Origin of the sequence: Streptomyces sp. NPDC017940 (assembly GCF_044328435.1) — a bacterium.
Classification (GTDB): Bacteria; Actinomycetota; Actinomycetes; order Streptomycetales; family Streptomycetaceae; genus Streptomyces.
The window spans coordinates 1-57,299 of record NZ_JBIRHJ010000009.1 but is presented as its reverse complement, the minus strand read 5'-3'; the positions used below and the strand labels follow the sequence as shown (position 1 = coordinate 57,299).

Annotated in this window: 48 protein-coding genes, 1 rRNA gene and 1 pseudogene; 15 read left to right on the top strand and 35 right to left on the bottom strand. The window is 73.2% G+C overall.

Translation table 11 applies throughout. The annotated features are described in order from the left end of the window. Positions 1-417: 417 nt before the first annotated feature. Entirely contained in the window at positions 418-1,671 is a 1,254-nt protein-coding gene (locus tag ACH4DX_RS28860; RefSeq protein ID WP_398157310.1) for a DUF5685 family protein, read from the bottom strand. A 287-nt stretch (positions 1,672-1,958) separates the two neighbouring features. Between ACH4DX_RS28860 and ACH4DX_RS28855 the strand changes: the two genes are divergently transcribed. Further along, positions 1,959-2,414, top strand: coding sequence for a cell division protein SepF (locus tag ACH4DX_RS28855; protein ID WP_398123797.1), 456 nt, complete (start codon positions 1,959-1,961; stop codon positions 2,412-2,414). Positions 2,415-2,464: 50 nt separating this feature from the next. Here ACH4DX_RS28855 and ACH4DX_RS28850 read toward each other — a convergent pair whose 3' ends face one another. Both ACH4DX_RS28850 and ACH4DX_RS28845 read right to left on the bottom strand, forming a co-directional pair. Continuing rightward, the gene (locus ACH4DX_RS28850; protein ID WP_398123796.1) at positions 2,465-3,658 is read right to left on the bottom strand and encodes an acyl-CoA dehydrogenase family protein; all 1,194 of its coding nucleotides are present in this window, start codon (positions 3,656-3,658) and stop codon (positions 2,465-2,467) included. A 166-nt stretch (positions 3,659-3,824) separates the two neighbouring features. Continuing rightward, positions 3,825-5,432, bottom strand: coding sequence for an MFS transporter (locus ACH4DX_RS28845; RefSeq protein ID WP_398157309.1), 1,608 nt, complete (start codon positions 5,430-5,432; stop codon positions 3,825-3,827). A 250-nt stretch (positions 5,433-5,682) separates the two neighbouring features. On the opposite strand from ACH4DX_RS28845, the gene ACH4DX_RS28840 reads away from it, so the two are divergent. Together ACH4DX_RS28840 and ACH4DX_RS28835 are read left to right on the top strand one after the other, a co-directional pair. Beyond that, positions 5,683-6,834: a glycosyltransferase family 39 protein gene (locus ACH4DX_RS28840; RefSeq protein WP_398157308.1), complete on the top strand. Its 1,152-nt coding sequence runs from the start codon at positions 5,683-5,685 to the stop codon at positions 6,832-6,834. Positions 6,835-7,108: 274 nt separating this feature from the next. Next, a complete protein-coding gene (locus ACH4DX_RS28835; RefSeq protein ID WP_398123793.1) occupies positions 7,109-8,119 on the top strand; it encodes a phosphatase PAP2 family protein in 1,011 nt (336 codons plus the stop codon). Positions 8,120-8,225: 106 nt separating this feature from the next. Here ACH4DX_RS28835 and ACH4DX_RS28830 read toward each other — a convergent pair whose 3' ends face one another. The 6 genes from ACH4DX_RS28830 to ACH4DX_RS28805 form a co-directional block, all read right to left on the bottom strand. Next, positions 8,226-8,441 carry an I78 family peptidase inhibitor gene (locus ACH4DX_RS28830; protein ID WP_398123792.1) on the bottom strand — a complete coding sequence of 72 codons (216 nt, stop codon included), beginning with the start codon at positions 8,439-8,441 and terminating at the stop codon, positions 8,226-8,228. A 423-nt stretch (positions 8,442-8,864) separates the two neighbouring features. Continuing rightward, positions 8,865-9,923 carry a helix-turn-helix transcriptional regulator gene (locus ACH4DX_RS28825; RefSeq protein ID WP_398123791.1) on the bottom strand — a complete coding sequence of 353 codons (1,059 nt, stop codon included), beginning with the start codon at positions 9,921-9,923 and terminating at the stop codon, positions 8,865-8,867. Between the two features lie 258 nt (positions 9,924-10,181). Continuing rightward, complete coding sequence (locus ACH4DX_RS28820) at positions 10,182-11,042, bottom strand: hypothetical protein (protein WP_398123790.1); 861 nt, start codon at positions 11,040-11,042, stop codon at positions 10,182-10,184. Continuing rightward, positions 11,039-12,304 carry a glycosyltransferase family 4 protein gene (locus ACH4DX_RS28815; RefSeq protein ID WP_398123789.1) on the bottom strand — a complete coding sequence of 422 codons (1,266 nt, stop codon included), beginning with the start codon at positions 12,302-12,304 and terminating at the stop codon, positions 11,039-11,041. The genes ACH4DX_RS28820 and ACH4DX_RS28815 overlap by 4 nt, the downstream gene beginning before the upstream one ends. Positions 12,305-12,467: 163 nt before the next feature. Then, positions 12,468-13,745 (bottom strand): ABC transporter substrate-binding protein, encoded by a 1,278-nt coding sequence (locus ACH4DX_RS28810; RefSeq protein ID WP_398157307.1) that lies wholly within the window; start codon positions 13,743-13,745, stop codon positions 12,468-12,470. A gap of 19 nt (positions 13,746-13,764) precedes the next feature. Further along, on the bottom strand, positions 13,765-14,331 hold the full coding sequence (locus ACH4DX_RS28805; protein WP_398157306.1) for a hypothetical protein: 567 nt from the start codon (positions 14,329-14,331) through the stop codon (positions 13,765-13,767). 134 nt (positions 14,332-14,465) lie between these two features. On the opposite strand from ACH4DX_RS28805, the gene ACH4DX_RS28800 reads away from it, so the two are divergent. Genes ACH4DX_RS28800 through ACH4DX_RS28790 form a run of 3 tightly spaced genes read left to right on the top strand, consistent with a single transcriptional unit; the run spans position 14,466 to position 18,404 of the window. Beyond that, positions 14,466-15,023: a hypothetical protein gene (locus ACH4DX_RS28800; protein WP_398157305.1), complete on the top strand. Its 558-nt coding sequence runs from the start codon at positions 14,466-14,468 to the stop codon at positions 15,021-15,023. A 4-nt stretch (positions 15,024-15,027) separates the two neighbouring features. After that, complete coding sequence (locus ACH4DX_RS28795; protein WP_398157304.1) at positions 15,028-17,721, top strand: ATP-binding cassette domain-containing protein; 2,694 nt, start codon at positions 15,028-15,030, stop codon at positions 17,719-17,721. Next, complete coding sequence (locus tag ACH4DX_RS28790; protein ID WP_398157303.1) at positions 17,718-18,404, top strand: ATP-binding cassette domain-containing protein; 687 nt, start codon at positions 17,718-17,720, stop codon at positions 18,402-18,404. Before ACH4DX_RS28795 ends, ACH4DX_RS28790 begins: the two co-directional genes overlap by 4 nt. Here ACH4DX_RS28790 and ACH4DX_RS28785 read toward each other — a convergent pair. Both ACH4DX_RS28785 and ACH4DX_RS28780 read right to left on the bottom strand, forming a co-directional pair. Further along, complete coding sequence (locus ACH4DX_RS28785) at positions 18,401-18,946, bottom strand: transglycosylase family protein (protein ID WP_398157302.1); 546 nt, start codon at positions 18,944-18,946, stop codon at positions 18,401-18,403. The two genes, ACH4DX_RS28790 and ACH4DX_RS28785, sit on opposite strands and share 4 nt — an antisense overlap. 117 nt (positions 18,947-19,063) lie before the next feature. Then, a complete protein-coding gene (locus ACH4DX_RS28780) occupies positions 19,064-19,741 on the bottom strand; it encodes a transglycosylase family protein (protein WP_398157301.1) in 678 nt (225 codons plus the stop codon). Between the two features lie 508 nt (positions 19,742-20,249). Here ACH4DX_RS28780 and ACH4DX_RS28775 point away from each other — a divergent pair. Both ACH4DX_RS28775 and ACH4DX_RS28770 read left to right on the top strand, forming a co-directional pair. Continuing rightward, positions 20,250-21,050 carry a hypothetical protein gene (locus ACH4DX_RS28775; protein WP_398157300.1) on the top strand — a complete coding sequence of 267 codons (801 nt, stop codon included), beginning with the start codon at positions 20,250-20,252 and terminating at the stop codon, positions 21,048-21,050. Between the two features lie 182 nt (positions 21,051-21,232). Next, complete coding sequence (locus tag ACH4DX_RS28770; RefSeq protein ID WP_398157299.1) at positions 21,233-21,571, top strand: hypothetical protein; 339 nt, start codon at positions 21,233-21,235, stop codon at positions 21,569-21,571. A 62-nt stretch (positions 21,572-21,633) separates the two neighbouring features. Here ACH4DX_RS28770 and der read toward each other — a convergent pair whose 3' ends face one another. The 13 genes from der to ACH4DX_RS28705 all read right to left on the bottom strand — a co-directional run bounded on the left by der (position 21,634) and on the right by ACH4DX_RS28705 (position 37,452). Next, complete coding sequence (der, locus tag ACH4DX_RS28765) at positions 21,634-23,130, bottom strand: ribosome biogenesis GTPase Der (RefSeq protein WP_398123779.1); 1,497 nt, start codon at positions 23,128-23,130, stop codon at positions 21,634-21,636. Positions 23,131-23,203: 73 nt separating this feature from the next. Continuing rightward, positions 23,204-23,908 (bottom strand): lysophospholipid acyltransferase family protein, encoded by a 705-nt coding sequence (locus ACH4DX_RS28760; protein ID WP_398157298.1) that lies wholly within the window; start codon positions 23,906-23,908, stop codon positions 23,204-23,206. Then, the gene (gene cmk / locus ACH4DX_RS28755) at positions 23,866-24,570 is read right to left on the bottom strand and encodes a (d)CMP kinase (protein ID WP_398123777.1); all 705 of its coding nucleotides are present in this window, start codon (positions 24,568-24,570) and stop codon (positions 23,866-23,868) included. Before cmk ends, ACH4DX_RS28760 begins: the two co-directional genes overlap by 43 nt. Before the next feature lie 185 nt (positions 24,571-24,755). After that, positions 24,756-25,844 carry a prephenate dehydrogenase gene (locus tag ACH4DX_RS28750; RefSeq protein ID WP_398123776.1) on the bottom strand — a complete coding sequence of 363 codons (1,089 nt, stop codon included), beginning with the start codon at positions 25,842-25,844 and terminating at the stop codon, positions 24,756-24,758. Positions 25,845-26,172: 328 nt separating this feature from the next. Continuing rightward, a complete protein-coding gene (locus ACH4DX_RS28745) occupies positions 26,173-27,411 on the bottom strand; it encodes a pseudouridine synthase (protein ID WP_398157297.1) in 1,239 nt (412 codons plus the stop codon). 11 nt (positions 27,412-27,422) lie between these two features. Then, on the bottom strand, positions 27,423-28,073 hold the full coding sequence (scpB, locus tag ACH4DX_RS28740; RefSeq protein ID WP_398157502.1) for an SMC-Scp complex subunit ScpB: 651 nt from the start codon (positions 28,071-28,073) through the stop codon (positions 27,423-27,425). Between the two features lie 26 nt (positions 28,074-28,099). Further along, positions 28,100-29,092, bottom strand: coding sequence for a segregation and condensation protein A (locus tag ACH4DX_RS28735; RefSeq protein WP_398157296.1), 993 nt, complete (start codon positions 29,090-29,092; stop codon positions 28,100-28,102). A gap of 17 nt (positions 29,093-29,109) precedes the next feature. Next, on the bottom strand, positions 29,110-29,730 hold the full coding sequence (locus ACH4DX_RS28730; RefSeq protein WP_398123773.1) for a hypothetical protein: 621 nt from the start codon (positions 29,728-29,730) through the stop codon (positions 29,110-29,112). Continuing rightward, entirely contained in the window at positions 29,715-30,890 is a 1,176-nt protein-coding gene (locus tag ACH4DX_RS28725; RefSeq protein ID WP_398123772.1) for a ParA family protein, read from the bottom strand. The genes ACH4DX_RS28730 and ACH4DX_RS28725 overlap by 16 nt, the downstream gene beginning before the upstream one ends. A 315-nt stretch (positions 30,891-31,205) precedes the next feature. Beyond that, positions 31,206-32,330 (bottom strand): alanine dehydrogenase, encoded by a 1,125-nt coding sequence (gene ald / locus ACH4DX_RS28720; RefSeq protein WP_398123771.1) that lies wholly within the window; start codon positions 32,328-32,330, stop codon positions 31,206-31,208. A 245-nt stretch (positions 32,331-32,575) separates the two neighbouring features. Further along, a complete protein-coding gene (locus ACH4DX_RS28715; protein ID WP_398157501.1) occupies positions 32,576-34,582 on the bottom strand; it encodes a tetratricopeptide repeat protein in 2,007 nt (668 codons plus the stop codon). Between the two features lie 499 nt (positions 34,583-35,081). Beyond that, positions 35,082-35,708, bottom strand: a complete 627-nt coding sequence (locus tag ACH4DX_RS28710) for an NUDIX domain-containing protein (RefSeq protein ID WP_398123770.1) — start codon at positions 35,706-35,708, stop codon at positions 35,082-35,084. Positions 35,709-35,796: 88 nt separating this feature from the next. Beyond that, entirely contained in the window at positions 35,797-37,452 is a 1,656-nt protein-coding gene (locus ACH4DX_RS28705) for a CTP synthase (RefSeq protein ID WP_398157295.1), read from the bottom strand. A 473-nt stretch (positions 37,453-37,925) separates the two neighbouring features. On the opposite strand from ACH4DX_RS28705, the gene ACH4DX_RS28700 reads away from it, so the two are divergent. Both ACH4DX_RS28700 and ACH4DX_RS28695 read left to right on the top strand, forming a co-directional pair. Further along, on the top strand, positions 37,926-39,737 hold the full coding sequence (locus ACH4DX_RS28700) for a glycoside hydrolase family 15 protein (protein ID WP_398123809.1): 1,812 nt from the start codon (positions 37,926-37,928) through the stop codon (positions 39,735-39,737). A gap of 96 nt (positions 39,738-39,833) precedes the next feature. Next, a complete protein-coding gene (locus ACH4DX_RS28695; protein WP_398157294.1) occupies positions 39,834-41,468 on the top strand; it encodes a PucR family transcriptional regulator in 1,635 nt (544 codons plus the stop codon). Between the two features lie 41 nt (positions 41,469-41,509). Here the strand turns inward: ACH4DX_RS28695 and ACH4DX_RS28690 are convergent, their stop codons facing one another. Together ACH4DX_RS28690 and recN are read right to left on the bottom strand one after the other, a co-directional pair. Then, entirely contained in the window at positions 41,510-42,649 is a 1,140-nt protein-coding gene (locus ACH4DX_RS28690) for a glycosyltransferase family 4 protein (protein ID WP_398123767.1), read from the bottom strand. A 272-nt stretch (positions 42,650-42,921) separates the two neighbouring features. Beyond that, a complete protein-coding gene (gene recN, locus ACH4DX_RS28685; RefSeq protein ID WP_398123766.1) occupies positions 42,922-44,664 on the bottom strand; it encodes a DNA repair protein RecN in 1,743 nt (580 codons plus the stop codon). Positions 44,665-44,835: 171 nt separating this feature from the next. Here recN and ACH4DX_RS28680 point away from each other — a divergent pair, with 171 nt between their 5' ends. Continuing rightward, complete coding sequence (locus ACH4DX_RS28680) at positions 44,836-46,188, top strand: FtsX-like permease family protein (protein WP_398157293.1); 1,353 nt, start codon at positions 44,836-44,838, stop codon at positions 46,186-46,188. Positions 46,189-46,464: 276 nt separating this feature from the next. Here ACH4DX_RS28680 and ACH4DX_RS28675 read toward each other — a convergent pair whose 3' ends face one another. From ACH4DX_RS28675 to ACH4DX_RS28665, 3 genes are read right to left on the bottom strand one after another with little or no spacing between them, the layout of a single operon-like run. After that, the gene (locus tag ACH4DX_RS28675) at positions 46,465-47,370 is read right to left on the bottom strand and encodes an NAD kinase (RefSeq protein WP_398123764.1); all 906 of its coding nucleotides are present in this window, start codon (positions 47,368-47,370) and stop codon (positions 46,465-46,467) included. Beyond that, positions 47,367-48,182, bottom strand: a complete 816-nt coding sequence (locus tag ACH4DX_RS28670) for a TlyA family RNA methyltransferase (RefSeq protein ID WP_398157292.1) — start codon at positions 48,180-48,182, stop codon at positions 47,367-47,369. Before ACH4DX_RS28670 ends, ACH4DX_RS28675 begins: the two co-directional genes overlap by 4 nt. Positions 48,183-48,189: 7 nt before the next feature. Further along, complete coding sequence (locus ACH4DX_RS28665) at positions 48,190-48,549, bottom strand: hypothetical protein (protein ID WP_398157291.1); 360 nt, start codon at positions 48,547-48,549, stop codon at positions 48,190-48,192. A 42-nt stretch (positions 48,550-48,591) separates the two neighbouring features. Here ACH4DX_RS28665 and ACH4DX_RS28660 point away from each other — a divergent pair, with 42 nt between their 5' ends. Beyond that, positions 48,592-48,939 (top strand): alkyl sulfatase C-terminal domain-containing protein, encoded by a 348-nt coding sequence (locus ACH4DX_RS28660; protein ID WP_398157290.1) that lies wholly within the window; start codon positions 48,592-48,594, stop codon positions 48,937-48,939. Here ACH4DX_RS28660 and ACH4DX_RS28655 read toward each other — a convergent pair. From ACH4DX_RS28655 to ACH4DX_RS28645, 3 genes are all read right to left on the bottom strand, one after another. Next, positions 48,887-49,741, bottom strand: a complete 855-nt coding sequence (locus ACH4DX_RS28655; RefSeq protein ID WP_398157289.1) for an ABC transporter ATP-binding protein — start codon at positions 49,739-49,741, stop codon at positions 48,887-48,889. The two genes, ACH4DX_RS28660 and ACH4DX_RS28655, sit on opposite strands and share 53 nt — an antisense overlap. Positions 49,742-49,838: 97 nt before the next feature. Next, positions 49,839-50,912 (bottom strand): FecCD family ABC transporter permease, encoded by a 1,074-nt coding sequence (locus tag ACH4DX_RS28650; RefSeq protein WP_398123760.1) that lies wholly within the window; start codon positions 50,910-50,912, stop codon positions 49,839-49,841. Continuing rightward, a complete protein-coding gene (locus ACH4DX_RS28645) occupies positions 50,909-51,952 on the bottom strand; it encodes a FecCD family ABC transporter permease (RefSeq protein ID WP_398157288.1) in 1,044 nt (347 codons plus the stop codon). The genes ACH4DX_RS28650 and ACH4DX_RS28645 overlap by 4 nt, the downstream gene beginning before the upstream one ends. Positions 51,953-52,005: 53 nt before the next feature. Here ACH4DX_RS28645 and ACH4DX_RS28640 point away from each other — a divergent pair. Then, positions 52,006-52,284 (top strand): annotated as a pseudogene (locus ACH4DX_RS28640) (ABC transporter substrate-binding protein); the annotation flags it as partial. 32 nt (positions 52,285-52,316) lie between these two features. Here the strand turns inward: ACH4DX_RS28640 and ACH4DX_RS28635 are convergent. Beyond that, complete coding sequence (locus ACH4DX_RS28635; protein ID WP_398157287.1) at positions 52,317-53,369, bottom strand: HAD-IIA family hydrolase; 1,053 nt, start codon at positions 53,367-53,369, stop codon at positions 52,317-52,319. A 71-nt stretch (positions 53,370-53,440) separates the two neighbouring features. Between ACH4DX_RS28635 and ACH4DX_RS28630 the strand changes: the two genes are divergently transcribed. Beyond that, on the top strand, positions 53,441-54,718 hold the full coding sequence (locus ACH4DX_RS28630) for a DUF1015 family protein (protein WP_398157286.1): 1,278 nt from the start codon (positions 53,441-53,443) through the stop codon (positions 54,716-54,718). A gap of 124 nt (positions 54,719-54,842) precedes the next feature. Here ACH4DX_RS28630 and ACH4DX_RS28625 read toward each other — a convergent pair whose 3' ends face one another. After that, entirely contained in the window at positions 54,843-55,760 is a 918-nt protein-coding gene (locus ACH4DX_RS28625) for a hypothetical protein (RefSeq protein ID WP_398157500.1), read from the bottom strand. Between ACH4DX_RS28625 and ACH4DX_RS28620 the strand changes: the two genes are divergently transcribed. After that, positions 55,698-57,086, top strand: coding sequence for a hypothetical protein (locus ACH4DX_RS28620; RefSeq protein ID WP_398157522.1), 1,389 nt, complete (start codon positions 55,698-55,700; stop codon positions 57,084-57,086). The two genes, ACH4DX_RS28625 and ACH4DX_RS28620, sit on opposite strands and share 63 nt — an antisense overlap. Positions 57,087-57,206: 120 nt before the next feature. Here ACH4DX_RS28620 and rrf read toward each other — a convergent pair. Next, a 5S ribosomal RNA gene (gene rrf / locus ACH4DX_RS28615) occupies positions 57,207-57,299 on the bottom strand; the annotation flags it as partial.

The window sequence follows — 57,299 nt, the reverse complement described above, 5'->3', positions numbered from 1 at the left end:
GGGCCTGTCCAGAATATGAGCCGTGCGTCTCAGGGCAGTTGACGGAAAAACGGATGCCTGTTCCACTTGGGTTCATGCATCCACAGCAGCGGCTGGTCAGGCGCTCCCACATCGACTTCGGTCGCGTGTGGTCGGCGTCGTGTTGATGCACTTCCGAGCCGATCTGTCAGCCCTTCCGCGCTGACCTGTCGGCACTTCCGAGCGGATCTGTCCCGCCCGCGTGCCCGGGCGCCCGGGCTCCTGCCCCGTGCGTTCCATGATGCGGACAGCCGTCTCGGCCCCCGCGAACTCCACCGCGCTCCGGCGCCGTTGCTCAGCCTTCACACGCGTACGTGTACGCACCCCTCCCCTCGCACCACCCGCACCCGCCCGCACCCCGCCACTGACGGCACGTCACCGGGGCTTCGCCGTCCCGGTTCAGTCACAGCACGAGCAGCACTCGCAGCAGTCGCAGTCGCAGTCCCGGCAGACGCCCTCGCGCTTTTTCCGGGACCACGGCCCCTCGTACTCCTTCGCGCAGCACAGTCGGCAGGTGCAGCACAGCCCGACGGCGACGGCGCACCCGGCCCAGAACCCGCGCCGCGGCTTGGGCGGCTGTCCCCCGGCCGACCAGCCGCCGGAGCCGCCGCCGTACCCGCCGCCGCCGTGGTCCCCGCTGCCGTCGTAGTAGTCCCGGTAGTTTCCGGAGCCGTACGAGGACCCGCCGCCGCCGTACGAACCGGAGCCCGTTCCCGAGCCCGACCCCCAGGAACCGTCACGCGCTGTCACCTCGTGTCCGGCCACGCCCCCCGTCCGATGCGGGGCGTGACCGCACGAGCCGGTGCCGAACGCGCGGTCCACCGAGCGCGCCAGTTCGTGCACGAGCAGGAAGTGCACCAGCTTGCTCTCGGTGAACCGCACCTCGGCGAGGGCGAGCCGGATGCCGTGCAGCGCGTCGTCGGCGAGCCGCCGGGCCTCGGCGCGGGACGTGCCGAGGGCCGTGAGCGGGTTCCAGGCACCGGCCGCCGCGTCCGCCTCCCGGTCCTCGACGGCGTCCAGGAGGTGGGCGAGCCTTCCGAAGAGCCGCCCGGCCTCGGCCAGCGGCTCCGCGTTGCCGGGCCGTCCCGCGAGCACGGCGGTGTGCGCGAAGGCCGCGGCGGTCGCGGTCTCGGTGGGCTCGGTGACGGTGAGCAGGGAGGTGCCGGGCCCCGCCAAGGCCTCGATGCCCTCCTGCCGTTCGACGGCTTCGAGCAGGACCGCCGTGTCGAAGCCCACGTCAGCGCCGGTGTCGGCACCCGCACGGCCCCATCGCCCCGCCACCCGGCGCGCGGCGGCGGCCACCGGAGCGCGCGCCAACAGGCCGTCGCCGTCGACGACGTGGTCACGCACCTTCGCCGACGCGAGCACGAGCGAGACGGCCGCGGCGAGCCGTGCCCCCTCCCCCCGCGCGACGGACGCCGTACGCAGGCCGCGCAGCGGACAGGGCCCCGCGGTGCGCCGGTGGCCCTCGGCCCGCTCGGCCTGAGCCTCCGTCAGAACCGAGACGATGAGGCCGTCGTAGTTGGTCACGACGCGTGCGAACTGCCCGTGGTCCCCGCGCAGCGCCAGGCAGAGGCCGCACAGGTGCGCCATCCACTCGGCCTTGAGGCGGTCCCCGAGTCGATGACCGCAAGGTCTGACGATTCCGAACAAGACGGCTCCCCCGTGGCTCCGATGTCGAACTCCGGCATCGTAGCGAGCAGTCCGTTCACCCGTACGCACCGTCCGTCACCCGTACGCCGCCAACCATCATATTTCACTCTCAGTCAGCAGCCGTACGGGACACGACCCTTGAAGAACCACGTTTATCGTCGTCTTTCCTGTGCACCAGTACCGTCACGAAAACCGTGCGCGGCGACTATCCCCTTGGCGCGCCATCCGCATCATGGACGACCATAGGGATGCGGAACGCAAGCAGACCGCTGCGAGAGGAGGCGTCCATGGGATCGGTGCGCAAGGCGAGTGCCTGGCTTGGCCTCGTCGACGACAACAACGACGAGCGTTACTACGACGGATACGAAGACGACGGCTCGGACGGCCCCGAGGCGGCCGAGTCCTGGGTCACGGACCCGCGCGTCAAGGTGACGGCGGACGCGGCCGACAACGCCGAGAAGAGGGACCACAGGATCGGCACGGTCACCCCGGACAGCTTCCGCGACGCCCGTGGCATCGGTGAGCTGTTCCGGGACGGCGTGCCCGTCATCGTGAACCTCACGGCCATGGACCCCGCCGACGCCAAGCGTGTCGTCGACTTCGCGGCCGGGCTCATCTTCGGCCTGCGCGGCTCCATCGACCGGGTGGCCCACCGTGTGTTCCTGCTCACTCCCGCCCACACGGAGATCGTCAACGGGGAAGCGGTCCCCAACCGTACGGACGGTTTCTTCAACCAGAGCTGAGGCAAGGCCGCTCGCCGCGCCCACGCCCCGAGCCGGGGTGCCGCGCGCGCTCAGCGGAAGGCGTCGAGTCCGGTGAGCGCCTTGCCGAGGACCAGCTGGTGCATCTCGACGGTGCCCTCATAGGTGAGCACCGACTCCAGGTTCGTCGCGTGCCGCATCACGGGGTACTCCAGCGAGATGCCGTTGGCGCCGAGGATCGTGCGCGCCGTGCGGCAGATCTCGATGGCCTCCCGTACGTTGTTCAGCTTGCCGAAGCTGACCTGCTCGGGCCGCAGCCGTCCCGCGTCCATGCGGCGGCCGAGATGGTGGGCGAGCAGGATGCCCTTGTGCAGTTCGACGGCCATGTCGGCGAGCTTGGCCTGGGTGAGCTGGAAGCCGCCGATGGGCCTGCCGAACTGCTCGCGGCTCTTGGAGTACTCCACGGCCGCCTCGAAGCAGGCGCGGGCGGCGCCCATCGCACCCCACACGATGCCGTAGCGCGCGTGCGAGAGGCAGCTGAGCGGCCCCTTGAGGCCGGTGGCGGCGGGCAGCACGGCGTCGGCGGGCAGCCGCACCCCGTCCAGGACCAGCTCGCTGGTGACGCTGGCCCGCAGCGACCACTTGTGCTTGATCTCCGGCGCCGAGAAGCCCGGCGTGTCCGTGGGCACGGCGAACCCCCGGATGCCCTCGTCCGTCTGCGCCCATACGACAGCCACCCCGGCGACCGAACCGTTCGTGATCCACATCTTGCGCCCGGTCAGGACCCAGTCGGCGCCGTCCTTCTTCGCGTGCGTGCGCATCGAGGCCGGGTCGGAGCCGATGTCGGGCTCGGTGAGTCCGAAGCACCCGATGGTCTCGCCCGCCGCCATCCCCGGCAGCCACCGCTGCTTCTGCTCCTCGGAGCCGAAGCGGTGGATGGCGTACATGGCCAGCGAGCCCTGCACCGAGACCAGGGACCTGATCCCGGAGTCGGCCGCCTCCAGCTCCAGGCAGGCGAGCCCGTACTGGACGGCGCTCGCGCCCGCGCAGCCGTAGCCCGTCAGTGACATGCCGAGGGCTCCGATCGACCCCAGCTCCTTGGCCAGCTCGCGCACGCCCGGCAGTTCGCCGCTCTCGTACCACTGCGCGATGTGCGGCAGGACGCGGTCCGCGGCCCAGGCCCTGACCGTGTCACGGACCGCGAGGTCCTCCGCGTCCAGCGTGTCGTCCAGGCCCAAGGGGTCCTTGGGGTCGAAGGGGGGCGGGGGGTTGGTGCGGGACGACATGGCGTGGCCTCCGGCGGGTTTACCTATCACTGGTAGTCGGTGGACTCGGGGTGACGCTATGCCGCACGGCCGCGCACGTCCAGGGATTCTCAGCCCGTCCGGCGTTTGAGGGCGAGGCGCGGAGCGCCGACAAAGGGCTGGGGTCCAGGGGGCGCAGCGCCCCTGGTTACGGGAAAGGGGCGGGACTGGGGCGCTCCGCGGGGACCCCCACCCGCTCGCACGCCGCAGGCGCACCGCAGTCCATGACCCGGGGCAACCGCAGCGCGGCCAACGCCCCGACAAGCAGCAGCCCGGCACTGACCAGCAGGGTCACATGCAGACCGTGCACGAAGGAGTCCCGCGCCGCCGCGCGGAGGGCCTCGCCCCGGCCGCCCCCGAGCCGGGAGGCGACTTCATAGGCCTCGCCCAGCGAGTGACTGGCCGCCGCGCTGTCCGCCGCGGGCACCCCCCGCACGGACGAGAGCCCGGGCGCGTACGCGGCGTTCATGACACTGCCGAGAAGCGCGATACCGATACCGGCGCCGAGCTGGTAGGACGTCTCACCGATGGCGGCGGCCCCGCCCGCCTGGGCCTGCGGCGCCTCGCTGAGCATGGACTCGTACGCCCCGAACAGTGTGGTCTCCAGGCCGAAGCCGAGCAGCACGAAGCCGGTGAGGAGCAGCGGCGCGTTGTCGTCGGCGCCCATGCCGGTGAGCGCGGCGACGGCGAAGGCGGTGAGGCCGAAGCCGGTGGCGACCATCGTGCGGGGCCCGAAGCGCTGGAGCATCCGCGATCCGGCGAGGCCCGCGGCCATGGCGGCGACGGTGAGCGGGAGCAGGCGCAGGCCGGTCTCCAGCGGGGACAGGCCGAGGACGAGCTGGAGGTACTGCGCGGCGATCAGTTCGAGGCCGACGAGGGCGAGCATCGCGAGCACGATGCACCCCACGGACGTGCTGAACGCGGGGCGCGTGAACATCGTCAGGTCGACCAGCGGATGGCGCCGGCGGCGCTGGCGTCGTACGAAGGCGAGGAGCAGGCCGCCGCCGACCGCGAGCGAGACGAGCGTGGTGGCGCCGAGCGGCGCCTCCCCGCCGCCGAGCCGCTTCACGCCGAGCACCAGGCCGAACAGGCCACCGGCGGCCATCAGCGCGCCCGCCACGTCCCACGGCCCGTCGTACCCGCCCGTCGACTCGGGCAGGAGCAGGCGCCCGACCGGCAGGCTGACCAGCATCAGCGGGATGTTGATGAGGAAGACCGAGCCCCACCAGAAGTGTTCGAGGAGGAAGCCGCCGAGCAGGGGGCCGCAGGCGGCGCCCACGGCCGCGACGGCGCTCCAGACGCCGATCGCGAGGGCGCGCTCGCGCCGGTCGGGGAAGACCTGGCGCAGGATCGACAGGGTCGCGGGCATGATCATCGCGCCGCCGACGCCGAGCAGCGCGCGGGCCGCGATCAGGACCTGCGGGGTGTCCGCGAGGGCGGCGACGGCCGAGGCCACGCCGAACAGGCCGTAGCCGAGGAGGAGCACGCGTCTGCGGCCGACGCGGTCGCCGAGGGTGCCGAAGAGGATGAGGAGCGAGGCGCAGACCAGTGGATAGATGTCCACGATCCACAGCAGCTCGATCCCGCCGGGCCTCAGGTCCTCGGTGACGGCGGGCACGGCGACGTGCAGGACGGTGGCGTCGACGGCGACGAGCAGCAGGCTGACGCAGAGGACGACGAGCACCACCCAGCGGTTCGCGCCCGCACCGGGGGTCCGACGGCCGGACGGAGCGGCGGCCGTGGTCGTCCCGGACATGTGCGTTCCTCCCAGTGATTCCTCGCGAGTGCGGCCAGGTGGGGGGCCGGCGGGACCCTACGGAGTCCGGTCGTCCGGCTGTGGCGGCTGTGAACGGCGAGTGGCCGTCAGCGTACGCGAGTCCGCGGCCGGGCCGCGTGGCGGACCTCTCATGGTTGCGCTGCCGAGGTGTGGCGTGCACCACGTTCGCTCGTGCCGGTGATCTTCCGGCGGGCGCGAGCAGGGGTGTGCGCAGCCGATAATCGAGCCCGTGACCGATCTTGAACAGCGCCCCGCCACGGCGCACGGGTTCCCCGACGCGCTGCGCCGGGCGGCGCCCGCGCTCTTTGTGTACGCCGGGGTGCGCGTGCTGGGGCTCGTGACGCTCGCCCTGTGGGGCGCCGTGGCGGGCAAGAGTCCCCACACGCTGCTCTCCGCCCGCTGGGACTCGCTCTGGTACACCCGCGTCGCCGAGTTCGGCTACGGCTGGGAGGTGACGCTGCCGGACGGCAGCGTGCACTCGAACCTCGCGTTCTTCCCGCTGCTCCCCTGGCTGGAGCGCGCGCTCTCGGCGGTGAGCCCGCTGTCGTACGCGGACGCGGGCCTGGTGGTGAGCGCGGCGGCGTCGCTCTGCGCGGCGGGCGGGATCTTCGCGGTCGCGGACCGCCTGTACGGCAGGCGGGCCGGTGTCTGCGCGGTCGCGCTGTGGGCCGTGCTCCCGGTCGGGATCGTGCAGTCGATGGCCTACAGCGAGTCGCTCTTCACGGCGCTCGCCGCCTGGGCGCTGTACGCGACCCTGAGCGGGCGCTGGGTCACGGCGGGCGTGCTCGCCTCGCTGGCGGGTCTCACCCGGCCCGTGGGCGCGGCGGTGGTCGCCGCGCTGTGGGTGGCGGTGGTGCTCGACGCGCGCCGCCGGGGTCGGCTCGCCACGCGTCCCGCGCTCGGCGCGCTGCTCGCCCCGCTCGGCGCGGCCGGCTACGTCCTGTGGGTGGGGCACCGCACGGGCGAGGGCCTGTTCGGCTACCTGGACGTGCAGAAGCAGTGGGGCAACGGCTTCGACGGCGGCTACGCGTTCGCCCGCTTCGTCGGCGAGAAGTTCACGTCCCTGCCGGGGGCGCTCGCGGGGACCGGCCTGGTCGTGGGGGTCGCGGGGCTGATCTGGCTGTACGTCACCGGGGTGCGGCAGCACCAGCCGCCCGCGCTGCTCGTCCACACCGGTGTCGTGGTGGTGCTCGCGCTGTGCGCCTCCGGCTACTTCGGTTCCAAGCCGCGCCTGCTCATGCCCGCCTTCCCGGTGCTGCTGCCGCTCGCGGTCGCCCTCGCGCGGCTGCGTACGCGCCGGGCGGCGTGGATCCTCGGCGGGGTCGCGGTGGCCGGGGCGGTGTACGGGGCCTTCTGGCTGCACGGCTCCGGGCCGCCGTGATCCCGCCAAGATCATCTCGCAAGATCGTTTCAGTGCGTGTCCGGTGAGCGCCCGGTGAGCTGCCGGAGAATTCCACACCAGCCCCGGGTGAACGAATTCGCCATCCACCTAAAACCGACCGCGTAATGATCAACGCATTGGGTAAAGCCGACACAAGCGAAAAGGCATTCCGGCCGGAATACACCACGGCCTGAGATCAATGCCACATCACATCGTCATCACAAAGACTCTGGTTCGGCCGGGAGCGGCACTCACTCGCTGTAACGTCGATTGGGTGCGTACCGAACGAAGTCTGACCCGTCTGGACCGGCTCTTCGCCCGGCTAGACCGTGAGCCGGAACGGCCGGCCCACCTCGACGAGCCGAGAATGAGCCCGCACCGGGTCGTGCTCTTCAGCGCGACCCTGGCCTTCTACGCGGCCATCGTCGTCGCCGTCGTCACCACGTCCTGGCTCGTGCGGTTCGACTGGCAGGTCATGTTCTTCCGGCCCTACCAGCAGTGGCCCGAGATCCACGGCTTCCTCGACTACTGGGTGGTGCTCGGCCAGCGCGGCCCGACCGCCGTGATGGTCGCGGCCTGGCTGGGCTGGCGCTCCTGGCGGCAGCACACGCTGCGGCCGCTGCTCATGTTCGGCGCGGCCCTGCTGCTCCTCAACGCCACGGTGGGCGCCGCCAAGATCGGCATGGGCCGCCTCGGCCCGCACTACGCCACCGTCATCGGCTCGAACGAGATGGGCCAGGGCGGCGATATATTTCCTTCGGGCCACACCGCCAACGCCGTCGTGACCTGGGGAATCCTGGCCTATCTCGCCTCCACCCCGCGCACGCGGCGCTATCTGTCGGCGCTCTCCGCCGTGGTCTCCCTGAGCGTCGGCCTCACCACCGTCTACCTCGGTACGCACTGGCTGAGCGACGTACTCCTCGGCTGGGCCGCAGGCCTGCTCATCCTGCTCGCGCTGCCCTGGGTCGAGCCGCTCATCACCGTCGTCGAGTCCTGGATCCTCGGCATCAGGGACGCCCTGCGCCGTCGCGGCGGCGTCCCCGTGCCGGTGCCCGCCGCCCCCGCCGCCCTGCTCCCGCAGCGCTCTCCCGCGGGCTCCCGCGACGAGCAGCCCCCCGCGCGCGAGCCGGTCGCCGCCGCCCGCTCCCGCACCCCCGTCTACCTCGCCCCGGGCCCGCACACCGCCCGCTGCGAGCGGACGCCGGTCACCCCGCAGGGCACCCGCCGTCCGCCCCACCCCGAGCGGGTGCGGGGCACCTCGGCACGGCCGCTCGCCGGCGGCTGAGCCGCCCCACCGACCGCGGGACAGGTACGCACAGCCGACTCCCGCACGACGAAGGCCCCGGAGACCGTCGAGGTCCCCGGGGCCTTCGGCTGTCGGCGCGGCGCGCTCAGCCCTTCCAGGAGCGCTTCACGACGCCGTCCGCGACCTCGAAGTTCAGCCGTCCCGCGAGGTACTCCATCGTGATGAACGTGCCCGGCGGCAACGACCTGACGGTGGACCAGCCGCGTTCGCGGGCCCGGCGCTCGGCGTCCTCGGCGGCGAGGCCGAGGTAGGAGTCCGGATCGTCCTGCGGTTCGGCGGCGGGTGTGGGTAGGGATGCCATACCCGCCACGTTAGGCCGCGGGTCCGCTCGGGGGAAGCCCGGAGCCGTGCACCATGCGTCACCGGCGCCCCTCCGGTCACGCTTCAGTCACAGGATCACGACGTGCGTTTCACCGCCGACTGGTCACACGTACGAGCGGTTCGAGTCCGGTAAGGGCGTAATCAAGAAGGAACTCGGGGCCGTTCGGAGCCGCCTCGGAGAAGCGCCGGAAATGCCGGGCGGAGTACACCGGACGGGGCACTCGACCGCCCCCCGAATGCCCCCGCGCGCCCTTTGCCGATCCTGCGCATTTCCGATTACCGGGGGCCAAGCGGGATGTGACAGGGCATAGGGAATTCTGGATTCCGCAGCGGTCGGGCCCAGGTGCGCGGGACCGTCCACGGCACGTCGCGGCCTCGTGCCCGCCGCCGCGGCACCTCTTCGTCACGCCGTCCCGGATCCGCTCGGAGTCCCCCGCGTCCGCCCCGCACCGTCCGCGGTACGCGGTGCCGCGGGCTCCGGAGGACCGGGCGGATCACTCCGGTCCAGGGCCCGGCTCAGGCGGTCCCTGACCGCCCGCAGCTGCTCGTTGAGCCCCACGGGGTCGAGCACCTCGAACTCCATGCCGAGGAACATCAGGTGGAAGACCATGAACTCCGGGCTGCCCGCCCCCGTACGCAGCAGACAGGTGCTCTCGGACTCGGCCTCCAGGGTGCCGTCCGACGGCGCCACCCGCTGGGCCGCCTCCGCGAGCGGCACGTGCAGGCGCACGGTGGCCTGCGCCGCGTACGCACGCGTGGAGACGCCGCGGGAGACGAACGCGGCCAGGTCCTCGGCGGGCGGGGTGCGGGGCGCGACGCGCGGGCCGTGCGGGGGCCGGGGCGTGATGCGGTCCACGCGAAACGTACGCCAGTCGGCGCGGTCCAGGTCCCAGGCGACGAGGTACCAGCGGCGCTCGGTGCACACGAGCCGGTGCGGCTCCACGGTCCGGCGGCTCGTGCTGCCGCCGTGGTCCTCGTACGCGAAGCGCAGCCGCTCCGAGTCGCGGCAGACGGCGGCCAGTTCGGTCAGGACGGAAGGGTCGACGGTGCTCCGTCCGCGCGCGGTGTGCAGCATCGGCACGGTGAAGGCGTTGAGCGCGCCCACCCGGCGGCGCAGCCGGCCGGGCAGGACCTGTTCGAGCTTGCTCAGGGCGCGCACGGAGCTCTCGCCGATGCCCTCCACGCCCTGTCCCGCGGCGGTGCGCAGCCCCACCGCGACGGCGACCGCCTCGTCGTCGTCCAGGAGCAGCGGGGGCAGCTGGGCCCCCGCCCCCAGTTGGTAGCCGCCGCCCGTGCCCGGGCTGGCGTCGACCGGGTACCCGAGCCCGCGCAGCCGCTCGACGTCGCGCCGCACCGTCCGCGCGGTGACACCGAGCCGCTCGGCGAGATCGGGTCCCGACCACTCCCGGTGGGCCTGCAACAGGGAGAGCAGACGAAGCAGCCGTGCGGAGGTCTCCAACATGTCGGCGATTCTTCCCCAGCTTGCGGTCAGCTTCGTTCCGCGTCTTTCCCCCACCCGCCCGCCCTTTCGGACGGCCAGGTCCGCACCCACACGACGCGCCGAGGCTCCCACCCGGACGCCCATGCCGACCCGCCCGCCCTCCGGCGAGCGATTCTCAGCCCGTCCGGCGTTTGAGGACGAGGCCCGGAGGGCCGATACGGGGGAAAGGGGCGCAGCCCCAGAAGAGGCGCAGCCGCAGCCCGTACGGCGGTGCGGTGGCTAGGCGACGCGGATCGAGAGGTCGTTGTCGACGGTGTAGTAGGGACCGACCTCGACGGTACCGCCACCCCGCGCGGGCACGCGCCGCACCGGATAGGTGAAGATCGGCTTCTTGTCGGCGACGTCGTCGAGAAGCCGGGCGAGCCGAACCCGCGGCCCCTCCTCCCCCGCGGGCCACAACCACAGGTTCCAGACCCCCGCGCCCTCGGCGAGCGCACCGTACCCGAGCTCGAAGCGGAACTCCGGGGCACCGGCGCCCCCCGGGGTCACCGCGGCGCGTACCACCCGCCCGGGCTCACCGCGCAGACCGGCCTCGACGTACGCGGCGTCGCTCAGACCGGTGCCGTACACCCGCCCGTGCCCGGTGAGCCCCGCGGCTTCGATGGCCAGCTCCCCGACCTCCGCGTGCGGGGCGCGCAACCAGGACCGCACCGACAGGTTGCCCTGCTTGGTGGCGTAGGGGATGCGCACCGCGACATGGCCGCGGCTGCCGCTGGGCGCGCGGTCGACCAGCGAGCGCAGATCGTTCACGCCCGGTACCAGACGGCGCGGCTCACCGCTCTCCACCTGCGCGTACGCGTTCCAGCGCCCCTCGGGCAGCTCGACGCTGCTGGGCAGGGCGGCCCGCAGCCGCCCGTCGCCCGCCGGGGTGAGCGGCAGCCGTACCTCGACGGCCGGGTCGGAGTCCCGCAGCCGCAGGAGCAGATGCGCGGCACCCCCCTCACCGGGGTCGGTGACGTCGAAGGTGAGCCCGCCCGCGGAGTCCGCGATGCAGTCGGCGCGCGGCGGCAGCGGCTGCCCCTCGGCGCCCGCGGCCTCCTGCGAGCCGTCCAGCGTGCCCGGTGTGAACACGGCCGTCATGCCAAGCGCCCCTTCGTCGGTACGGTTCTTCCGGCGTCCCGCACGGCGTACGCGCCGCCGAGCAGTGCGCCCCGCGCGCGGTGCATCGAGCCGCGCACCCGGCCGCCGAGCGAGCCGCCCCGCGCGAGCCTGCTGTCGAACATGTCCTCGTAGCGTTCGGCGATGCGGGCGGGGTCGAAGCGCTCGGAGTCCTTGAGCGCGGCGCCCGCCATGCGCTGCCGCAGCGCGTCGTCGTTGATGAGTTCGAGGAGGCCGCCCGCGATGGCGTCGGCGTTGCCGACCTCGACGAGCCGGCCGTCGACACCGTTGTCGATGATCTCGCCGGGCCCGTGCGGGCAGTCGGTGGCCACCACGGGAAGGCCGCAGCGCATCGCCTCCACGATCGTCATGCCGAACGACTCGAGGCTGGAGGTGACGGCCGCTATGGAGCCCTTGGCCCACTCCGGCTCGATGGGGTGTGCGGGGCCCATCAGGAACACGTGGTTGTACAGGCCGAGGTCGTCGATCAGCTTGCGCAGCTTGTCCTTCTGCTTGCCGCCGCCGTAGATGCGAAGGCGCCAGTCGGGACGCTCGCGGCGCACCGTGTCGAAGGCCCGTATCAGCAGGTCGTACCGCTTGACGGGAGCGAGCCGGCCGGCCGCGACCACCCACTTGTGGGAGCCGTCGGCGGGCTCGATGCCGGGGGCGGGCACGGGGTTGGGCACCGCCTGCACGTGGACGCCCGGCAGCCGCATCTTCTTGCGGTACGCCGCCGCGTCGGCCTCGGTCGTCGTGGTCAGGACGTCCAGGCGCGGATAGACGCTGCGCAGTTGCAGGCGCAGGGCCTTGGAGTGGCTGTCGAGCGTGAGGTGCTCCTGGCCGACGCGCAGCACGCCGCGCCGGGCCTGGCGCGCGATGTGCACGTTGAGGCCGGGCCGGGTGCCGATGACGACGTCGGACCGCAGGGAGGTCAGGTGGGCCGCGATGCGCTCGTCGGTCAGGGCGCTGTACTGGCCGTAACGGCCCTCCGCGCTCGGGAACACCTTGGCCGGGGTGCGGTAGGCCTCGGTGTCGCCCTCGTATCCGGGGCTGTCCTTCCTGATGTCGACGAGATGGCTCAGCCTGACCCGCGCGTCGGGTGTGAAGACCGGCTCGTCCCGGTGCCGCAGCACCGACACGATGTCGACGTCATGGTGCTCGGCGAGGGTGTTCGCCAAGTTGTACGTCGTCCGGATCGTCCCTCCGATCCCGTACGCGTTGTGGATCAGGAAAGAGATATGCATACGTCCCCGTATTCCGCGCTTCCCTGCGGACAGTCCGTCTCGTCCGCCTACCGAGGGGTTAGACGGGAAACTTAGGCCAATGGTTGGGTCCCCTTTCCGTCTTGTTCTCCAACGGATGCGAGATCGTTGGCCGGAACCGGGAACTCCGCGACTGGCACAGCCATCAGGGCTGGTAGGAGAGTTGTGGTACGTCGAAACAGGTGCGGTTCATATCGCCCTGTGTGACCCACCCCGCACTGTCCTTCCAGCGGGCCACGGACAGGCACGTCTCGCGGGTCCTCGGCGGCTTCGCCCGCCGCTCGTACGTCACGGGCAGCAGCAGACCGTCGGCGTCGTAGGGGGCGCCCCGGCTCATGTACCGGTCGACGCACGCCCGTGTGACGTCGCCCCCGGAGGCCGCGCAGGACCTGGCCGCTTCCGTGAACCACATCGCGGCCGCCCAGCCCTCCAGCTGCCACTGGGAGTGGGTCTTCGCGTCCTTCGTGGCAGCGCGGAAGGCCCGTACCGCCGGGTGGCCGGTGTCCTCGTGATTGCGGCTCGATCCGGTCGCCCACAGGGCGTTGCGGCAGCGGGGCGCGTCCTTGTAGTCGTCGGCCACCGTGGACGACCAGTTCTGGACGTTGGTGACCTTCGCGGTGACCTCGGCGCCGACGTCGTCCATGGCCTCGCACAGCTGCGCGTTGCCGTGGGTATCCATGGTGTCGAAGACGAGGTCGGCGTCCCGGGCCTTCAGGTCGGCGGCGACCGCGCGGAAGTTGGGCAGCGCGAAGTCCACCTGCTCGGTGACGACCTCGTAGCCCTCGGCCTCCAGACCGCGCTTCACCAGGCGGGCGTACGCGGCCGACGCGGCCTGGTTGTAGGAGACGACGGCGGCGGTACGGGCGCCGTGCTCCCGCTTGAAGTAGCGGTACACCTCGGTGCCGCCGTACAGACGGCCGTCCCAGCCCGGTCTCCCCGTGCGCGGGGCGAGGCTGCCGTAGATGCCGTACAGGTGCGGATGGGTGTCGTAGGCCGGGCCGACGGGCTGGCCGCCGATGTCGGGCACGCGGGCGCGGGACACGCGTGCGGCGCCCGCGTAGTCGAGGACGGTGGTGGCGACGAGCGCGACCACCTTCTTCTCGTCGAGCAGCTTGTGCACGCACTCGTTGTTGCCGACGCCGCTGCCGCCGTCGTCGCAGGTGTGCACCTCGACGGGGCGGCCGCCGACGCCGCCGCGGTCGTTGAGGCGCGCGAAGTAGGCCTCGGCGCCGTCGCGCGGTCCGGTGAACGCGGAGCCGCCGACGGGACTGGTGGCGCTGGCGATGATGCCGACACGCAGCGGCAAGCCCTGCGGGGTACCGCGCGACGTCGGCGGCCGGGCCTCGAAGTCGCTCTCCGGCAGCCTGCTGCCGCAGGCCGTCCCCGCGAGCAGCACGGCGACGGCGAGGACAGCGACGGGCACGTTCCGGTACCGCGACACCTCAGCAGCCGGGCCCCGGCGAGGCGTTGCCGCTCAGCTTCACCAGCGCGCACAGCGTCTTGACCGACACCTTCCAGGTGTCGTCCTGGTGCACGGCCGTACCACTGGCGGTGGGCAGCGCGGTCGCGCCCTTGAGCGTGAGCGCGTACGTCACGTCGGCCTCGGCCGGCGACGTGAACTCCACCCTGTCGACCTTCGCGCGGACCTGCTTGCCGCGCTCGTCCCCGCTGAAGCCCCGAAGGACCGCGCGCATCTCCTCGCCGTTCTCCAGGACGGCTTCCTTGTCCCGCATCGGCGTGGCCGGGTCGAAGAACCTCTCGAAGTTGCGCCGCACCTGTTCCTCGGCGGCCGCGGGGTCGGCGGGCGCGTCCGCCGGCGGCTTCGACGAGGTCCGCACGGACGGTTCGGGCGGCTTGCTCTCGTCGCCTCCGCTGTCGTCACCGCAGGCCACGGCGGCCGAGGCGATCAGCAGGACGACGGCGGCCGCCGGCACCGTGCTCCGCGCCCCTGCCCGCCGCAGACCGCTCCCCCGCCGAGGCCTTGTCCAGAGCACCAACTGGCTCACCACCGGGTGTCGGTCCGGACGCAGAGCGCCCGGTGTTTTCAGGGTCAGCTTCCAGAAGGCATAGTGCAAGCACTTGGCCGACATGAACAGACCCGGTCGGCCACGGCGGACTCACGTCGTCTCCCAGGGGGCCCTCGATGCGGGCGGCACAGACGGACCAGACCTCTCCCGAAGCGGCTCCCGCGGCCTCCCGGGCGGCCCGGCTGCGGGCCGTGCACCCGCTGCTCTGGGCTGCGTACGCGGCCCTCGCCACCGGGGCGGTGCTCTGTGTCACCGGCTGGTACGGCATCTCCGGCGAGCGCTTCGCCGAGCGGCAGTTGCCCTACCTCGCCTCGTGCACGGTCCCGGGCGCCGCGCTGATCGTGGCGGGCGCGGTGCTCCTCGCCCACGGCCGCGGGGCGCTCGCCGCCGCCCGCGTGGAGGAGTTGTACGGGCTACTGGTGACGCTCGACGACCAGGTCCCCGGCGCCGGTACCGCCGAGCAGGCCGTGCGGCCGCTCGCCATCAGCGACGCCCTGCTGATCGTGCCCGGCGGCGGGCTCCTGCACCGCGCGGACTGCCCCCTGGTGTCCGGCAAGGCGGACGCGGTACCGCCCGACCCGCGTGACCTGCGCGCCGGTGCCGCGGCGCCCTGCCCGATCTGCGCTCCCCCGCCCCGACTCAGCCCCGCGGACCCGGCGGGCCCGGAGGACTGACCCGGTGGCGTCCCTGAGCTACGACCTGACGCTGGCCGGGCTCGCCGTCGGCAGTGCCGCCGCCCTGACCGGGATCGGATTGATCGTCACCTACCGCGCGACGGGCGTGCTCAACTTCGCGCACGGCGCCGTCGCGATGGTGTGCGTCTACCTCCTGCGCCAGTTCACCGTCGGATGGGGCTGGCCGCTCTGGCTCGCCGCCGCAGTCACCCTGCTCGCCGTGGCACCCGCGATCGGCCTCGTCCTGGAACGCGCCGTCTTCAGGCCCCTCGCCGTCCTCGGCGGCGACCCGGCCCAGACCCTGGTCGCGTCGATCGGCGTGTTCGTGCTGCTCGTCGGCGGGGCGGCGCTGCTGTGGGGGCAGGGCGCGCGGGCCGACGTGCCGACGCTTCTCGACGCGGACCCCTGGGCGCAGCTGACGGCCGCGGTGGTGCTCGCCGCCGCGGTGTGGGCGGGCACCCGGTTCACCCGCTTCGGCGGCGAGCTGCGCGCGGTGGTCGACGACCGCCGTCTCGCCGTCCTCGCCGGGATCGACGCCGACCGGGTCGCGGCGGCCGGGTGGGCGTTCGGCTCGTTCACCGCGGGCCTCACCGGGGTGCTGCTCGCTCCCTACGTACGCCTGGATCCGTACGGTCTCCCGCTGCTCGTGATGGAGGTCGTGGCCGTCGCCGTGGCCGCCCGGATGCGGCGCCTGTCGGTGGCCGTCGTGGTGGCGCTCGGCATCGGCGTGGCGCAGAGCCAGCTGACCCGGCTGCACCCCTCCGGCTGGGGCGAGCCGCTGCTCCAGGCCGTCGGCGCGAACCTGTTCGTGGTGGCGCTGCTGTTCGCCGCGCTCGTCCTGCCGGGCATCGGCACGGGGGACGCGCTGCCGCGCACCGCCACGGCCCGGGTGCGCACACCGGCCGGCGCGTGGATCGTGGCCCTCGTCCTCTTCCTGCTCCCGCTCGGCTTCGCGGGCTCCGACCTCACCACGTCCGTGCAGGTGCCCGCGCTCGCCGTCATCCTGCTCTCGCTGGTGGTGATCACCGGACGCGGCGGGCAGATCTCCCTCGGCCAGGCGGCGTACGCGGGCCTCGGCGCGCTGTTCACCGCGCTCCTGGTGCACGGGCGCTTCCCCGGCCTGCCCGAACTTCCGCCGCCGTACGCCCCCGTGGTGGCCGTCCTGCTCGTCGCCCCGCTCGGCCTGCTCACCGGTCACCCCGCGATCAGCCGCCACGGCCTCGCGCTCGCCCTCGCCACCTTAGCCGTCGGGGTCGGCGTCAGCAGGTTCGTGTTCGCCCAGCCCTATGCCGCGTCCGGCCTCACCCTCGGGCGGCCCGCGGGCCTCGGGGGCGACCGCGCCTACTACCTCCTCGAACTGGTGCTGCTCGCGGGCGCGCTGCTGCTCGTCGCGGCGCTGCGGCGGGGTCGTACCGGGCGGGCGCTCGCCGCGATGCGGGACCACGAGGCGGGGGCCGCGGCCGCCGGGGTGCCCGTGCGGGCCTGGAAGCTCACCGCGTTCGTCGTCGGGGCGGGGCTCGCCGCGCTCGGGGGCGGCATGCTCGGCATGGGCGTCGGGGCGTTCGACCCGGGTGCCTACGATCCCGTGCGGGGGTTGCTGTGGTTCGCGGCGGTCGTCGTCCTGGGGGCCGACAGCCTGCTGGGGGCGCTGCTCGCCGCCGCGCTGCTCGTCGGGCTGGACGCGGGGGCGCATGGGGGTGTGGCCGCCGCGGTGATCGGGGTGCTCGCCATTCTCGTCGGCCGCTTTCCCGGAGGGCCCTATGAGGCTCTGCGGGCCGCTACGCGGGGAATGCGGAGGCGTCCCGCGTTGACGCCGTCGGGGGTGCGGGTACGGGATGCCCTGACCGGCACATCGGCTTCCCGGGGCCCCGCCTCGGCCGACGTCCCGTCGAGCGGTGCCCGGAGCGGTGGGCCGGGTGAGCCGCGGGCCGGCGTCGGCTCCGGCGGGCTGCGGTCGGCCGGTGTGCGGCGGTCGGCCGGTGTGCGGGGGCGTTCTCGGGGCGGTGCGGGGCTCGAAGCGCGCGAGGTGCGGCTCGCCTACGGGAAGTTCGTCGCCCTGCGGGACGTGTCGCTCAGTGTGCCCCCGGGGCGGGTCACCGCCCTCGTCGGGCCCAACGGTGCCGGGAAGAGCAGCCTGTTCCACTGCCTGGCGGGGACCGTGCGGCCGGGAGGCGGGCGGGTGGTGTTCGGCGGGCGGGACATCACGCGGCTTCCCGCGCACGCGCGCACCCGGGCCGGGGTGGCCCGCACGTTCCAGCAGCTCGCGGTGTTCCCGACGCTCACCGTCGCCGAGAACGTCCGGGTGGGCGCCGAGCAGGGGCGGGTGCGCGACCCCGCGGCGCCGGACCGGGCACTGCGCCTGCTCGGCCTCGACGCGGTGCGCGACCGTCCGGCGGCGGACCTGCCCACCGGCGTCCTGCGCCGGGTCGAACTGGCCCGGGCCCTGGCGGGCGACCCGTACGTCCTCCTCCTCGACGAGCCCGCCGCGGGCCTGGACACGGCCGAGGTGGCCGCGCTGACACGGATCCTGCGCGCCCTGGCCGCGGACGGCACGGCACTGCTCGTGGTGGAGCACGACCTGGACCTGGTGGCGGGCCTCGCCGACACGGTGTACGTGCTCGCGGCGGGCCGGGTCGTCGCCGAGGGCCCCGCGGAGCAGGTCCTCGACGGCGCGCACGACGCGGGCGGAACGCGGTGAGCACCCTGGAACTGCGGGCGGCCCGGGTGCGCTACGGCCCGCTGGAGGCCCTGCACGGCGTGCGGCTCGCCGCGCCCGCCCCCGGTCTCACGGTCCTCGTCGGCCGCAACGGCTCCGGCCGCACGACCGCCCTGCGCGCCCTGGCCGGGACCGTGCCGCTGTCCGGGGGCGCCGTCGTGTGGAACGGCACGGACGTCACCCGGGTGCCCGCCCACGAACGGGCCCGCCGGGGCCTGTGCTTCGTACCGGACCGGCAGGCCGTGTTCGGCTCGCTCACGGTGCGCGAGAACCTGGAGCTGGCCCGTGCCCGCGGCGGCTTCGCACCGGCCCTGGACGCCTACCCCGAGCTCGCCCCGCTCCTCGGGCGCCGCGCGGGCACCCTGTCGGGCGGTGAGCAGCGCATGCTGGCGCTGTCCCGCGCCCTGCTCGCGCGGGCGGGCGCGGTCCTCGTGGACGAGCCGACGCAAGGCATGTCCCCGCCGGTCGCCGCCCGTACGTACGGCCTCCTGCGGGGCCTGGACGCGTGCGTGGTCGTCGCCGAGCAGCGGCTGCCGCCCGGCCTCCGCGAGCGCGGCGGCCGGGCGGTGACGGTGGTGTACGAACTGCGCAGGGGCGAGGTCGTGTTCGCGGGTGAGCCGGGCGAGCTGCCGGACGGGGGTCCCCCTCGCGGCGCCAGCCGCTAGGGGATGACGAGCACCGTGCCGACGTAGATGCGGTCGGGTCGCGCTCCGACGGTGCTGCGATTGGCCTGGTAGAGGGCCTTCCACCCGCCCTCGACCCGGTAGGTGCGCGCGATGGAGCTGAGCGACTCGCCGCGCTCGACCACGTGGGTGACCCCCGTCGGCTCGAGCGCGTCCTCGCCGAGGCCGGCTGCGAGGACCTTCTTGGAGCACACCGGCCAGGCCTTCCAGCCCTGGGTGCGCAGGACCTTCCGGGCGACCTTGATCTGCTGCTCGCGGGTGGCGAGGTCCGCGCGCCGCGCGTACGCGAGGCCGCCGTGCTCCACCCAGGTGGGCTGGTAGAACTGCAAGCCGCCGTAGTAGCCGTTCCCGGTGTTGGCGTCCCAGCGGCCGTTGCTCTCGCACTGGGCGAGGCAGGCCCACGGCCCTTCGGCGCGCGAGCACTCGTACGGGTTCCGCGCCGGGGACGCCGCGGCCGGTGGCGCCAGGAGCGCGAGGGCTGCGGTGGCGAGCAGAGTGACGGACCGAAGACGTGTGTTCGACATCGGGTGCATCGGTCACGCTAAGCACGCCTTCGGAGCGCTCGGAGCGAGCCGCGCCGTCGTGGCGCCGCGGCCCCACCCGGTCGGCCGACGTGGCCGGGGGCGGGGCCGCGACGGACGTCAGACCGTGAGGCGCTGACCGGGCACGATCACGTCCGGGTCGCCGCCGATGACCCCTTGGTTGGCCGCGAAGACCCGCTGCCAGCTGGTGCCGTGCGCCGCCGCGATGCGGCCGAGCGTGTCACCGGACCGGACGGTATAGGTGCCCGAACCGGCTTCGGCGCGTGCCGTGCCGCGCTCGCTGCGGGCCGGAGCACGGTACTGCGGAGCGGACCGCTCCGGGGTCGCCTTCGGCGCGGCGGGCCTGGGCGCCGCCTGTTGCGGTGCCGCCTGCTTCGGCGCGGCCTGCTTCGGCGCGGCGGGAGCGGCGGCCGCACCCGGCGCGGCGCCCTGGGCCCCGGCCCGCGCCGAGCAGGTCGGCCACGCGCCCCACCCCTGCGCGCGCTGGACCTTCGCCGCGACGGCGATCTGCTGTGCCTTGGACGCCTTGTCGGCGCTCGGCGCGTAGGCCGTGCCGCCGTACGCCCGCCAGGTCGCGGCGGAGAACTGGAGCCCTCCGTGGTAGCCGTTCCCTGTGTTGATCTGCCAGTTCCCGCCGCTCTCGCAACGGGCGATCCGGTCCCACACTCCGCTGTCCGCGGCGGCCTGGCCGGTCGCGGTGAGCAGTGCGAGGGGCGCGAGGATCGCGGCTCCGCCAAGCACTGCCGTCCTGCGAATGTACTGGGAACGAACGGTCATGGATCTCCCTCTCCAAGGACCCGGGCTCCCCCTGGCTCCGCGGGCCCCGCGCGCTTCCGGCGGCGGGTGCCCGCCGAGCCCCGTCCGTCCCCGCGCCGAAAGGTTCGGCGGCGCGTCCGGCGGACGTACCCGAGCGGTGCTCACTGCACACGGCCGTGGAATCTAGGAGCGCACCCGCCCCGCCAGCAACCGCGGGCCCGTCGAGCCAGGCCAGTTGCCTGTTACCTGCGGTAGCGTCGAGTTCAGGACACCCACTGAGTTCGCTGATATCCGCATTTACCACCCGGCCGCCGGAGCGACCTGTGACTCACCTCACCGGCTCAACTTCCCTGTACGCAGCCGCTGTTGGCGCGCGGTGACGGACAGGCACCGGCAACTCACGCTCCGCCGCGGTTGGTTCGATTCCGTTCCCCCCTGCGCGTGACTTGCACCACTGATCTCCCGTTGTCTCCGTTATGAGCCGGGCACCACCCCGGACACCCCACGCATCGATCCCGAGGAGCCACCCGTGCCGCGCATGCTCGACCTCAGCGACGAGGTACGTGCCGAGATCGGCGACGAAGAAGCCGACCGCCTGCTCGCCGGGGAGAACGCCCCGGGCGCCTACGACTGCACCTCCTGTCGCACCCCGGGCGACTCGGAGCGCGAACGCACCAGCACGGTCCTGTTCGTCGGTGACGAGACCGCCGTGCTCGCCTTCGCCCACTCCAGCTGTCTGCCGTCCCAGATCGTCGAGGTCGCCGAGGAGCAGTTGCAGGGCGCCGTCCGTTCGATCACCGGCGGGACCGGCGAAGCGGGCGGCGCGGGCCGGACCGTCCCCGACCCCGCCCCCGAACAGGCCGTGCTCGGCGTCACCAGCGGGCTCGTCCTGATCGAGAACGAGTTGCAGCCCGCCCTCGTCGTGGAGCCCACCGGGCCGATCGCCCGCCCCGGCGCCGCGCCGAGCGGCGGCGACGACTTCCTGCCGCTCCTGATCGAGCAGGGCTTCACGCCGCTGACGAGCCTGGCCGGCGTGCCGCCGACCGTGCACGGCTGGTCGGTGCTGCTCGCCATGGGCCAGCTGCACGCCATCCTCCAGCCCGGCACCGGCGGCGGCCCCCAGGTCGCCTGGTGGCAGGCGCACCAGCCGCTCCAGGTCACCGAGGGCTGGCGGGCAGCGGCCAACAAGCTCCAGACGGTGCTCCTGTTCGCGGCGCCCGCCGGGGCCATCGGCCGCCAGCCCCGCGAGGACCTGCTGCGCGACGCCCTGGACCTGACGGCGTCGCGCGGCCAACTGGTCGGCTGCGCCATGCCCTTGGCCGGCACGTGAGCGCGGTCCCGGCGCCGGGCGCCCCGCGTGCGTCCGGCGCCGGGACGAACCCGCTTCCCATGCCGCCTACCAGGCGAAAGAGGGGGTTCGCCCCGCATCCGTCGGGCCTCGGTGTCGTTGGCCCAGACGTGCACGCATACGACCCCTCAGCCCACCGGCCGTACCAGAGCCCCATCCCTTCCATGCGCACGGCGCAGGACGCCGTCGCCACACCGTCGGCCACGCCGATCTACGACGCGCTGTACTCGGAGTACCTGCGGGCGTTCCGCGCCCTGCCCGGTGACAGGACCGGCGAGGAAGACCTGAGGTTCAACGCCTTCGGCCCCGGGCCGTACCCGCAGCACGGCGCCGGACGCCACGACGCCCGGCACCCGGCCCGGCACGACACGCGCTACGACGCCAGGATCGATCCCCGCCACCAGCCCTTCCACGTGGCCCGCTACGGCCAGCCGGAGCACCACACCGGCTACGGCCAGCTCTTCCCGGCCGCGCTGCCGCCGGGCCCGCGCCGCGGGCTCTGACTCCGTACGGCGATGCCCGGCCCCCCCCCGGGGGGGGACCGGGCATCGCCGTAACGCCGTACCTACTTCTTCTTCTGGGTCTTCTGGCCGCGCTTCTCGCGCACCCGCACCGAGATGTGGATCGGCGTGCCCTCGAAGCCGAACTCCTCGCGGAGCCTGCGCTCCACGAAGCGGCGGTAGCCGTGCTCGATGAAGCCGGAGGCGAACAGCACGAAGCGCGGCGGCTTCGTGCCCGCCTGCGTACCGAACAAGATGCGCGGCTGCTTGCCGCCGCGGACCGGGTGCGGATGCGCGGCGACCAGCTCGCCGAGGAACGCGTTCAGACGGCCCGTCGGCACCCGGGTCTCCCAGCCCGCGATGGCCGTCTCGATCGCCGGGACCAGCTTCTCCATGTGGCGTCCGGTGCGCGCCGAGACGTTCACCCGGGGCGCCCAGGCCACCTGGGCCAGCTCGGTCTCGATCTCCCGCTCCAGGTAGTAGCGGCGCTCCTCGTCGAGGGTGTCCCACTTGTTGTACGCGAGGACGACCGCGCGGCCCGCCTCGACCGCCATGGTGACGATGCGCTGGTCCTGCACGCTGATCGACTCGCTGGCGTCGATCAGGATCACCGCGACCTCCGCCTTCTCGACGGCCGCCGCGGTGCGCAGCGAGGCGTAGTAGTCGGCGCCCTGCTGGAGGTGGACGCGCTTGCGGATGCCCGCGGTGTCCACGAACTTCCAGGTGATGCCGCCGAGCTCGATCAGCTCGTCGACCGGGTCGCGGGTCGTGCCCGCGAGTTCGTTGACGACGACGCGCTCCTCGTTCGCCACCTTGTTCAGGAGGGACGACTTGCCGACGTTCGGGCGGCCGATGAGCGCGATGCGGCGCGGGCCGCCGACAGCCGTGCCGAAGGTCTGCGCGGGCGCCTCCGGGAGCGCTTCGAGGACGGCGTCCAGCATGTCGCCGGTGCCGCGGCCGTGCAGCGCGGACACCGGGTGCGGCTCGCCGAGGCCGAGCGACCACAGCATCGCCGCGTCCGCCTCGGCCGAGGGCCCGTCGACCTTGTTGGCGCACAGCACGACGGGCTTGCCCGCCTTGCGCAGGAGGCGCACGACGGCCTCGTCGGTGTCCGTCGCGCCGACGGTGGCGTCCACCACGAACACCACGGCGTCGGCCGCCTCGATCGCGTACTCCGCCTGCGCGGCCACGGAGGCGTCGATGCCGAGGACGTCCTGCTCCCAGCCGCCGGTGTCGACGACCTTGAAGCGGCGGCCCGCCCACTCCGCCTCGTACGTCACCCGGTCGCGGGTGACGCCCGGCTTGTCCTCGACGACGGCCTCGCGGCGGCCGATGATGCGGTTCACCAGGGTCGACTTGCCGACATTGGGGCGTCCGACGACGGCGAGCACCGGCAGCGGGCCGTGGCCCGCCGCCTCGATGGCGCCCTCGACGTCCTCGATGTCGAAGCCCTCTTCGGCGGCGAGCTCCATGAACGCTGCGTACTCGGTGGCCTCGGCCTCTCCAAGCGCCCCGTGCTCGTGCTCGTCCGAGCTCGGCCCGGAGGGGTTCTGGTCGTTCATGAAGTCCGTACCTCGTTCATCGTGGTCATCGGTGGCCCGGCCAAGGCGGTCGGTCCACTACTGGAAGTCTGACTCAGCGCCCGGTCAGGCGCCTGGCGTTCTCCAGGTGGCCGGTCAGCCGTCCCTGGATCCGCACGGTGGCCTCGTCGAGGGCCCTGCGGGTGCGCCGCCCGCTGCTGTCGCCCGCCTCGAAGGGGTCTCCGAAAACGACGTCGACGCGGGTGCGCAGCGGCGGCAGTTTCTTCACCAGCCGCCCGTGCCGCTCGGTGCTGCCGAGCACGGCGACCGGCACGATCGGGGCTCCGGTGCGCACCGCGAAGTAGGCGAGCCCGGCCCGCAGCGAGGCGAAGTCGCCCTCGCCCCGCGTGCCCTCGGGGAAGATCCCGAGGACGCCGCCCCGGCCGAGCACCGCGAGGGCGTCCGTGACGGCCGTGCGGTCGGCCGTCGTCCGGTCCACCTGGAGCTGGCCGATGCCCCGCAGGAACGGGCCGAGCGGTCCGACGAACGCTTCCTTCTTGATCAGGAAGTGGGTCGGCCGCGGTGCCACGCCCATCACCATGGGGCCGTCGACGTTGTGGGAGTGGTTCACGGCGAGGATCACGGGGCCGGTCGCGGGGACCCGCCAGGCTCCGAGCACGCGGGGCTTCCACAGGCCGTACATGAGTCCGACGCCGATGCGGCGGCCGACGTCGGCGCCGCGCTCTGAGGGCGCCGCCCGACCGGCGGGTGCTTCGGTCACTTGCCGGCCCGCTTCTCCTCGACGAGCGTGACGACGCACTCGATGACCTGCTGCAACGTGAGCTCGGTGGTGTCCACCTCGACGGCGTCGTCCGCCTTGGCGAGGGGCGAGGTCTTCCGGCTCGAATCGGCCGCGTCCCGCTTGACCAGGGCCTCTCGGGTGCTTGCGACGTCGGCGCCCTTCAGCTCGCCGGAGCGGCGGGCCGCACGGGCCTCCGGGGACGCCGTCAGGAAGATCTTGAGGTCGGCGTCCGGCAGGACCGTGGTGCCGATGTCGCGGCCCTCGACGACGATGCCCTCGTCCGCGCCGCCCGCGAGGGAGCGCTGCAACTCGGTGATCCGGGTGCGCACCTCGGGAACGGCGCTGACCGCGCTCACCTTGGAGGTGACCTCGGCCGTGCGGATCGGGCCCGCGACGTCCGTGCCGTCGACGGTGATCGTGGGGGCGGAGGGGTCCGTGCCGGAGACGATCTCCGGCTTCCCGGCCACGGCGGCGATGGCGGTGGGGTCCGTGAGGTCGATGCCGTTGTGCACCATCCACCACGTGATCGCCCGGTACTGGGCGCCGGTGTCCAGGTAGCTCAGGCCCAGCTGGGCCGCGACCGCCTTGGAGGTGCTCGACTTCCCCGTGCCGGAGGGACCGTCGATGGCGACGATCACGGGAGCCGGGCCTGCGGCGGCGGTCTTTTCCACGGATTCCACGGGGAGCGGACACCTTTCTCGGTGCGGGGGACGGGGTGGGCCGCCTGCTCGGCGCCCCGCACAAGGTTACTGGCTTCGGGCCGTGGCCCCTCCCGGGTCCCGCGACGCGAGCTCCCGTACGCCCCCGCCGAGGCGGCTTCCGGACAGCACTGCCGCCTCCCCCGGCCCCGCCGCCGCCCCCGGCGTCACTGCTGCCGCAACGACCACCCTCGCTCGCGCAGCGCCGCGGCCAGCTGCGCCGCGGCCCTGGGTTCGACCATGAGCTGGACGAGGCCCGCCTGCCGCCCGGTGGCGTGCTCGATGCGGACGTCCTCGACGTTCACACCGGCCCGCTCCGCGTCGGCGAAGATGTGGGCGAGCTGACCGGGCTGGTCGTCGATGAGCACCGCCACGACCTCGTACACCGTGGGCTCGGTGCCGTGCTTGCCCGGCACCCGTGCCTGCCCGGCGTTGCCCCGCCGCAGCATGCTCTCGACGCCTCTCGCGCCGTCGCGCCGCTTGCTCTCGTCGGCCGACTGGAGCTCCCGCAGCGAGGTGACCGCGGAGTCCAGGTCGGCGGCGACCTCCGCGAGCAGGTCCGCCACCGGGCCGGGGTTCGCGGAGAGGATGTCGATCCACAGCCGCGGGTCGGACGCCGCGATGCGGGTGACGTCCCGGATGCCCTGGCCGCAGAGGCGTACCGCCGTCTCCTCGGCGTTCTCCAGCCGGGCCGCGACCATGCTGGAGACCAGGTGCGGCATGTGCGAGACGAGGGCGACCGCGCGGTCGTGGGCGTCCGCGTCCATGACCACGGGCACGGCCCGGCACTGGGCGACCAGTTCCAGGGCGAGGTTCAGGACGTGGGTGTCGGTGTCCCGGGTGGGCGTCAGGACCCAGGGCCTGCCCTCGAAGAGGTCCGCCGAGGCCGCGAGGGGTCCGCTGCGCTCGCGCCCGGACATCGGGTGCGTACCGATGTACGAGGTCAGGTCGAGGCCCATGGTCTCGAGTTCGCGGCGCGGCCCGCCCTTCACGCTCGCCACGTCCAGGTAGCCGCTCGCGGCGCCGCGGCGCATCGCGTCGGCGAGCGTGGGAGCGACGTGGGCGGGGGGCACGGCGACCACGCACAGGTCGACGGGCCCGTCCGGCGGCCCGCCCGTGCCCGCCCCGAGCGCGGCAGCGGTGCGCGTCTGCTCCGTGTCGTGGTCGGCGAGGTGCACGGTGACGCCGCGGCCCGTGAGGGCCAGGGCGGCCGAGGTGCCGATGAGGCCGGTGCCGATGACGAGGGCGCTCTTCACCTGGTCACGTCCTCACGCGGAGCGCCCGCATGCGGAACGGCCACACACGGAACGGCTGCACGCGGATCGCCCGCGTGCAGAACGCTCGCCGTGCGCCAACGTGTCCCGGCCCGCCCCGGCCGCTCGGCGTCCGCAGGCCGCACCGCGCCGGCCCACGGCCCGTGCCGTCCCGGCCCGACGGCCCCCCGTGCCCCTCGTACCGTCACCGTGCTGCTCCTCGCTCGTGTGCGCCCGCCGCGCCCGGCCGTGCTGTGTGACGCGGCCGCGCTCTCCCGCAAAGGGTAGTCAGCCCCGGGCGCCGGGCCCCGCGCCGCGGGGTACCGCGTGCCTACAGGTCGACTTCCTTCATCAGCATGCCGACCTCGGTGTTGGAGAGACGGCGCAGCCAGCCCGACTTCTGGTCGCCGAGCGTGATCGGGCCGAAGGCGACCCGCACCAGCTTGTCGACGGGGAACCCGGCCTCGGCGAGCATGCGGCGCACGATGTGCTTGCGGCCTTCGTGCAGGGTCACCTCGACCAGGTAGTTCTTGCCGGTCTGCTCGACGACCCGGAAGTGGTCCGCGCGGGCGTACCCGTCCTCGAGCTGGATGCCGTCCTTGAGCTGCTTGCCCAGGTCGCGCGGGATCGGGCCGACGATGTGCGCGAGGTAGACCTTCTTCACGCCGTACTTGGGGTGGGTCAGGCGGTGCGCGAGCTCGCCGTGGTTGGTGAGCAGGATGACGCCCTCGGTCTCGGTGTCGAGCCGCCCCACGTGGAACAGCCGCGTCTCACGGTTGTTCGTGTAGTCGCCGAGGCACTGGCGGCCCTCGTTGTCCTCCATGGTGGAGACGACACCCGCGGGCTTGTTCAGGGCGAAGAACTGGTACGACTGGGTGGCCACGGTCAGGCCGTCGACCTTGATCTCGTCCTTGTCCGTGTCGACCCTGAGGCCCTGCTCCAGGACGATCTCGCCGTTGACCTCGACGCGGGCCTGCTCGATCAGCTCCTCGCAGGCGCGCCGGGAGCCGTAGCCCGCGCGGGCGAGGATCTTCTGGAGCCGCTCGCCCTCCTGCTCGGCGCCGGGGAAGGTCTTCGGCGGGGAGACCTTCGGCTTGCCCGCGTACCGCTCGCGGTTGCGCTCCTCGGCCCGCGTCTCGTACTCGCGCGAGCGCCCGGGGACCGGGCGGCCGCCGCGCTGTTCCTGGCTCCGCTTGGGGCCGCCCTTGGCGCCGCCGCGCGCGGAGGCGCCGCGGCCCGACTTCGGGCCCTCGTGCGTGGCGCCCGGGCCCACGTCGTAGCGGCGCTCCTCGGGGCGGGGCTTGCTGGGGCGGCTCGGCCTGTCGTCACGGTCGTTGCCCGCGCCGCGGTAGTTGCCGCGGCCACCGCCGCCGCCCGCACCGCCACGAGGTCCGTCGCCCCGGCTGCCGGCGCCGCCACGAGGTCCGTCGCCCCTGCCGCCCGCACCGCCGCGAGGCCCCTCGCCCCGGCCGCCGCCGGTCCGGCCACCGCTGTTGCCGCGGCCGCCGCTGTTGCCACCACGGCTCCCGCCGTTGTTTCCGCTGCTGTTCCTGCCGCTGCTGCTTCGCATCAAAGTTCCGTCTAGTCGTCTGCGTCTCGTGCGTCCGGCGCATCGGGTGCGTCCGGATCGAACGACGGGAGGCCTTCCTGCGTCTCCGCCTCGATCGCGTCCGCCTCGGGGAGGAAGGGCGCGAGCTCGGGGAGCTCGTCAAGGCCGCGCAGGCCCATCCGCTCCAGGAAGTAGTTCGTCGTCCTGTACAGGATCGCACCTGTTTCGGGTTCCGCGCCCGCCTCCTCCACCAGACCCCGCTGAAACAGGGTCCGCATGACCCCGTCACAGTTCACACCGCGCACCGCGGAGACGCGGGAGCGGCTGACCGGCTGGCGGTAAGCGACGACGGCGAGTGTCTCCAGGGCCGCCTGGGTGAGCCGGGCGTGCTGCCCGTCCAGGACGAAGCCCTCGACGGCGGGCGCGTACGCCGGGCGGGTGTAGTAGCGCCAGCCTCCCGCCACGAGACGCAGCTCGAAGCCGCGTCCCTGGACGGTGTACTCGTCGGCGAGCTCCCGCAGCGCGACGGCGACGGCCCGCCGGGGCCGCTGGAGGACCTTCGCCAGGTGTTCCTCCGTCGCGGGCTCGTCCACGACCATGAGGACGGCCTCCAGAGCGGGCTTGAGCCCGAGCCCGGCGACGGCGGACCGCAGGTCCCCGGTGGGGCCGTTCTCGGCAGGCACGGCACTGTCTTCGGCGGGCACGGCGCTCACGGCTTCTTCTCCTCGTCCGGCTCGGGGGCGCGGTCGAACTCGTCGGTCACGGTCGGTGCCGCGCCGGAGTCGCCGCCGGTCCAGCGCACCAGGAGTTCGCCGAGCGCGGTCTCCTGCTCCAGGGCGACGGCCTTCTCCCGGTACAGCTCGAGGAGCGCCAGGAAGCGGGCGACGACGGTGAGGGTGTCGTCGGGGCCGAGCTCCTCGATCAGCGCCCGGAAACTGGCCTCGCCGTGCTCCCTGAGCCGCGCCACGACCACCGCGGCCTGCTCGCGCACGCTCACCAGCGGCGCGTGGATGTGGTCGACGTACACCTGCGGCTTCGCCCTCGGCTGCATCGCCTTCACGGCGAGCTTGGCGAACCCCTCGGCGCCGATGCTGATGACGACCTCGGGCAGCAGCTCGGCGTGGTGCGGTTCGAGACCCACGGTGCGCGGGTAGCGCCGCGCCTCCTCGTCGAGCCGTCCGCTGAAGATGTCGGCGATCTGCTTGTACGCGCGGTACTGGAGCAGCCGCGCGAACAGCAGGTCGCGCGCTTCGAGCAGCGCGAGGTCGGCTTCGTCCTCGACCTCGGCGGCGGGCAGCAGCCTGGCCGCCTTCAGGTCGAGCAGGGTGGCCGCGACCACGAGGAACTCGGTGGTCTGGTCCAGGTCCCCGTCAGGGCCCATGGCCCGGAGGTACGCCATGAACTCGTCGGTCACCTTGGACAGCGCGACCTCGGTCACATCCAGCTTGTGCCGGGCGATGAGCTGGAGCAGCAGGTCGAAGGGCCCCTCGAAGTTCGCGAGCCGGACCGTGAACCGCCCGTCACCGGGTTCGGCCGGGGGTTCCTCCGACGTGCCACCGGCCTCGGCCACGCCCTCCGGCTCCGCGGGAGGCGAACCGGCCTCGACCACACCTTCCGGCTCCGCGGGAGCCGCCCCGGGCCCGCGCCCCAGGGTGCGGCGGCGGGCAGCGGGAGGCGGTGCGGAATCGTGGTTCGGGGGCATCGGCGGGAAGGCTACCGCTACCGCCCGCGCAGCCGTCGTACGAGAATGCTCGCGTCCCCACGCGATTCGAGGTCGGCGAGCACGACGGCCACCGCCTCCCGCACGATGCGCCCGCGGTCCACCGCGAGCCCGTGCTCGCCGCGCAGCACCAGGCGCGCGTGCTCGAGGTCCATGAGTTCCTCGGCGGAGACGTACACGGTGATCTTCTCGTCGTGCCGCTCGCGCCCGCTGGGCCGCCGGTTGGCGGCGCGGGCACGGCGCCGCGCCTGCGCGGGCGTGGTGCCGGACGCGTTGGCGGACTTGGCGCCGGGGGCGGCGGATCCGGCAGAACCTTCCTGCGCGGCCGGGCGCCCCGAGCCCTTCTCTTCGGTACCGGCCGCGGCCCTGCTGCGCGAACCGGCGCCGGACTCCGCGTCCGCCGTGGCGTGCTCGCTGCTCTCGGGGTGCTCGGCGGCCTCGTCGGTGTCCTGCGGGGCGGTGTGGGACTCCTCGGCGGCCGCCTCGTCGCTCTCGCCCGCGGGTGCGGGCACCCTCGCCTCGCCGTTCGCCTGGCGCCGCGGGCTCGACGACTGGAGCGCCATCCCCCCGGTCGTGCGGAACAGTTCGTCGGCCCCCGGCAGACTCACTCGGCGTGACACCGGGCGAGCACCTCCCTGGCGAGCTGGCGATAGGCTGCCGCGCCCACCGAGTTGGAGGCGTACGTGGTGATCGGCTCACCGGCGACCGTGGTCTCCGGGAAGCGCACGGTCCGCCCGATCACCGTGTGGTAGACGTGGTCGTCGAACGCCTCGACCACGCGCGCGAGGACCTCGCGGCTGTGCACCGTGCGCGAGTCGTACATCGTGGCGAGGATGCCGTCGAGCTCCAGGTCGGGGTTGAGCCGCTCCTGGACCTTCTCGATGGTCTCGGTGAGCAGGGCGACACCGCGCAGCGCGAAGAACTCGCACTCGAGCGGCACGATCACCTTGTGCGCCGCGGTGAGCGCGTTGACCGTGAGCAGGCCGAGCGAGGGCTGACAGTCGATCACGATGTAGTCGTAGTCGGCCATCAGCGGCTTGAGCGCGCGCTGGAGCGTGGACTCGCGCGCGACCTCGCTGACGAGCTGCACCTCGGCGGCCGACAGGTCGATGTTGCTGGGCAGCAGGTCCATGTTGGGGACCGCCGTCTTCAGCAGGACCTCGTCGGCGGCCATGCCCCGCTCCATGAGCAGGTTGTAGACCGTGAGGTCGAGCTCCATCGGGTTCACGCCGAGGCCCACCGAGAGCGCGCCCTGCGGGTCGAAGTCGACGAGCAGCACCCGGCGTCCGTACTCCGCGAGCGCCGCCCCCAGGTTGATGGTCGACGTGGTCTTGCCGACGCCGCCCTTCTGGTTGCACATCGCGATGATCTTCGCGGGTCCGTGGTCGGTCAGCGGCCCCGGGATCGGGAAGTACGGCAGCGGGCGTCCCGTGGGGCCGATGCGCTCGCGGCGCTGACGGGCAGCGTCGGGGGCGAGCGTGGCCGCGTACTCGGGATCGGGCTCGTACTCCGCGTCGGGGTCGTAGAAGTGACCCTGGGGCAGTTCCTCGTAGTCGGCGAGGGGGGTGGGGGTGGTGTTCTCGCCACTCCGGTCGCCGGCCATGGCGTTCACGTGATGGCCATCCATGCTCTGGGGTGCTGACTGTGTCGGCTGCGGACTCTGGCGGGCTTCGAAGGCGCGGACAGCGACGGAGCCGACAGCCTGGAGCCCGACAGGGCCCTGGCCTCGCCCAGACGTTCCTGGTTGACCACCCCCGGGAGCAAATGTCGACTCATTCACAAGTCGTCTTACCTCCTTGGTGACCAGGAAATTTCTCGATAGGTCAGCGTGGCACCATGCCGACGATTGGCGACTCTATGGCGTGTCACCGCTCCGCAGCAACACAATCCGCCGGACCCGGCCCGATGTGTCGGCAATGGAACATCCCGATGTCAAGGGCGCACCGCATGTCATCGCCGCGTTTGCGCGGTGGACGAATCGCCCAAACGTTTACGTACAAGGCGAGTTGAGGGAGTGTACGCCCAACCGCCCGCGGCCGGACCCCTCACGAGGTCCGGCCGCGGGCGTGAGATTGACGACTCCGGTTGACCGAGGTCAGCCGAGCAGCGACGCGATCTCGACGTGCTCGAGACCGTGGGCCTCGGCGACCTCGCGGTAAACGACCTTGCCGTCATGGGTGTTGAGACCCAGGGCGAGCGCCGGGTCGCGACGCAGGGCCTCGACCCAGCCGCGGTTCGCCAGTTCGACGATGTACGGCATGGTCGCGTTGGTCAGCGCGTAGGTCGAGGTGTTGGGCACCGCGCCGGGCATGTTGGCGACGCAGTAGAAGACCGAGTTGTGGACCGGGAAGGTCGGCTCGGCGTGCGTGGTCGCGTGCGAGTCCTCGAAGCAGCCGCCCTGGTCGATCGCGATGTCGACAAGGACACTTCCCGGCTTCATGCGCGAGACGAGCTCGTTGGTGACCAGCTTCGGGGCCTTGGCGCCCGGGATGAGGACGGCGCCGATGACGAGGTCGGCCTCCAGGCAGGCCTTCTCCAGCTCGAAGGCGTTGGAGACGACGGTCTGGATCTTCGTGCCGAAGATCTTGTCGGCTTCCTTGAGCTTGTTGATGTCCCTGTCGAGCAGGGTCACGTGGAAGCCCATGCCGATGGCGATCTGCATGGCGTTCCAGCCGGAGACGCCACCGCCGATGACGACGGCCTTGCCCGCGGCGACGCCCGGGACGCCGCCCGGCAGGACACCGCGGCCGCCGTTGGCCGCCATCAGGTGGTAGGCGCCGACCTGCGGGGCCAGGCGGCCCGCGACCTCGGACATCGGGGCGAGCAGCGGGAGCGCGCGGTTGGCCGTCTCCACCGTCTCGTACGCGATGGCGGTGGTGCCGGACTCCAGGAGGGCGTCCGTGCACTCCCTGGAGGCGGCCAGATGCAGGTAGGTGAAGAGCGTCTGGTCCTTGCGGAGGCGGTGGTACTCCTCGGCGATCGGCTCCTTGACCTTCAGGAGCAGGTCGGCCGCGGCCCACACCTCGTCGGCGGTCCCCAGGATCTGGGCGCCGGCGGCGACGTACTCGTCGTCCGTGATCGAGGAGCCCACACCGGCGTTCCGCTCGATGACGACCTGGTGGCCGTGGCGCACCAGCTCGTGCACGCCGGCGGGGGTGATGGCCACCCGGAACTCGTTGTTCTTGACCTCGCGGGGGATACCGACCTTCACGTCGATCACGGTCCTTGACTCAGGGGGTTCGGGCAAATCAGTACATACCGGTACACAAATGGGCGCATCGGAAGACACCACGAAAGCACGCGGCAGAGCCAGTCTAATGAAGGATTTCCTGGTGTCTAGCCTTCCAAAGCTTCAATCCTGACCGAAAGCACTACGGATTTCGTAGGCGGAGGTGGACGCTCCACCAGTGATCCTGTGGTCCAGGGGGCACCCTCAGGCGCATCGCCCCGTCCGCACGCGCCCGCTCAGGAGACCGCCGCGTCCCCCGTGACCTCGGTGAACTCACTTCCCAGCATGCGCTCGGCGGCCGCGCGGTGCAGCCCGGCGGCGGTCGGGTCGCCGAGGCGCTCCAGGGTGTCGGCGAGGCGTACCTGGAGCGCCGCCTGCAACCGTACGTCCGCCGCCTCGCGCGCCCACTCGGCGGCCTCGCGGCAGGTGCGCAGGGACTCCTCGGGCCGCCCCGCGTACTCCTGGACGCGCGCCATCTCGCTCAGGGCCCGCGCCCGGCCCGCGGTGTCGCCGATCTTGCGCAGTCCCGCGACGGCCGAGCGCCAGTTGCGCAGGGCCTCGCCGTAGCGCCCCGCGTAGGTGTGGGCGGTGGCGATGCGGCCGTGCAGCCGGGCGGCGTCCGCCCGCTCGCCGCGGGCCAGGCGCTGGGCGAGGGCCCTGCCGTACCAGTCGGCGGCCCGCTGCCAGTCCCCGAGGTCCTGGTGGGCGCCGCCGACGGATTCCATCGCGCGGCCGGTCGCGTACGGGTCCCGGGCGGCCCGGCCGCAGTCGAGCGCGGCGCGGTAGCGGGCGAGGGCGTCGTGCGTGCGTCCCGTCTGCGCGTCCAGGTCCGCGAGGTTCAGCAGGGCCGCGGCCTGCTCGCGCGGCAGGTCCCTGCGCTCGGCGACGTCGAGGACGAGCTGGTGGATGCCGTACAGCTCGGGGGCCGCCGCCCGCGTGCCGCGGTGGGCGACGAGGGCGCGGGCGAGGGCGGACATCAGGCGGCGCGCCAGGGTGTCGAGCTCGCCGTCGGCGACCGCGAGCCGGGCCGCGGCGAGCAGCGCGGGCTGTCGGATCCACAGCCAGTCGGCGGCGGCGCGCGGGCTCGAAAAGCGCAGTGCCCGGGGCAGCCCCGCGAGCTTCTTGCGCGCCGCCGAGCCCTCGGGCTCGGTGACAGCCCGGCAGGACTGGAGCAGCCGCACGGTCCGCTCCAGCATCCTGGCACGGGCCAACTGCACCTCCCCCGGCTTGTCCTGAGCCTTCGTCAACTCCTTCAGGAGCGGTACGAGACAGCCAGGGACCTCGTACTGCGGCAGTTCCGACGCCACCGGCCGCAGCAGTCCGAGCACGACGAAGTCGTCGAGGGCGTCGCGCGCGGCGGACACCGAGCAGCCCGCGAGCGCGGAGGCGGTGTGCGGGTCGACGTGGCCCGCGGGGGCCAGGGAGAGCAGGCGCAGCATCCGCGCGAGGGGGGTGGGCAGGGCGGCGTAGGTGTGCTGGAAGACCCGGGCGAGGCCGGAGTCCGCGGCGCCCTCCTCCAGGTGGTCCCGGACGTGCTTGGCCAGGTCGGCGACGGCCGCCTTGGGCCGGGCGGCGAGCCAGCCCCCGGCGAGGACGAGGGCGGCGGGGTTGCCGCCGCAGCCCTCGACCAGGCTCTCCGCCGAGCGCGGGTCGACGGTGATGCGCACCGATCCCGCGCTGCGGGCGAGCAGGTCGAGCGCGGCCTTGGTGTCGAGGCCGCCGAGGGTGCACGGGCGGACGTCGGGGATGCCGGTGAGCGGCCCCGTGGACACGGCCACGACCAGGCAGTCCGGGGTGTCGGGAAGCAGCGGGTCGACCTGGGCGGCGCCCTCGCCGTCGCCGTCGCCGTTCGCCACGTCGTCCAGGAGCAGCAGGGCGCGGCGGCCGTGGAGCGCCGTGCGCAGGGCGGCGGACAGGTCGTCGTCGCCCGCCCCCGCCGGCGCGGACTCGCCGAGCGCGACGAGGAGTTCGCGGGCGGTGCGCCCGGTGGGTACGGGGGTGCCGTCGGGGTCGGTGAGGCGGGCGCGCAGGACGCCGTCGGGGTAGTCGTCGGTGAGTTGCCCGGCGAGTTCCTCGGCGAGCGCGGTGCGGCCCGAGCCGGGGCGTCCCGCGACGAGCAGTACCCGGGCGCGCGGTGCCTTGCGCCCCGAGAGCGTGTCGAGCCCCGCCCGCCCGATGTCGGCTCGAAGCTCCTTCAGCTCCCGGTGCCGCCCCACGAACCAGCCGCCGCCCCCACCGGCCACACCTGCGGCGGCGGAGCCTGCGGCAGCCGGACCGGTGGCGGCCGGACCATTGGCGGCCGGACCAGCGGCAGCCGCGCCCGCGGCCTTCGCACCCGCGGCATTCGCGCCCGCGGCATTCGCGCCCGCGGCATTCGCGCCCGCGGCATTCGCGCCCGCGGCATTCGCACCGGCCGGCACCGGATCGGCTGCCTCCGGCACGGTGGTCGCCGGGCCGGAGGCAGCCGGGTCGGGGGTGACCGGAGCGGGCGCCTTCGGGCCGGTGCCCACCGTGCCCGAGGCCCCCGCGCCAGAACCCGTCGAACCGTCCGTGTCGACCGCCTGATCCGTCACGGGTAACGCTCCCGTCCGCCTGCGCACGAACCCGCCGGGACTCCGGGCGGGACGCTTTCAGAGCCTAGTTCAGGCACTGCGCCGTTCCGGGGCGTACGGCGCCCGGAAGTCGCCCGATCGGATCAAGGGATCGTCGGACCGCGGGCCGCCGGACGGGGGACGCCGGGGCTCAGGCCTCGAACGGCCGTGCGGGCCAGGGCGCGTCGGCCGGGCGCAGGGAGTCCACGCCCTCGCCCCGGAGCACCGCGGTGAGCGAAAGGGCGCCCACGACGAGGCAGTTGTTGTGCAGCTCCCCGGCGAGCACGCCGCGTACCAGATCCGCGAGGGGCACCCGGGCGAGCTCCATGTCGGACTCCTCCTCGGCGACCTCGAAGCGCTCGCCCTCGGCCTCGGAGAGGTCACGGGCGAGGAACACGCGCACGGCCTCGTCGCAGCCGCCGGGCGTGGTGTACACATCGGTGAGCACCCGCCAGTCCTCGGCCTTGACGTGCGCCTCCTCGTACAGCTCGCGCTGAGCGGCGTGCAGCGGATTCTCGCCGGGGACGTCGAGCAGGCCGGCGGGGATCTCCCAGAGCTTGTGGCGCACGGGGTGGCGGTACTGGCGCAGGACCAGGACGCGGTTCTCGTCGTCGAGCGCGAGCACGGCCACCGAGCCGGGGTGGACCTGGTAGTCGCGGCGGGCCACGGACCCGTCGGGCATGACGACGTCGTCGGTGCGCACCGAGGTCTTGTTGCCGACGAACGGAGTCTCGCTCGCCGTGACCTGCCACTCCTCGGCGGTGTCCTTGATCGTCATGTCGCGCTGTCCTCCCACGTGCAGAGCAAAAACAGAAACCGGGGTGCGCGCCCCTGTGGACGCGTACCCCGGCAACCGTATCCCGGCGTTACCTACCGGCCGCCTGCTGGCGTTCGACGGCGGCCTTCACCAGACCCGCGAAGAGCGGGTGCGGGCGGGTCGGCCTGGAGCGCAGCTCCGGGTGCGCCTGGGTGGCGACCAGGTAGGGGTGCACCTCGCGCGGGTATTCGACGTACTCGACGAGCTTGCCGTCGGGCGACGTGCCGGAGAAGAGGATGCCTGCCTTCTTCTCCAGGTCGGCGCGGTAGGCGTTGTTCACCTCGTAACGGTGGCGGTGGCGCTCCTCCACGTACTCCTTGCCGTCGTACACCTCACGCACGATGGAGCCCTCGGCGAGCTTCGCGGGGTACATGCCGAGCCGCATGGTGCCGCCCATGTCGCCCTCGCCCGCGACGATGTCGAGCTGCTCGGCCATGGTGGAGATGACCGGGTGCGAGGTGGCGGAGTCGAACTCCGTGGAGTTGGCGTCCGGGATGTCCGCGAGGTTGCGCGCCGCCTCGATCACGATGCACTGGAGGCCGAGGCAGAGGCCGAGCAGCGGCACCTTGTTCTCGCGGGCGTACTGGATCGCGCCGACCTTGCCGGACACACCGCGGTCGCCGAAGCCGCCGGGGATGCAGATCGCGTCCACGTCGCCGAGCTGCCTGGCGGCGCCCGCCGGGGTCTTGCAGTCGTCGGACGTGACCCACTTGATCTTCACACGGGCCTTGTTGGCGAAGCCGCCCGCGCGCAGCGCCTCGGTCACCGACAGATAGGCGTCGGGCAGGTCGATGTACTTGCCGACCAGGGCCATCGTGATCTCGTGGTCGGGGTTGTGGACCCGGTCGAGCAGGTCCTCCCACTGCGTCCAGTTCACGTCGCGGAACGGCAGGTCGAGCTTGCGCACGACATAGGCGTCCAGGCCCTCGGTGTGCAGCACCTTCGGGATGTCGTAGATCGACTTGGCGTCGATGGCGGCCACCACCGCGGCCTCGTCGACGTCGCACATCAGCGAGATCTTGCGCTTGATGGCGATCGGGACGTCGCGGTCGGCGCGCAGCACGATCGCGTCCGGCTGGATACCGATGTTGCGCAGCGCGGCGACGGAGTGCTGGGTCGGCTTGGTCTTCAGCTCGCCGGAGGGGCCGATGTAGGGCAGCAGCGAGATGTGCACCACGAAGACGTTGTCGCGGCCGACCTCGTGGCGGACCTGGCGGACGGTCTCCAGGAACGGAAGGGACTCGATGTCGCCCACGGTGCCGCCGACCTCGGTGATGACGACATCCACGTCGTCGGTCGCCATCCGCCGGATGCGGTGCTTGATCTCGTTGGTGATGTGCGGAATGACCTGCACGGTGTCGCCCAGGTACTCGCCGCGCCGCTCCTTGGCGATGACCTGCGAGTACACCTGGCCTGTAGTGACATTGGCGGAGCCGTCCAAGTCGACGTCGAGGAACCGCTCGTAGTGTCCGATGTCGAGGTCGGTCTCGGCGCCGTCGTTGGTGACGAACACCTCACCGTGCTGGAAGGGGTTCATCGTGCCGGGGTCGACGTTCAGGTACGGGTCGAGCTTCTGCATCGTGACCCTGAGTCCCCGGGCCTTGAGGAGCGCACCCAGGCTGGAGGCCGTGAGGCCCTTGCCGAGGGAGGAGGCGACACCCCCGGTGACGAAGATGTGCTTGGTCGTCGTGGATGTGGGTGGCATGGCCAAGGGGGGACTCCCGTGCGTCGCGGTCTCAAGGGTGCGTGGCCGTCCGCTCCGGGTGCGGAGGGAGGTGCCGTCGCTGCGGTTCGGGGGTCCGATGACCACCGGCTCACGGGCTACCAGGGTATCAGCGAAGGAAGGGGGCTGCTTCCGGCCACCTCTTGACACGCACCTTCACATCAATTACATGATCTTCATTGTGCGGGCACGAGACCGGTACCGGACGGACACCGTCCGTATCCGGAACACGTTCGGCGTAGTCACGTTGCCGGGACGAGCGGGCAGATTTCCGGGACGTCGATGTATGTTGCTCGGACACTCTCTGCCGAGCCGTGTGCCCGGGCGGAACCACCCCCGTCGGCACTTCCGGAAGACCAATGGAGACATCCGGGGCCGGCAGTTCGTTTTACAGCGAACCCTTGACCGTAGAACGAGCGCCCCGTGAGCGGGCGAACGTGGCCGTTTGAATGGGGATGCACGTGGCCGGGCGCATCGAGGACTACGCACTCATCGGAGACATGCAGACAGCGGCGCTGGTCTGTCGGGACGGCACGGTCGACTGGCTGTGTCTGCCCCGCTTCGACTCCCACGCCGTCTTCGCGGGCCTCCTCGGCACGGAGGAGCACGGCTTCTGGCGGCTCGGCCCGGCCCACGCGCCGGGCACGCAGCCCCCGACGGCGGCCCGCAGGTCCTACCGCGGGGACTCCCTGATCCTGGAGTCGGAGTGGGACACCCCGCGCGGCACGGTCCGGGTCACGGACTTCATGCCGCCGCGCGGGACCGACAACCCGCAGCTGACGCGGATCGTGGAGGGCGTCAGCGGCCGGGTGCCGATGCGCTCGGCCCTGCGGATGCGCTTCAGCTACGGCCGTGTGGTGCCGTGGGTGCACAAGGTCGACGGACGCACGGTGGCCGTCGCCGGGCCGGACTCGGTCTGGCTCGACACCACCGCGGAGACCTTCGGCAAGGACCTGACGACGTACTCCGACTTCACCGTCGCCCCCGGCGACCGGGTCGCCTTCACCATCTCCTGGCTGCCCTCGCACCGGGGCCAGCCCGCCCACCCGGAGCCGGAGGCGGCGCTCGCGGCGACGGAGGAGTTCTGGCGCGAGTGGGTCGACCAGTGCACCTACCACGGGCCCTACCGCGAGGCCGTGGTCCGCTCCCTGATCACCCTCAAGGCCCTGACGTACGCCCCCACGGGCGGCATCGTGGCCGCGCCCACCACCTCGCTGCCGGAGGACATCGGCGGCTCCCGCAACTGGGACTACCGCTTCACCTGGCTGCGCGACGCCGCCATCACGCTCTCCTCGCTGCTGCGCACCGGCTATCGCGAGGAGGCCCGTGCCTGGCGCGAGTGGCTGCTGCGCGCGGTCGCGGGCGACCCGGAGAACCTCCAGATCATGTACGGCATCGCGGGCGAGCGCGAGCTCGGCGAGGCGGAGCTCGACTGGCTTCCCGGGTACGAGGACTCGGAGCCGGTCCGCGTCGGCAACGGCGCCGCCCACCAGCTCCAGCTCGACGTGTACGGCGAGGTCACCGAGGCCCTGCACCTGGCGCACATGACCGGCCTCGCCCGCAACGACTACGCCTCGCTGCTCCAGCTCAAGCTGATCCGCTATCTGGAGACGCACTGGGACCAGCCCGACGAGGGCATCTGGGAGGTGCGGGGGCCGCGCCGCCACTTCGTGCACTCCAAGGTGATGGCCTGGGTCGCCGTGGACCGCACCATCAAGCTCATCGAGTCCGGCGACGCGGACGGCCCGCTGGAGAAGTGGCGCGACCTGCGCGACGACATCCACCGGGACGTCTGCGAGCGGGGCTACGACAAGGAGCGCAACACCTTCACCCAGTCGTACGGCTCCAAGGAGCTGGACGCCTCCCTGCTGCTCATCCCGCAGGTCGGCTTCCTGCCGCCGGACGACAAGCGCGTCATCGGCACCATCGAGGCCATCCAGCGCGAGCTGTCCACGCCGGACGGCTTCATCCTGCGCTATCCGACCTCCGGCGACGACGAGGGCGTGGACGGCCTGGAAGGCGACGAGGGCGCGTTCCTCGCCTGCTCCTTCTGGATGGCCGACGACCTGGCGATGATCGGCCGCGTGGACGAGGCCCGCAGGCTCTTCGAGCGCCTCCTCGCCCTGCGCAACGACCTCGGCCTGCTCGCCGAGGAGTGGGACCCGCGCCTCCAGCGCCAGGTCGGCAACTTCCCGCAGGCGTTCAGCCACGTGCCGCTCATCGACACGGCGCTGCGGCTCACGGCCTCGGGGGCGTACGGGGGCTGAGAGGGCCCTCGCCGAACGCGGCGCCGGCGACCTCGCGAAAGTCCCGGCGCCGGGACGGCCGGGGCGCTCCCGTCCTGGTCAGGTAGCGTCCGCCCCATGGACAGTCAGGACACCCAGGGCGGCATCACCGTACAGCGGGCGCTGGAGCTCCCCGGGCTGCGCGGCGGGCTGCCGGAGGTCGTGGCGGGCGCCGAACGGCTTCAGCGAACCGTGCGGTGGGTGCACGCGGGCGAGGTGCCCAACATCGCCTCGCTGCTCAAGGGCGGCGAGCTCCTGCTGACCACCGGGCTCGGGCTCGGTGCCCGCCCCGCCGAGCAGCGCGCCTTCGTGCGGGAGCTGGCCGAGCGCGGCATCGCGGCCCTCGTCGTGGAGCTCGGGCCGCGCTTCGCGCGACTCCCCGCCGCCCTCGTGGACACGGCACGCGCCGCGGGTCTGCCCCTGGTGCAGCTGCACCGCGAGGTGCCCTTCGTGACCGTCACCGAAGAGGTGCACACGGAGATCGTCAACGGCCACTACACGCTCCTGCGCCGCGCCGAGGAGGTGCACCGGCGCTGCACCGAGGCCCTGCTCTCGGGCGGCGGCGTCCCCCAAGTCCTCGCCGTCCTCGCGGAGTTCAGCGGCAACCCGGTGTTCCTCGAGACGGCGGGCGGCCAGCTCCTGTACGCCGCCGGGGCGGGCAGCGCCTGCGCGGACCCCCTCCAGGTCTGGGAGGGGCTGCGCGGGCGCCCCGAGGACCGGTCGGGGCCGCCGGCCGGAGCGGTCGTCGTGGACGTGCCGGGCGGCGGTCCCGGAGCGGGCTCGGTGCGGGCCCGCATGGCCCTGCTCGCCGTGGAGTCACCGCTGCTTCCCGTCCACCGGATCGCGGCCGAGCGGGCGGCGGGGAGCCTCGCGGTCGTCCTCATGCAGGCGCGGCAGGAGGAGGAGCTCGCGGCCCGCGGCCGCGGCGACTTCCTCACCGACCTCGCCGAGGGCCGGATCACCGCCGAGGACGCGCCCGCGCAGGCGCGCGTGCTCGGTTTCAAGCCAGGTTCGAGCCCGCTCCTCCCCATGGTCATGCGCGTTCCGGACGGGCTGCCGACCGGCGCCGCCCTCGCGGTGCTCGCCCGCGCCGTCAGCGAGGAGCTGGCGGCCGTGGGAGTGCCGGTCCTGCTCGGCGTACGCCCGGTGGAGGGAAGAGTTCCCCTTCTTCTCGGGCTGCGGACCGAGGCCGAGCGGGGTACTGTCGCCGACCGCGTGGCCGCGGCGCTGCGGGCGGGGGTGGAGCGGGCGGGCACGCGGCGGCCGGGCGCGCAGCCGCCGGTCGTGGTGGTCGGCGTGGCGGGCGGCTGGGCGGCGGCGGCCTCGGGCCTGCGGCACGCCGCCGAGACGGCCACGGCGGCGCAGGGACTGCCGGACAGGGCCTGGTACGACGCGCGGCGCCTGGACATCGACCTGCTCTTGTGGCGGCTGCATCAGCACGACCCGACCGCGCTCGCCGCGTTCGTGGACCGCGCGATCGGCCCGCTGCGCGCACACGACCTCCGCTCGAAGCCGCCCCTCCTGCCCACGCTCCAGACCTATCTGGCACACGCGGGCCGCAAGGCGGAGACCGCGCGCGAGCTGCACCTCAACCGCCAGACGCTGTACAACCGCCTGGCCCGGATCGGCGAGCTGCTCGGCACCGACCTGGACGACCCGCAGACGGTCCTGGCCCTGAGCCTGGCCCTGCGGGCACGGCGGCACGTGGCCTGAAGGCGCCCGCATGGCCGGAAAGCGCATGTGGCCCGAGGGTCTCAGTACGACGTGAGGGGCTGGGTCAGCTCGTCGTACACCCTGAGGACCTGCGCGACCGTCTCGTCCTCGGTCGGCCAGGTCGCGGCCTGGGCGGCGCCCCGGTCCCTCAGCTCCTGCCTGCGTACGTCGTCGGCGAGCAACCGGATGACGGCCCCGGCGAGGGCCTGGGCGTCGCCGTACGGGACGAGTTCCGCGGCGTCGCCGACGAGTTCGGGAATGCCGCCGACGGCGGTGGCGACGAGCGGCACGCGCGCGTGCAGGGCCTCCTGGGCGATCAGGGAGCGTGACTCCCACTGGCTGGCGAGGACCACGAGGTCGGCGGCGGCCAGGAGTTCGGGGATGTCCTCGCGCCGCCCGACGAGGCACGCGGGCAGACCTTCGGCCTCGATGCGGGCCTGGAGGGCCGCCCGTTCTGCTCCCTCCCCCGCGACGACGAGCAGCGGCTGCGGTTCGAGCCCGCACCACGCGTGCGCGGCGTCCAGGAGGACGTCGTAGCCGCGGTGCGCGTCGAGCGACCCGACGGCGAGCAGCAGCGGGCGGTCCACGGCGCCGAGGTCGGCCCGGGCCTTGTGGCGCGGCCCCCTGGGCTCGGCGTCCGCGTCGGGGTCCTGGCGCTGTGCGGGCAGCGCGACGGGGGCGAGGCGGGCGTCGCGTGCGCCCCGGCCGCGGGCGCGGTCCACGAGGTCGGACGAGGTGCCGAGGACGACGGTGGCGGCCCGTGCGACCCGCCGCTCCAGGGCCCGCAGCACATGGGCGCGGGTGCCTGCGGCGTGCGCGCGGGTGTGCCAGGTGACGACGAGCGGTACGCGGCGCCCCGCCAGGGCGAGCGTGGCGCGCAGCGCGGCGTGCAGTCCGTGCGCGTGCACCAGGTCGGCGTCCGCGCACGCCGTCCGCAGGGCCGCGAGGGACACCGGGTCGCCGCGGCGCGGCACGGGGACGTGGTGGGCGCCGGTGCCCGCGAAGTCGTATGCCTCGTCCGCCTCGGAGGGGGCGCACACGGTGACGCGCACGCCCCGTGCCGTGAGCCCTGTCGCCAGGGACCTGACGTGCGCGCTGCTGCCCGCACTGCCGCCGCCGAGCACCTGCACGGCGTGCAGACGCGGCCTGGACTGCGGGACGGGGGTGCTCACGTGGCTCACGCGGCCGGGGCTCCTGGGTCGGGTCGGCGGCTGGACGGCGCACCGAGGGGTGGGCGGGCGCCGGCGGTGCGAGCGGGCGGACGCTCGGCCGTCCGTGCACCGCGCCAAGAATGCCAGTACACACGCCCGCCCGGCACCGCCGAAAGGTCCCTTCGGCTTCGGCCCGGACAACTCCCCGCGCCGGATCACCCACTCGGGCGAGCGCACACCCCCACGGGGCCCGCTCTTTTGCCCCTTCAGCGGCCCCGGGGCGCCCCCGCGACGGCGAGCGCCTAGCCGTCCCCGCGAGCCGCCGCCAGCAACTCCTCCGCGTGTGCCCGCGCGGTCTCGGAGTCCTCCTGGCCCGCGAGCATGCGCGAGAGCTCCCGCACCCGGTCCTCCCCTTCGAGGACCTGCACCCCGGACCGCGTCACGGACCCGTCGTTCGTCTTCTCGACGAGCAACTGCCGGTCGGCGAACGCCGCCACCTGCGGAAGGTGGGTGACGACGACGACCTGCGCGGACTTCGCGAGCCGCGCGAGCCGCCGCCCGATCTCGACCGCGGCCTTGCCGCCGACCCCGGCGTCCACCTCGTCGAAGAGATAGGTGGGCACGGGATCCGTACCGGCGAAGACGACCTCCACGGCCAGCATGACCCGGGACAGCTCACCGCCGGAGGCCCCCTTGGCGATGGGCCGCGCCGGCGCCCCCGGGTGGGGGGCGAGGAGCAGCTCGACCTCGTCGACGCCGGTGGGTCCGTACGCGACCGTGCGCCCGTCGATCTCGACGCCGTCGGGGTCGTCGGTCCGCCGCACGTCGATCGTCACGCGCGCGTGCGGCATGGCGAGCGAGGCCAGCTCCTCGGTGACGGCGGCGGCGAACCGCGTGGCGGCCTCGACGCGCGCCTCCGACAGGGCCAGGGCGAGGCCGGAGAGTTCGGCGCGCAGCGCGTCCCGCTCGGCGGTCAGCTCGCTCAGGCGGTCGTCGTCGCCCTCGAGTTCGGTGAGCCGCGCGGCACCGTGCTCGGCCCAGGCGAGCACGGCGCCGACGTCCTCGCCGTACTTGCGGGTCAGCTGGGTGAGCGCGGCACGGCGCTCCTCCACGGCGGCGAGCCGCAGCGGGTCGGCGTCGAGGTCGTCGGCGTACCCGGCGAGCTCGCCCGCCACGTCCGCAAGGAGGATCCCGATCTCGCCGACGCGGTCGGCGAGGGCGGAGAGGGACGTGTCGTGGGAGCGGACGGCCTCCAGGGCCCGGTGGGCGCCCGCGACCAGGGTCGTGGCGTCGACGCCCTCGGGGTCCTCGGGGTTGCCCGCGAGCGCGGCGTGCGCGAGGGTCGCGGCGGAGGCGAGGGCCTCGGCGTGGCCGAGCCGCTCGGCCTCGGCGGAGAGCTCGGTGTCCTCGCCCGCGCGCGGTTCGACGGCGGCGATCTCCTCGAGGCCGAAGCGCAGCATGTCGGCTTCCTGGGCGCGCTCGCGGGCCCGCGTGGTGATCTCGTCGAGTTCGGTGGTGACGGCGCGCAGCCTGCGGTACGCGGCGCTGTACTTGTCGAGCGGCCCGGCGACGGCCTCGCCCGCGTACCGGTCGAGCGCGCCGCGCTGCCGGGCGGGCTTGAGCAGGCCCTGCTGATCGGTCTGGCCGTGCACGGCGACGAGGTCGTCGGCCAGCTCGGACAGCACGCCGACGGGTACGGAACGCCCGCCGAGGTGGGCCCGGGAGCGGCCCTCGGCCGAGACGGTGCGGCTGACGAGGAGGGCCCCGTCGTCGAGTTCGGCTCCCGCCTCCTCCGCGCGCACGGCCGCCGCCGCGCCCGCGGGCACGGTGATCCGCCCCTCGACGACCGCCGACTTGGCGCCGATCCGCACCAGGGCGGGGTCGGCTCTCCCGCCGAGCAGCAGGCCGAGGCTCGTGACGACCATGGTCTTGCCCGCGCCGGTCTCACCGGTGACGGCGGTGAAGCCGGGTGACAGCTCGACCACCGCGTCGTCGATGACTCCGAGCGACCGTATCCGCATCTCCTCCAACACGGACAAGACCATACGAGGTCAGGGGGCCGCCGTGCGACGTGCCCTGGTGTCCGTGGGTGAACGCGCAGGTGGTGGAGGTCGCCGGAAAGACCCCTGTCACCCGCCGGGGTGGGGCTTTCCGCAGGGGAACGCTGCGGCGCGCACCATGGTCGCGGGCACCCAGCGCACCGGATCATGATCGCCATGAGTACAGGAATGGCACGGGCGGCACTGCGCTCCCACCGCCCGGCGTTCGTCGGCACGGCCGTCGCGGCGCTCTTCGCGGCGACCGTGGTGAGCGCGTCGACGACGATGCTGCGGACCACGAGCACGGACGGACTCCCGGCGGGCGTCCGGCACCGGCTCACCGAGAACGGCGTGGGCGACATAGCGGTCGTCCTTCTGATCGGTTCCCTCTACATGTCGATATTCGTGGTCGCGTCGACCATGGGCACCGCCGTGGTCCAGCAGCACCGCGAGCTCGCCCTCGTCCGCTCCATCGGCGCCCGGCCCCGGCAGGTCCGCCGCGCGGTGGCCGTCCAGGCGGTCGCCGCCTCGGTGCCGGCGGCGCTCGTCGGCTTCGTGCTCGGCGGTGTCCTCGCCCGGTTCTGGTTCCGGGGCATGGTCGCCCACGGCCTGGTCCCGGCCGAGGTGCCCTTCCGCTTCAGCTGGCTCGCGCTGCCCGTCTGCCTGGCCGTGGCCGTGGTCACTTCGGCACTCGCCGCGGTGCTCTCCTCGCTCCGGTTCTCGCTGCTGCGCCCGGCGCGCGCGCTGGACGAGGCGGCGGCGGGGCGGCGGGGGCTCGGCCTGCTGCGGGCTCCCCTCGGCGTCCTCGCGGTCGCGGGCGGCGTCGCCCTGTCGGTGCTGCTCTCGCGGCAGCCCGCGGACGAGGCGAGCGAGGGCGCGTTCCTCGTCCTGATCCTGTTCTGCGCGGGCGCGGGACTGCTGGGGCCGCGGATCATCGGGCCCGCGGCCTGGCTGGTCTCCGCGGCCGTGGGCAGGCTCGGCGGCGGCACGGCGCGCCTGGCGATGCTGAACGTGCGCTCCCAGCCCCGCCGCTTCTCCGCGGCGGTGGTACCGCTGCTCCTGGTCGTCGGCTTCGGCCTCACGAAGATCGCCATGCATACGACGGCCGAGCACCACACCGGCTCGCAGGGCAGCACCGGCGAGGTCTGGATGGACTACATGGGCACGTCGCTGTACGCCGGCTTCGCCGCCATCGCCTCCGCGAACACCCTCGCCATGATCTCCTTCGAGCGCCGCCGCGACCTCGCCCTGCTGCGGGTCGTCGGCTCCCAGCGCCGCCAGGTCCGGGCCATGGCGGCATGGGAGGCGGTGGTCGTCGCCGGTACGGCACTGCTGCTCGGCGGCGCGATAGCCCTGGCCACCCTCGCCCCCATGCTGAGCACGGCCTTCGGCTCGGCGGTACCGCACCTGCCGTGGCCGGTACCGACAGGCATCGCGGCAGCCACCCTGCTCCTGACCCTGACGTCCACCGGCCTCCCGGTGACGACGGCGCTGCGACGCCGAGCGATAGCGGTGATCAGCACGACGTGACTCTGCCACCCCACAGGATGGGGGCCCCGCAGCATAGGCGCCCCGTAAGGGGCGCGGGGAACGGCGCGCCAAGCCCCCACCGACCCGCACAGAAGGAAACACGGCACACCCCCCAAGGGGCGCGGGGAACGGCGCAACCAGCCCCCACCAACCCGCAGGAGGAAGAACGCCCCACCACCCGAAGGCCAAGCCCCCGCCCCGCGGGCAAAGCACCCCCCCCGGCCCGGGAAGGAGGGCGAACCGCCAGGCACAACCCCCCGCCAATCCAGCGAAGCGTTAGTGCGGGGCACCCCGCCACCCGGACACCGGCAGCGCGAACTTCGCCACGAGCCGATCCGTGAACGAGGCATGGTGCAACCGAGCGAGCCGCACCGGCACGGCCCCCCTGCGCACCTCCACCCGGGCCCCGTCGGGCAGCTCGAGGGTCCGCCGCCCGTCGCACCACAGCACCCCGTGCGGCGTGTGCGGCTGGACCTCGACGGCGAGGACGGAGTCCGGCGAGGTCACCAGGGGCTTGGCGAAGAGGGCGTGGGCGCTGATCGGCACCATCAGGAGCGCCTCGACCTCCGGCCACACCACGGGCCCGCCCGCCGAGAACGCGTACGCCGTCGATCCGGTCGGCGTCGCGCACACGATGCCGTCGCAGCCGAAGCCGGTGACCGGGCGCCCGTCGATCTCCAGGACGACCTCCAGGATCCGCTCGGCCGACATCTTCTGCACGGCGGCCTCGTTGAGGGCCCAGTCCCGGTGCACGACGTCGCCGTTGCTGTGCACGACGACGTCGACGGTCATGCGTTCCTCGACCTCGTACGCCTTGGTGACGACGCGGTCGACGACCTTGTCCAGGTCGTCCCGCTCGGCCTCGGCGAGGAAGCCGACCCGGCCCAGGTTGACACCGAGCATCGGCACCCCCGATGCGCGGGCGAACTCGGCGCCGCGCAGCAGCGTCCCGTCACCGCCGAGCACGATGAGGAGTTCGCAGCCGTCGAGGCAGGCGGGTGTCGCCTCCTTGACCAGCTGCACCGACGACGGCAGCGGCAGGTCCACGGCCTCCGCCTCCAGGACCCGCACGCCGATGCCGCTGCGCAGCAGCCCCTCGACGACGAGTTCGGCACTGCGGATGGCCGCGGGCCTGCCGGTGTGCGCCAGGAGAAAAACAGTACGAGCTCGCATCTGACTCAACGGGGCCCCTCCGCCACGGCACGGTCGACATCCGCCGGGTCGAGTTCCGGCGCCCCGGCGCGCAGCCACAGAAAGTACTCGACATTCCCCGAGGGCCCGGGCAGCGGGCTCGCGGTCACCCCGCGCACCCCGAGGCCGAGCCCCCACGCCTGCCGTGCCACGGTCCGCACGGCCTCGGCCCGCAGCTCCGCGCTGCGCACCACACCGCCGCTGCCCAGGCGCTCCTTGCCGACCTCGAACTGCGGCTTGACCATCAGGACGAGGTCCGCGTCCGGCGCCGCGCAGCGCGCGAGGGCGGGGAGCACGAGCCCCAGCGGGATGAAGGAGAGATCACCGACGACCAGGTCGACGGGCACGCCGTCGATGAGGTCGAGCGTCAGCTCGCGTACGTTCGTACGGTCCTTGACGGTGACCCGGTCGTCGCTCTGGAGCGACCAGGCGAGCTGTCCGTAGCCGACGTCGACGGCGACGACGTGCGCCACGCCCGCGCGCAGCAGTACATCGGTGAAGCCGCCGGTGGAGGCGCCCGCGTCCAGGGCGCGCCGCCCCTCGACGGCGAGCCCTTGCGGCACGAACGCCGCGAGGGCGCCCGCGAGCTTGTGGCCGCCGCGCGAGACGTAGTCGGGGTCGCCGTCGTCCTGGGTGACGACGATCGCGGCGGCCGTCTCCACCTGCGTGGCCGGCTTGGTCGCGAGGGTCTTGCCGACGCTCACCCGGCCGGCGGCGATCAGCTGACTTGCGTGCTCGCGCGAGCGCGCGAGCTTCCGGCGCACCAGCTCGGCGTCGAGGCGGCGGCGTGCCACTCCTGCCACGTTCGGTTCAGCTCCTGTCGTACGAGGGTCCGGGCGTGCCCGACGGCGCGGGCGGCCCAGGGCGTGCGTCCAGCGCGGTGAGCGCGTCGCGCAGGCCCCGGTGGACATCCTCGTACACCTCGATGTGGCCGTCCGTGGCGAGGTGGTCGGCGTCGGCGAGACGTTGCAGCCACGCGTCGACGTCGGCGTTGCCGGTGGGGGTGCGGACCACTTCCAGAGGGGCGGGTCCGGCGGGGACGGCGTCCGCCCGCGCCGCTGCCTCCGCGGCGGCGTCCGGCGCTGCCTCCGCGGCGGCGTCCGGCGTCGCCCGGGGCTCGTGCTCCGCCTCTCCGAGCTCGGGCTCGGGGCCCGGCGTCCAGTCGCTCATGGCACGACGCTACATCGAAGCCCTGCGGTACCGTCGATCACGATGGTGACCATGGCGGAGTGCCGCAGCGCACTCGACAGACTCTCGGACAATCTCGCGGGCGCCGACGGCGACGTACGCAGCGCGGCCGCCCTCGACCGCTCTCTGAGCTGCCACATCACCGATCTGGACAGCACGTTCACCGGGCGCCTCGAGAACGGCCGGATCGAGGTCCTCGACCAGCACTCGGGTCCGCCCCGAGTGAAGGCCCAGGTCCGCCTCGCCATGACCGCCCCCGACCTGCTCGCCCTCGTCGACGGCGACCTGAACTTCACCAGGGCGTGGGCCGGGGGCAGGGTCAGACTGGAGGCGGGCCTGCGGGACCTGCTGCGCCTGCGGTCGCTTCTGTGACCCCCCGGGCGGCCACGCGGGCCTTGCGGGCGGCGGGCACGACCAGCGGCGTCCCCGTCTCCGGGTCGTCGATGACCCGGCACTCGATCCCGAAGGCCTCCCGCACCAACTCGGCGGTGACGATCTCCAGCGGCGGGCCCTCGGCGAGCACCTTTCCGTCGCGGAGTGCGATGAGGTGCGTGGCGTAGCGGGCGGCGTGGTTCAGGTCGTGCAGCACGGCGACCAGCGTGCGCCCCTGCTCCTCGTGCAGGTCGGCGCAGAGGTCGAGGACGTCGATCTGGTGCTGGATGTCGAGGAACGTGGTCGGCTCGTCGAGCAGGAGCAGCGGTGTCTGCTGGGCGAGCGCCATGGCGATCCAGACGCGCTGGCGCTGGCCGCCGGACAGCTCGTCGACGTACCGGTCAGCGAGCTCGGCGACGCCGGTGGACTCCATGGACTCGCGCACGATCCGCTCGTCCTCGCCCGACCACTGCCGCAGCAGTCCCTGGTGCGGGTAGCGCCCGCGGGCCACCAGGTCGCCGACCGTGATGCCGTCGGGGGCGATGGAGGACTGCGGGAGCAGACCGAGGGACCGCGCGACCTTCTTGGCGGGCAGCGAGTGGATGGTCCGGCCGTCGAGGAGGACCCGCCCGGCCGACGGCTTGAGCATCCGGGACAGGGCGCGAAGGAGCGTCGACTTGCCGCAGGCGTTCGGACCGACGATCACGGTGAAGGAGTTGTCGGGTATCTCGACGGACAGCTTCTCCGCGATGACGCGCTGGTCGTAGCCGAGGGTGACGTCGTCGGCGATCAGCCGGTTCACAGGGCACGCTCCTGGTCGTGGGTGTCTTCGTACGCGGACGAGGGCTCCGGCCCCGCGGATGTCGCCCGCACGGGTTCGGGCGGCACGGGTGCCCGCCTCATATGCGTCCCGCCTTGCGCTCGGTGACCAGCAGCCACAGCAGATACACGCCGCCGAGGACACCGGTGACGACGCCGACGGGCAGCTGGTCGGCGCCGAAGACCCGCTGCGAGGCCCAGTCGGCGACGACGAGGAGGGTGGCGCCCATGCACAGGGCGGGCAGCAGGTTCGGACCCGGTGAGCGGGTCAGGCGGCGGGCCAGCTGGGGCGCGGTGAGGGCGACGAAGCTGACGGGACCGGCGGCCGCGGTCGCCGCCGCCGTGAGCAGCACCGCGGCGGTCATCAGGACGACGCGGGTGCGCTCGACGGGCGCCCCGAGCGCGTACGCGGTGTCGTCGCCCATCTCCAGCATCCGCAGCGGCCGCGCATGCGCGACGATCAGCGGCAGGAGCACCGCGCACAGCGCGAGCAGCGGCCACACCTGGTCCCAGTCGCGCCCGCCCAGCGAGCCGGTCATCCACACGACGGCCCGCGCCGCGTCGACGAGGTCGGCCTTGGTCAGGAGATAGCCGTTCACGGCGACGGCGAAGGCGTTCACGCCGATGCCGACGAGGACGAGACGGTAGCCGTGGACGCCCTGCTTCCAGGCGAGGAGGTACATCGCGGCGCCGGTGACCAGGCCGCCGACGAGCGCGCCGCCCGCGACCTCGGTGGCGCTGCCCTGGAAGATCACGATCATCAGGAGGGCGCCCGCGGTGGAGCCCTGCCCGACGCCGAGGACGTCCGGGCTGCCCAGCGGGTTGCGGGAGATGGACTGGAAGAGAGCACCGCCGAGGCCGAGCGAGGCGCCGACCAGGAGGGCGACGACGACCCGCGGCAGCCGCAGGTCGTTGATGATGAACTCCTGGCCGGGGTCGCCGTCTCCGAGCAGGGTGCGGATGACGTCGGCGGCGGGGATGTCGAAGTCGCCGGTGCCGATCAGCGCGACGCTCGCGGCGAGCGCGGCGACCACGAGCGCCGCCACGACCACGGCCGCGCGGACGTCGAGGCGGACGGACACTCCGCCACGCGTCCGCAGCGCGCGGGTGCGCGGCGCGGGAGTACGCGTCGCACGGGTACGTAGGGCCTTCACAGCTGGGCCGTCCTCCGCCGTCGTACGAGCAGGATGAACACCGGGGCGCCGACGGCCGCGGTGACGATGCCGACCTGGAGCTCGGCGGGCCGCGAGACGATCCGGCCGAGCACATCGGCACCGAGCAGCAGGACGGGCGACAGGACGGCCGCGAACGGGAAGATCCAGCGCATGTCGGGTCCCGTGAAGGAGCGCACGACGTGCGGCACCATGAGGCCGACGAACATGATGGGCCCGCACGCGGCGGTCGCGGCGCCGCACAGCAGCGTCGCGGAGACCATGGAAAGCGCGCGGGTACGGGTCAGATGGGCGCCGAGCGCGCGAGCGGTGTCGTCGCCCATCGCCACGGCGTTGAGGGGCCGGGCGAGGCCGAGGGCTAGCAGCGTGCCGACGACGAGGAACGGGGCGACCTGCTGGATCGTCTCCGTCTTGGCGGAGGCCAGCGAACCGACCGTCCAGAAGCGCATCTTGTCGAGCGCGGCGTTGTCCATGATCATCACGGCCTGGAGGTAGCCGGAGAGCGCCGCGGTCAGCGCCGTACCCGCGAGGGCGAGCCGCACCGGTGTGGCACTGCGGGTGCCGCCGAGCACGTACACGAGGGCACCGACGACCGCCGCGCCCGCGAAGGCGAACCACACATAGCCCGTCAGCGAGGTGACGCCGAAGAAGCTGATGGCGGTCACCACGGCGGCGGACGCGCCCATGTTGATGCCGAGCAGCCCCGGATCGGCGAGCGGATTGCGGGTCAGCGCCTGGAGCACCGCGCCGGACAGGCCGAGCGCCATGCCCGCGAGCAGACCGAGCAGGGTGCGGGAGACCCGTTCGCCTACGACGATGTCGGCGTACGTCCCCGAGTCCTGGAAGAGGCCGTGCCAGACCTGGCCCATGGAGAGCGGTTTGGCGCCCACGGCGATGCTGGCGAACACCAGGGCGAGCAGCACCACGACGGAGAGCAGAAGCCCGGCGCCGCGTAGCGCGCGGCGGCCGGGTGGCGCGGGAGCGGTCTCCGCGCTGGGTTCGGGGGGACTGTCGACCAACACCTGGTTAGGTTAGCCTACCCTCCCAACGCTCTTCGATGAGGGAAGCCCCACGTATGCCCCGGTCACGCCCCATGTCCGAGCTCTCCCCCACCCGCCGCGGACTGCTCGCGGGCGGTGCCGCTCTGGGCCTGGGTGCCCTGCTCGCCGCGTGCGGCAGCGACGACGGGAAGAAGAAGTCGGGCTCCGGCTCCGGCGGCGGGTCCTGGAGCTTCAAGGACGACCGGGGCAGGACCGCGCGCACCGACTCCATGCCCAAGAACATCGTGGCCTTCGTCAGCACGGCCGCCGCCCTGCACGACTACGGCGTCGAGTGTACCGGCGTCTTCGGCCCCTGGTGGGGCGGGTTCGGGGAAGCGGAAGCCCCCTACAACCCCAGCCGAGCCAGCGCCTTCCCCCCGTCGAGCTCGCAGACCCCGCTCCCCGCCCGGGACCAGGCCACCGCGCAAAGGGCCCGCAGCCCGTCCAAGGCATCCCCCTCCCCCTCGAGCACCAGCGCCTCCCCCCGCACGGCCGCACTGAACCCACCGCAGCGGAACCCCTCTCCCTCCGCCGCCACCTCGGGCTGCCCGGCGAGAAGCCCCCGCAGGTCCGCGTCCACATAAGTGGGCCGGTGCTCGGGCCGGGCGGCGAGCAGCTGCGCCCCGTCGGTGACCCCGGTCAGGACGAGCAGCGAGTCCACACCGCCGTTGAACGCCCCCTCGATGTCGGTGTCGAGCCGGTCCCCGACGACCAGGGGCCGCTCGGCGCCCGTCCGCAGGATCGTCTCCCGGTGCATGGGAGGCAGCGGCTTCCCCGCCACCTGCGGCTCCGCGCCCGTAGCGATCCGCACGACCTCGACCGCCGCGCCGTTGCCGGGCGCGATGCCGCGCCCGCTCGGAATGGTCAGGTCCGTGTTGGACGCGAACCACGGCACACCGCGCGCGACGGCGTAACTGGCCTCGGCGAACCGCGACCACGCGAGGTCGGGCCCGCCGTACCCCTGCACCACGGCCACCGGTTCGTCGTCGGCGGACTCCACCGGTTCGAGCCCGCGCTCACGCAACGCGACCCGCAGCCCCTCGCCACCGACCATCAACACCCGGGCCCCGGCGGGCACTTGCTCGCTCACGAGCCGCGCGACGGCCTGCGCCGACGTGATCACGTCCGACGCGTCGGCCGGGATGCCGAGTTCCGTCAGATGGGCGGCGACCGCGTCCGGCGTGCGCAGCGCGTTGTTCGTCACATACGCCAGCCGCATACCGCCGGACCGGGCCGTGTCCAGCGACTCGACGGCGTACGCGATGGCCTCGCCGCCCGCGTACACCACCCCGTCGAGGTCGAGCAGCGCCGTGTCGTAGCCGGCGTTCAAGGGCTCCGCGCTGCCCGCGGGACGGGTCCTCACGGGCTCGCTGGGCGTCCGGCTGCCGGTCTGGCTCATTACGTATCGCTCCTCACTATGTGCACTGCCCCGATCATCGCGCATGCCAGGGACACACTTACGATGCACTAATGAACACAGCGGGTGACAACGACGTCCAGGGCCTCGATCTCGTTCCGTTCCGAGGTGTGCGCTACGACCCCGAGAGGGTGGGCTCCCTCGCCGCCGTGACGTCACCGCCGTACGACGTGATCGTGCGGCCCGACGGCCTCCTCGAACTGGAGTCCGCCGACCCGCACAACATCGTCCGTCTGATCCTGCCGCAGGCGACCACGCCCGCCGCCCGCAACCGCCAGGCCGCCGACACCCTCCACGAGTGGCTCGGCGACGGCGTCCTCGCCCCCGACCCGGTACCCGCCCTGTACGTGTACGAACAGCGGGACGACGACATGTTGCAGCGCGGCGTCATCGGTGCCCTGCGCCTGTCCGAGCCCGCCGCCGGTGTCGTCCTGCCGCACGAGGACGTCATGCCGCACGTCGTGGAGGACCGCGCGGCCCTGATGCGCGCCACGGCCGCGAACCTCGAACCGCTGCTGCTCACCTACCGCGGCGACGAGCCCGTGAGCGGTGTGGCCGCCGTCATAGAGCGCGCCGTACAGCACAAGCCGCTGCTGTCCACGACGACGGAGGACGGCTTCCACCACCGTCTGTGGGCGGTGACCGAACCGGCCGAGATCACTGCGATCCGGTCGGATCTGGCGCACCACCAGGCTCTCATCGCCGACGGGCACCACCGCTGGGCCACGAACCTGCGCCTGCGCTCCGAGCACCCGTCGCCGGGCCCCTGGGACTTCGGTCTCGTCCTGCTCGTGGACACGGTCCGCTACCCGCTGCGGGTCCGCGCCATCCACCGGTACCTGCACGACCTACCGGTCGCGGAGGCCCTGGCCTCCCTCGAAGGCTCGTTCCGGGTACGTACTCTGCGGTGCTCCCTGTCCGAGGCCCGGGCAGCTCTCGCGGGCGCGGCGGCGGACGGCAACGCGTTCCTGCTGGCGGGTGACGGCGCATACCACCTGGTGGACCGCCCGTCCCTCGATCTCCTGGCCCGTACGATCCCGTCCGGCCGCCCGGAGGCCTGGCGCACCCTCGACGCGACCGTCCTGCACTCCGCGATACTCGACCACCTCTGGCGCGTCCCCGACGCCCCGGAACACATCGCGTACATCCATCACACGGAGGCCACGGTCGAGAAGGCCGAGCGCGAGGGCGGCACGGCAGTGCTGATGCACCCGGTGCGCGAGGAGGTCGTCCGCGAGCTGGCGCGGCAGGGGGTCACGATGCCGCGCAAGTCGACGTCGTTCGGTCCGAAGCCGGCGACGGGTCTGGTCCTGCGGGACCTGGCGTTCTGACGCCGCCGCGGACCCTCGCACACGAGGAGACCCTCCATACGGCGAAGGGGTGGGCTTCCGGTCGGAGGCCCACCCCTTCACTCACTCACCCTTGTCCACCGCCTGGCTGCCGCGGTGAGGGCTTTCAGTCCTCGTCGCGCTCGATGTCGCGCTCGACGTCACGCTCGATGTCGTGCTCGGTGACCGCGATGTCCTCGACGGGCTCAATGGGCTCGACGGCTTCGGCGGCCGGGCGGACCGCGGGGTCTTCGTCCGGTTCGACGGCGCGGGTCGGCTGGACGTCGCGATCCGGCTCGGCGTGGCGGACCGGCTCGGCCTCGCGGACCGGGTGCGGCGCTTCGTGGTCCGGTTCGGCTTCGTCGCCGGTGAGGGCGTCGACGAACTCGACTCCGTCCAGTTCGGCGAGCCGGTCGGAGGCGTCGGTGCTGCCGTCCTTGTCGGCCTCGACGGCCTTGGCGAACCACTCACGTGCCTCGTCCGCGCGCTCGGCGGCGAGCAGGGCGTCGGCGTAGGCGTACCGCAGGCGGGCGGTCCAGGGCTGCACCGAGCTGGACGCGAGCTCGGGGCTCTGCAACGTGACGATGGCGGCGTCGACCTGCCCCATGTCGCGTCGCGCACCGGCGGCGACGAGCCGCATCTCGACCTGTCCTGCCTTGTCGAGCTTGTGCACCTCGGGGGCCCCGGCCATGTCGAGCGTCTTCTCGGGCCGTCCGAGTCCACGCTCGCAGTCGGCCATGACCGGCCACAGCTCCACGCTGCCGGTCATGCGCCGCGCGGCCCGGAACTCGGAGAGCGCCTCGCTGAACTTCTGGTTGGCGTACGCGGCGAAGCCCGCGGCCTCACGGACGGCGGCGACGCGCGAGGCGAGCCGCAGCGCGACCTTCGAGTACCCGTAGGCGCCCTCGGGGTCCTCGTCGATGAGCTTGGCGACCATCACCAGGTTCCGTGCGACGTCCTCCGCGAGTCCCTTGGGGAGGCTTTGCAGTTCCTGCCGTACGTCCTGGTCGATCTCGTCGCCCGTGACGTCGTCCGGGATCGGCAGCCGCTTGATCGGCTCACGGTCCCGCTCACGGTCGTCGCGCCGGAAGCCACCGCGGTCGCCGCCGCGGTCACCCCGGTCGTCACGGCCGCGGAAGCCACCGGGACGGCCGCCCCTGCTGTCGTCACGACGCGGGCCGCGCCCGTGGTCGTCACGGCCACGGAACCCGCCACCGCCGCGGTTGTCGTCCCGACGGTCGTCACGGCGGAAGCCACCGCGGTCGCCGCGGTCGCGGTCGTCACGGCGGTCGTCGCGCCGGAAGGGCGGACGACTGTCGTCACGACCGAAACCACCACGGTCGCCACCGCGGTCGCCGCGGTCCCGGTCGTCACGGCGGAACCCGCCACGGTCACTGCCGCGGTCGCCCCCGCGGTCGTCACGGCGGTCGTCGCGCCGGAAGGGCGGACGACTGTCGTCACGACGGAAACCACCACGGTCACCGCCACGGTCGTCACGGCGGTCGCCGCCGCGGTCATCACGCCGGTCGTCACGGCGGAAGGGCGGGCGGCTGTCATCGCGACGGAAGCCACCGCGGTCACCGCCACGGTCACCGCCGCGATCGTCACGGCGGTCGTCGCGCCGGTCGTCGCGCCGGAAGGGCGGGCGGCTGTCATCACGACGGAAGCCACCACGGTCACCGCCACGGTCGTCACGGCGGTCGCCGCCGCGGTCATCACGCCGGTCGTCACGGCGGTCGTCACGCCGGAAGGGCGGCCTGCTGTCATCGCGCCGGAAGCCGCCGCGGTCGCCGCGGTCGCGGTCGTCACGGCGGTCGTCGCGACGGAAACCGCCACGGTCACCACCGCGATCATCCCGACGGTCGTCACGACGGTCGTCACGACGATCATCACGCCGGTCGTCGCGACGGAAGGGCGGACGACTGTCGTCACGACGGAAGCCACCGCGGTCGTTGTCACGGCGGTCATCGCGCCGGAAGCTGGGGCGGTCGCCTTCGCGTCGGTCGTCGCGCCGGAACGAGGGCCGGCCGCTTTCGCGATCGTCACGGCCTCGGTAGCCGCCACCGCCACTACCGCCACGGTTGTCGTCGCGGCGGAAACCGCCACGGTCACCGTCGCGGCGGTCGTCCCGGCGGAACCCACCCCGGTCACCGTGGTCACTACGGGGGGCGCGGTCGCCGCGGTCGCGGTCGTCACGGCGGAATCCGCCGCGGTCTCCACCGCGGTCGTTGTCACGCCGGTCATCGCGGCGGAAGCCGCCACGGTCGTTGTCGCGTCGTGGCCCACCGCGGTATCCGCCCCGGTCGCCACCATCCCGGCGGCGCTGGTCGCGCTCCGGTCGCTCGTCGGGAGAGTTGGTGGACATGGGTGACTCCTAGTCTTCGGTACCGCAGTCATTCTGACGCAGCCGAGTAGTCGGCGCTCTTCGAGGAAAACAAAAAGGACCCTTGGTCCCAGCGTGAACGCTGGGACCAAGGGTCCTCCAAAGATTGTTCGGCGGCGTCCTACTCTCCCACAGGGTCCCCCCTGCAGTACCATCGGCGCTGTGAGGCTTAGCTTCCGGGTTCGGAATGTAACCGGGCGT

Coding starts and splice junctions, on each gene's coding strand:
- ACH4DX_RS28700 (WP_398123809.1), top strand. CDS start 37,926: ATGCACGTGGCCGGGCGCATCGAGGACTACGCACTCATCGGAGACATG.
- ACH4DX_RS28785 (WP_398157302.1), bottom strand. CDS start 18,946: ATGTCGAACACACGTCTTCGGTCCGTCACTCTGCTCGCCACCGCAGCC.
- ACH4DX_RS28665 (WP_398157291.1), bottom strand. CDS start 48,549: ATGAGCGACTGGACGCCGGGCCCCGAGCCCGAGCTCGGAGAGGCGGAG.
- ACH4DX_RS28825 (WP_398123791.1), bottom strand. CDS start 9,923: ATGTTGGAGACCTCCGCACGGCTGCTTCGTCTGCTCTCCCTGTTGCAG.
- ACH4DX_RS28745 (WP_398157297.1), bottom strand. CDS start 27,411: ATGCGAAGCAGCAGCGGCAGGAACAGCAGCGGAAACAACGGCGGGAGC.
- ACH4DX_RS28770 (WP_398157299.1), top strand. CDS start 21,233: ATGCGCACGGCGCAGGACGCCGTCGCCACACCGTCGGCCACGCCGATC.
- ACH4DX_RS28695 (WP_398157294.1), top strand. CDS start 39,834: ATGGACAGTCAGGACACCCAGGGCGGCATCACCGTACAGCGGGCGCTG.
- ACH4DX_RS28630 (WP_398157286.1), top strand. CDS start 53,441: ATGAACACAGCGGGTGACAACGACGTCCAGGGCCTCGATCTCGTTCCG.
- ACH4DX_RS28800 (WP_398157305.1), top strand. CDS start 14,466: ATGCGGGCGGCACAGACGGACCAGACCTCTCCCGAAGCGGCTCCCGCG.
- ACH4DX_RS28705 (WP_398157295.1), bottom strand. CDS start 37,452: ATGCCACCCACATCCACGACGACCAAGCACATCTTCGTCACCGGGGGT.
- ACH4DX_RS28820 (WP_398123790.1), bottom strand. CDS start 11,042: ATGACGGCCGTGTTCACACCGGGCACGCTGGACGGCTCGCAGGAGGCC.
- der (WP_398123779.1), bottom strand. CDS start 23,130: ATGAACGACCAGAACCCCTCCGGGCCGAGCTCGGACGAGCACGAGCAC.
- ACH4DX_RS28660 (WP_398157290.1), top strand. CDS start 48,592: ATGGTGACCATGGCGGAGTGCCGCAGCGCACTCGACAGACTCTCGGAC.
- ACH4DX_RS28710 (WP_398123770.1), bottom strand. CDS start 35,708: ATGACGATCAAGGACACCGCCGAGGAGTGGCAGGTCACGGCGAGCGAG.
- ACH4DX_RS28815 (WP_398123789.1), bottom strand. CDS start 12,304: ATGCATATCTCTTTCCTGATCCACAACGCGTACGGGATCGGAGGGACG.
- ACH4DX_RS28850 (WP_398123796.1), bottom strand. CDS start 3,658: ATGTCGTCCCGCACCAACCCCCCGCCCCCCTTCGACCCCAAGGACCCC.
- ACH4DX_RS28845 (WP_398157309.1), bottom strand. CDS start 5,432: ATGTCCGGGACGACCACGGCCGCCGCTCCGTCCGGCCGTCGGACCCCC.
- ACH4DX_RS28735 (WP_398157296.1), bottom strand. CDS start 29,092: ATGCCCCCGAACCACGATTCCGCACCGCCTCCCGCTGCCCGCCGCCGC.
- recN (WP_398123766.1), bottom strand. CDS start 44,664: ATGGTCTTGTCCGTGTTGGAGGAGATGCGGATACGGTCGCTCGGAGTC.
- ACH4DX_RS28680 (WP_398157293.1), top strand. CDS start 44,836: ATGAGTACAGGAATGGCACGGGCGGCACTGCGCTCCCACCGCCCGGCG.
- ACH4DX_RS28830 (WP_398123792.1), bottom strand. CDS start 8,441: ATGGCATCCCTACCCACACCCGCCGCCGAACCGCAGGACGATCCGGAC.
- ACH4DX_RS28780 (WP_398157301.1), bottom strand. CDS start 19,741: ATGACCGTTCGTTCCCAGTACATTCGCAGGACGGCAGTGCTTGGCGGA.
- ACH4DX_RS28855 (WP_398123797.1), top strand. CDS start 1,959: ATGGGATCGGTGCGCAAGGCGAGTGCCTGGCTTGGCCTCGTCGACGAC.
- ACH4DX_RS28635 (WP_398157287.1), bottom strand. CDS start 53,369: ATGAGCCAGACCGGCAGCCGGACGCCCAGCGAGCCCGTGAGGACCCGT.